Genomic DNA, 57,671 nt, shown 5'->3' with positions numbered 1-57,671 from the left:
TTTTTCGGCCCTCTTTCTGAAATGGTTACAGAAAGTGCCAAGATGCTGAAAAATTTTGATACACTCTGGCAAGACTCGCTTCATCCAACCCCGACAACACCATGGCAAAGCTATCTTCCTGATATTCCAAAATTTGGCAGTGAAGTTCTGGCAATTGCCGGATACCCCGTAATCAGTCTTGCATCACTACATGACTTCCGTCCGTTATGGGGAACCCCGTATGACGTACTTGAAGAAACAGACCAAGAATACGCTCTCAAGCAAAACGCTTTTGTAACCTCGCTGATCACGAGAATTGCGAATGACACACTGCCACAAATAGCTCGAGCCAGAGATGGCTTCGCAACTCTTGGCGGCAGTGTTAACTTACAGCGTCAAGGTGAACCATTCCCAGATAAACCGGCGGCAGGCACACTTGTACTGACGTACCAAGGGCCATCCCGTTTTTATTCAATGGTAAACACCGACGGAACCTTTGAACTGCCGGGGCTGGCAACCTCTCAGCAAACAATTCACAAGGCGGTAATTGAAGCTTACAGAATCAATCCGCAAACAGGACTTGCTGTATGGGCGGTGGACAAACCAAGTACAGGAAAAAGTAATTACCGCGTAAAAATGCGTCGCAATACCATAGGCACCCAGCTGACAATGTTTGACTGTGCGCAATCAACATTATTCAACCTGCTTGATGCCAGAACTCTTGCCTACCTATACCGCACAGAGATTATTGACTCACGCACAGAAACAAGCCCGCTGCGCTTCTGGTACTCAAGATTGGACACACGCAGCTCTACGCTTGGTACATTTTTCCTCGAACCTGATGTTCCCTTTAAGCTGACCCTTTCAGACACGGTTCTCGGGAAAAAGGTACTGCTTCTCAACAACTCACCAGCTGATCCTCTTGGAAAAGGGTATCTCATCAGCCAATGGCCGGTTATTCCTTTTACAGAATATCATGCAGCACGCGATATGTGGACACTACTGATTCCACGTATCAAAAACCTTGAAGAAAAAGGAATTAACAACGAACGAATCGCCAGCCTGTATCAACAAGCACAGGGACTGCTCAAACAGGCTGAAGAATATTACATGGCCAAAGACTGGGTGGGGCTTCTCAATATTTCGCGTGCTTCACTGGCAACAGCTTCGATGGTTTACAACGACATTGAAAGTACACAACGTGATGTCCTTTCTGGGGTTTTATTTTACATCGCCCTATTTGTACCTTTTGCCTATTGCTTAGAGCGTCTGCTCTTCGGATATGCTTCAATTTACAAACGCATACTGGCATTCCTCGGCTTGCTGACGGTTACAATATTCGTTGTGTACCTTGTTCATCCGGCATTCCAGCTTACATACAGCCCACTAATTGTTATTCTGGCATTTTTTATTATCGGGCTATCGTTCCTTGTGTCGCTTCTCATTTTCCTACGGTTTGAACGAGAGATTAAAAACTTTCAGGAACAGGCGCACAATATACGCGTTTCTGAAGCCAACAAAAGCGCTACGTTCACAGCAGCAATGGCTATCGGTGTCAGTAACTTAAAACGCAGACCGTTAAGGACTGCGCTTACCATTACCACACTGACCATTCTGACATTTACTATTATGAACTTTACCTCCACCAAAAGTATCCGCACAGCAGGATGGGTTGAGTTCAGTAAAACAGCTCCTTATTACGGATTACTCCTAAAAAATCCGAACTGGCGAGACATGCCGGTTGAAACATTACAGATAACAAATGACCTCTTCGGTGGAAAAGGTACTATCGCCCCGCGCGTCTGGTTTGAGATTCAGGACAAAACCCGTGCTCCATTCCTCCCTATGACATACAATGGTAAGTCATCTTCTGCACGCGCTCTTATCGGTCTTGCTCCATCTGAAGTGGATATGAGTACCATTACAACGCATCTTATTTCAGGCTCATGGTTCGATGACAGTGACCAGCATGCTATTATACTTCCTGAAGAGATTGCCACACAGTTGGGCATTACTCATATTGGCGCTATTGCACCACAAATTACGTTCTGGGGAATCCCTTATACCGTCCGCGGTATCATTAAAAACAAGGCATTGGCTTCAAGCAAAGACTTAGACGGTGAACCTGTTACCCCTATTATTTACCCGAATATTGCAGCATCTGATCTTAGTGATACCGAAGCTGAAGCCTTGAACCGAGGTGAGGATCTTTTGCAGTACGAAAGCCGCTATGAGCATATCAGCGGTGCGCGCACTGTAATTATTCCAGCACGAACTCTCCTCTCAGAAGGGGGATCATTAAAAGCGGTTGCCATTAAAACAGGCGAAAAGAAAATTGATGATGTTAACCATGGTCTATTAAATCTCGGCTACCGATTCGGCATGCTCATCTTCAGCGGAACAACTTCCGGAACATACCTGTACTACGCCTCAAACTTTATCAGTTACAGTGGACTGTCCACTATCATCATTCCAATCGGCATCGCTATTCTCATTGTGTTGAACACTATGATCGGCTCTGTATACGAACGCCGCAGTGAAATCGGAGTTTACACTTCTGTAGGTCTGGCTCCATCGCATGTTGCCTTCCTGTTTGTAGCGGAGTCATTGGCGTTTGCGATCATCAGTGCTGTTTTCGGCTACCTCATCGCCCAAACGGTATCGGGGTTCATGTCGGGAACAGAGCTTTGGGCTGGAATGACGGCTAACTATTCTTCCACAGCCGGTGTGATGGCTATGTTGCTTATCATCATCGTGGTTCTCATTTCCTCTATCTACCCGTCACGCGTAGCATCTGAGATAGCTATCCCTGACGTAACCAGAGCATGGAAACTGCCAAAGCCGGATGGTGACACCATGCGCATTGAACTGCCATTCCTTGTTAAAAATTCGGAACAGGCCTTTGCAGGCGGCTTCCTGCTTGAATACTACAGCGGACATGCGGACATATCACATGGTGATTTTTCAACTGAGGACATTGTATGCAACTTCCTTCCGCCACACGAACTGGTTAACCGGGGACTGATACAAAATAATGTTGAAAAAGAAACTGCCGGTGATGCCTGCCTTACCTTCGACTTTAAGACATGGCTCTCCCCGTTTGATTTTGGTGTCCGACAGAAAGTTCAGCTTATTTTATGTCCATCAGAAACCCATCACGGGTTCAAGGAAATCCACGTTATTCTCACCCGAGAGGCCGGTGAGATACGAGTATGGCAAAACCTGAACAAGCCTTTCCTGCATGGCCTGCGTAAACAGCTTCTGGTCTGGCGCTCAATAGATCAAAGTGCCCGTAAGTCCTATGAACGCGACTTCATAACAGCCCTTGCTGAAAAAGGAACTGAAATTCCCAAAACAGCTATGGAGGACAAAGGAGACAGCGCATGAACACGTTACGACTCCCTAACTTAGTTCTCGCCATCATTCTCGGTATGCTCATGTGCGCAGCAGGACCATTCAACACTGCGTGGCTTGGCGGCACTGCTCTTGGCGGTGGCCATTTCCCGCTTGCACCGTTCTTCATCTCCTTCTTTCTTTTCATTGCCATTGCAACAATTGCAATGACAACAAAGAAAGCTCCTTTAATAAACGGTACAGAACAACTCGTCATATGGCTTTTTATGGTTATCGGTGTAGGCATCGGTTACTCCGGTCTAGCAGAGACATTTTTCCTCAATATCACTGCCCCTGCCTACTATGAAAGTGGCGGCTATCGATGGATTAGCACACTGAAACCATACTTACCTCAATCATGGTATATGAATAATCCTGAAGTGGTAAAACCGCTGTATGAAGGTTTTATCGGCGGGCACAACATGAGCCTGTGGCAGGTTGTTCTTCAAGTTCCCTGGAGTGCATGGGTAGGTGTTCTTCTGCTTTGGGGACTGTTCATCATGATAGCCTATCTTACTATGCTCTGTCTGGTTAACCTGTTCGGCAGGCAGTGGGTTGAAAATGAACGAGTTAACTTTCCACTTTTACGAGTCCCTCAGTTCTTAAGCGAAGCACTTGATGCTGGAAAGATGAAAGAGTTTTTAACCAATCGATACCTCCTTTGGGGAATCGGTATTCCTGTGTTCATCCATCTAATTAATGGACTCAGCTATCATTATCCTTCAATCCCGCAACTCCCTACACTGGTGCTTGCCGGACAATATTTCCCGAAATACGGGTTATTCTCAGGCTTTAACAAGCTGCAACTCTATCTTGTTCCCGCATATATCGGATTCGCATTCCTTGCGACTCGTCAAATAGCATTCAGTTTTTGGGTGTTCTACATCCTTGGCGCATTGTTCATGGGTATTTTATACGTCATGGGCTTCAATATTCCCCAATCAGCAATGGGGATAAACTTCGGCCCTAACCTTGCCCGTCCTGCAGAAGCAACTGTCATCGGCGCAACATTTGTATTCTTCCTTTTTATTCTCTGGCTGGCACGCGGACATCTGGTCAACGTCTTCACAACAAGCTTACGTGACAGAACAGTACATCAGGGAGAAATTCTTCCCGCATCATGGTCTCTCTTCGGGGCTCTTGCCGGTATAGGATGCATGATGGTCTGGTGTTTCTGGTTCGGTATGTCTATCGGTGGTTCAGTGATAATTCCGATAGTCTTCTTTATGATCATGCTCGTCATTTCCCGCGTCATCACTCAGGGCGGATTACCACAATTTATGCTGACTGCTGCCCCTTCAGATGGCGTAACCGGTGTATTCGGCACACGCTTTCTCGGTGCAGCAGGCGTTGCCGTTACTGCGGTCATACAAAAAATGATGTTTCTGGACGTACAGGAATCTCTGATGCCGAATCTTGTGCACGGAAATAAAATATCTGAGAGTACAACCAGCAAGCGTCGCTTCTTTATCGCTCTCACCATCCTGCTTGCTGTATGCATCTGCACTGCATTCTGTTCTATGCTCATTCTCAGCTACAAAACAGGGCTACGTGACCTTCAGCTTGAAGTGGAAACGCAGTCCGTACTTTCCATATACGAAAATGCCGGCAGACTCATCGATGCACCGCTAAGCGCAAACCCGTGGATCAGCATGTTCGCCCTTTTCGGAGCACTCTTCATGACTGTCTTGGTATTTTGCTTCTACAAATTCCCATGGTGGCCGCTCCACCCTCTGGGGTTCATTGCCGCCTACAGCAAAAGTATGCGCATTCTGTGGGTATGTTTCTTCCTTGGCTGGCTTTGCAACTACCTTGTCCTGCACTACGGAGGCACTTCACTCTACCGAAGGATTCAAATGGTCTTTGTAGGACTGATTATAGGGGATATGCTTATGGGAGGCGTATGGGCTATTGTTAGCCTGTATTCAGGCATCGTGTATCCAGTATTTCCGGAACTCGGGGGCTAGACCATGTATCAGGATAAAGAATTACAAGAATATCGTGACCTGCTCCAGCCACCAACCGAATTTGAACAAGGGTTTGACTGGAAAACCATCATCGGTGCCATTTTTATCGGCTTTCTCATGATGCCGGGCAGTATGTACCTGCAGCTTGTCATTGGGCAAGGCATTGGTCCTGCTGCGCGCTGGGTAACCATCATTCTTTTCGCAGAAGTTGCAAAACGTTCATATACCGAACTGAAACAACAAGAAGTTTTCCTACTATTTTACATGGCAGGTGCGGCATTAGCTTCGCCGTTCTCCGGTCTATTATGGAACCAGTATCTAGTACAATCTGATGCCGCAAAAATGCTTGGTCTTACGGAATTTATCCCGACTTGGATAGCACCGCAGCCCGGCTCTGAGGCTTTGGCTGACAGAACTTTTTTCCATCAGGATTGGTTGATCCCTATCCTTCTTCTTGTAGGTGCACAGATTGTACAAAGGATAGACCACTTCGGGTTGGGATACGCCCTGTACAGACTTACGTCTGATGTTGAGAAGCTCCCGTTCCCTATGGCTCCCGTAGGGGCATTGGGAACAATGGCGCTTGCTGAATCTACCGAAGACAAAAAGTCCGGTTGGAAATGGAGAGTATTTTCTATCGGCGGCGTAATAGGTCTTGCTTTCGGCTTCTTCTATATTTTACTTCCTGCTCTTTCCGGTCTTCTTTTTGAAGAACCCATACGCCTTATCCCTATTCCCTGGATTGAACTGACACGGCACACAGAATCTATTCTTCCAGCAGTTGCCACAGGACTTCAGTTTGATTTAACGCTGGTCTTTGTGGGCATGGTGCTCCCGTTCTGGGCAGTTATCGGAGGCCTTATCGGTCTGTTAGTCACTATTGCAGCAAACCCGATTCTTTTTGATGCCGGCATCCTCCATCGCTGGAAGCCGGGCATGGAAACAGTTGAAACAGTTTTTGCCAACAACTTTGATTTCTATATGTCTTTCGGCATCGGGCTTGGGCTTGCCATTGCCATTATCGGTATCTGGCAGGTTATCCGGTCATTCCGTACTCAAAGCGGCGGGTTGGATTTTTCCAAACTCTTTAATCCGCCAGCAGGACGCGGTGATATCAACTTCTGGCTTTCTATCGGAATCTACTTTTTCTCAACCTTTGCCTATACACTTATCTGCCGCTGGTTAGTGCCTAGTTTTCCGTGGGTATTCTTCCTGATCTACGGTTTTATCTACACACCGATTGTTTCTTACATCAGCGCACGAATGGAAGGCATAGTAGGACAATTCGTGTCACTCCCGTTCGTCCGCGAAGCCAGTTTCATAGCTGGTGCCAAGTACTTCGGCTACAGCGGTATTGAAATATGGTATGCTCCGATTCCATTACACAACTACGGTGAAGCAACCGTTCAGTTCCGCGAAATTGAACTTACGGGAACAAACCTTCGCGGTATTATTAAAGCAGAGTTTGTTGTTTTCCCAATTGTTATTATCGCCTCGCTTCTCTTCTCCCAGTTCCTATGGAAGCTGGCACCTATTCCATCGGCCAGCTATCCTTACGCCCAAAAAATATGGCATCTTCAAGCTCTGAACTCACTTCTTCTCCAGTCTTCTACGCTTGAAGGAAACTCGCTCTTCTATCAAGCATTGAGTTTCTCCTATGTCACGTCCGGTATCGGGTTAGGGCTTATTATGTATGCATTCCTGTCAGTCTTCGGTCTTCCCGTCATGCTTATCTATGGTGTTGTCCGCGGACTGGGGCAGTCGACGCCACATGGGATTATTCTGGAAGTATTGGGTGCTCTGTTAGGGCGCTACTTCTTCCTTAAAAAATATGGCAAAGAATGGCGACACTATGCACCGGTACTGCTGGCTGGTTTTTCCTGTGGAATGGGGCTTACAGGCATGCTCGCCATGGGTTGCACACTTATTCTTAAATCTCTGAGTCAACTTGCCTACTGACGACTACACACAGCATCTATTAAAAAAAACATGACCGCTCTGGAAACAGCCGTTTCCGGAGCGGTTTTCATTGTTCTGCCTCATTGACAGAAGGCATTCTCAACTTACTATACAGTAGTATCAGCAGTACTGTACTTCACCTTCACAAACCGCGTTCAGCACATAGTGCTTCCTTCACAGAACGGCATTCATCCTGTAAATAGAAGTGCTGCAACAATGCCGGAAGAACGTTACGTATTCTTTCATCATTTCAATACATAACGTTAATAACGCACTTGCTTTCAATAAACATTGTTCATTCTAGTTATTTCAAGTTCATTTCTGTCACCACGGGTTATGCCTTGCTTTGTGCATAATCTCACTTGTGTAACACTATGAGCAGGAAATAAAAGCGTTGTCCTCACTCGTAGTCACGATACAGTACGGACTTCTGAATGTTCGGATATAAATACTCCTGAGGAGATAGCATGGAATTCAATCTGGAATTAGAAACCAAAAGACTTGAACGTAAACTGACACAAATTGCTGAAAAAGGTTTTCTGCCTCAAGCTCTTTTACAAATCGTAAGCAACACTGCAGTGTTACAGCTTGCAAGCCGCGCCAATGTTTCCGTACAACCATTACGCCCTCAGGTTACACCGGACATGCATCTTCAAGGCGCGCCACTTGTAAACCGTGCAGCGTTTACGTATGACCCTAAAGAAACAGCTATTCTCTTTGGAAAAATGCTTGCTATGTTGGATAAAGCAGAAGAACCGCTGGCATCTTCTGCCGCAAAAATCCGCGAAGCTATTGAAAAACAGGAGTTAAGCATTCAGGAAGCATGTGAAGCCTTCATTGCTGAAGATAACATGTTTTACGCTGACTGGGCTGCCCGTATCCCTGAATCACCGAGCCTTGTACGTTTTCTGGCTCAAGGCAGCCTTACCCCGTCACTTCAGGTACAATCTGAACAGTTAAAAGAGCATAGAAACGATGACGAGCCATGGGCATTCGGACACTGTCCTCACTGTGGTTCTCAGCCGCTTGTTGCTACTTTAAAAGAAAAAGAGGGCCTCAAATTTCTTACCTGTTCATTCTGCCGTCTCGAGTACCGAGCAAAACGTCTTCAATGTGCTTTCTGTGGAGAAGAGCACCATGAAAAACTGGAGTACTTCAAGGCTGACGGCGAACCGGGGTACGAAGTTCATGTTTGTAAGACATGCTCTTGCTACATGAAAGTCAGCGATTTCCGCGAATTTGACCGGGTGAGCATACCTGTCCTCGATGATCTTGAATCTCTTACTCTCGACATTCTCGCACGTAAGCAAGGATACGCTCGCCCTACACTCTCAGCATGGGGGTTCTAATGCCAAAAAATGAAACTCGTTGTAACTGTGAGCCAAGACCTATTACGGTAACACAGTATAAAGACGGCCAATGGGCTGTTCATCCAGATGTTGTAAGCATTGAAGTGCCTATTAAACTGAACTTTAACGGTGAATCGCATATGCTTTGGGCATGGCCGGAACACCTTGAAGATCTGGTTGCTGGACATGCTTTGCTCGACCTTGGCGGTGGCAGCGTAAAAACAACGGTAGAAAAAATCAGCGATGATGAATTTACAGTGACTACTGGTGACGAGATCGAAAACGATCTTGAACCGGGAAAGCTGCATGGTTCTGAAATGCTGAGCGCAATGGCGAAATTTATCGATGAAGAAGGCCAGTGGCATGGAACAGGATGTTTCCATCGTGCTGGTGTTTACGATGCTCAAACGCATACTATGCTTCACCGTACTGAAGATATCGGGCGACACAACTGTGTAGACAGACTCGCAGGCTGGGCAAGCCGAACCGGCACACCGCTTTCCGGTCTGGTGCTTATGGTTTCTGCCCGCGTGACAGCCAGTCTTTGTGCAAAAGCCATTCGTGCCGGATACAAGTTTATTATCAGCCGTTCAGCTGTAACGAGTGCTTCTATTGCAATGGCAGAAGAACACGGCGTTACACTTGTCGGCTTTGCTCGAGATCAGGAAAAACGCTTTACCGTTTTCCACGACTTACAGGCACCGAGGGTTCTTACCTAATGCATAACAACGGTTCTGATATTCTCACCGGAATCGTTCTTGCTGGCGGTTTAAGTTCCCGCATGGGACATGATAAGACCCGAATCCATGTGCACGGCGATTCCGAGCCAGATCTGCTTGTTTACACATGCAAACTGCTTGAAACTGTCTGCCCTGAAGTCTGGATTTCCAGCAGGGATGTGAAGCCGCATGCAGACGGGTACTTGTGGGTAAAAGATGAAATTGAAGGCAAAGGGCCTATAGGAGGTGTAATGACCTCCTTGCGCGCAGCGCAGGGCCCTGTGCTTGTCCTTTCCTGTGACCTGCCCTTTATGAATGCAAGCATGTTAGAAAAGCTCATTGCATTCTGGAAGCAGAAGCCCGAAGGTACGTTGCATACAACGTATATACAGGAAGAGACCGGTTTTATTGAAGCTCTTGTTTCTATTTATGAATTCAAAGCGCTGCCCCTTTTTGAACAGGCTGTTGATGACGGGATGTACAAGCTGAGCCGCGTTGTTCCTAAAGAGCAACAACACTGTCTGCCGTATGTCCAGCAAGATTCACTGCCGTTCTTTAACGTCAACTATCCCGCAGACCTCGAAATGGCCCGCCGGATCATAGCTGCGATATGACACATACAACAATAAGTGCTCACACAAATCCTTCCGTGGCTCTTACAGACAACCACGGACGGACAGTCAATTATCTGCGAGTTTCCATTACAGACCGTTGCAACTTACGCTGCATGTATTGCTGGTCTGCTGACGGGATGAAATTTATCCCTCACGACAACATTATTACATATGAAGAGATTGCAAGACTTGTCGATCTCTCCGTTGACATGGGTGTAAGTAAAGTCCGCCTCACAGGAGGGGAGCCCTTTGCCCGACGTAATTTCCTCGATTTAGTAGATATGCTGCTCAAAAGGCATCCGGATCTTGATTTACGCCTCACAACAAATGCTACTCTCATGAATGGCAAAGCACAGGCACTTGCAGATCTCGGCGTCCGCCACATCAACATATCTCTGGACACCTTTGACCGCAAAAAATTCCAAAGCATTACAGGTCGCGACATGCTCCGCAACGTGACCCGTTCTATTGATGAATGCCTTGCTCATGGATTAAAAGTTAAAATTAACACTGTCGCTCTGAAAGGAGTGAACGATGACGAACTTCCCGTCTTCGTAAACTTTGCCAAACATAATCCGGTAGATGTGCGATTTATCGAATTTATGCCTATGGGAAGTTGCAGTGCATGGAATGAAAGCAATTTCTGGGCTGCTGCCGACATTTTACGTCAGGCTGAAAAATATGCTGTTCTCACAAAACTTGAAAAAGGAGAACGCCGCTCCGGCCCTGCAAAGCTCTTTGGCATTAAAGGTGGAAAAGGTAGACTCGGATTTATCACTCCAATGTCCAACCACTTCTGTTCCACCTGCAACCGGCTTCGCATTACAGCGAACGGTATGCTTCGTACGTGCCTGTTCTCCGACAGTGAAATAGATTTACGCACAATGCTTCGTAACCCGTCTATAACCGATGCAGATATTGCAAATGTTATGCGTGAAGCAAACGTAAACAAACCTCTTGGCGTTGAACTGTTGCAGGCTAAAAAACAAAATGAGGTAGCCCTCAAGCGCATGAATGCCATCGGCGGTTAGGTGATGACTGCATCAAACAAACAGAAAAAGCGACCCCCAAAAGGGTCGCTTTTTTTAATGACGTCATTCTCAGCTAGTACGGAAGTACTCTGGCTCGTCCGTTAGGTGAAGTCACCACTCGGACTCGCTGACCGACACTGTAGTTCGAACCTTCAGCGGCCTGTACGATAGATACAGAGCGTCCGGAATCCAATCTTACAGTAATCTGTACTCCGTTTGTTTTCTGGAATTCATCTTCTGCATATGCACCGGCAGCAGCACCAAGAATTGCACCGCCGACTGCACCAACAACTGCTCCGGAACCACCGCCAATTTGACTACCGAGTACACCACCGGCGACACCGCCGCCGACCAGACCAACGCCTGTATTGTCATCTTTAATAGTCACCGCATTCATGCGGGTGATTGTTCCGTAGCTGATGCTATCAGCCTGCATTGCTTGATCGCCGGAGTACACATTAGGATTATATCTATTTGTACAACCGACAAGCGCTACTAACGCAAGCAACAGCAGAACAAGCTGATACCGTTTTATTGTTGACCGGGTCATGTCTCACCTCCTGATAGTTAGGTACCTTGTAAAAAAATACAAAAAAGTCACCTGTCCGGACACGATTTTTTTGCCCGCAGCCCCGTTTCATGCGGAGTTACAGCCAATCTCGTGTTCTAACTATCAAAGATTATGAAACATCTCTTACAGATCTATATCCTGTATTTTATCTACAAATGCAGCAAATCTGGTTACACCCATAATTTCAAAAACATTCCGGAAGTTTTCAGACAGTCCGGAAATAACTACTTTGCCGCCATCGTTATAGAAGGTTCGGATAGAATCTGTAAGCAAGGCAATAGCGGCACCGTTAATGGATGTATTTTCAGCAAAATCCAAAACAATACGCTGTGCTTTCCCTGCCCCTTTGAAGGCATGCTTTATTTCAGCCTCATCCGCAGTGCCTAATGTACCCCGCACTGTGATGACCATTGTGTCACTTGTAAACCGTGTGGACAGAGTTACAAATTTTTCTGTGTTAAGTTTAATACGCTCTTCCACACGTTCAAGCGCTTTTTCTAAAATTTCAAGACGAAGCGGTTTATTGATAAAGTCAGTAGCATCAAGGTTAAGCGCTTGGATAGCAACATCCATATCGCCATGTCCTGTAATAACTACCACTTCAACATTAGGTTCTTCTTCTTTAAGACGACCGAGTACTTCAATGCCATCCATGCCCGGCATTTTAATATCGGTTAACACCAGTGGCGGACGATGCTCTGCAAAAACTTCAAGCCCGCGTTCACCGGAGTCAGCCAAAAGGACTTCATGTCCCAGCGTACTTAATAACAATTCAAACATTGTTAGTGTAGGCTGCTCGTCATCAATAACTAAAATCTTCATACAAATTACCTTTCCCTAATTGGCTGCTAGAGCCACCTCTTGACGCGGGAAACGAACGGTAAAGCATGTACCGTCTCCTACTGCGCTTTGAATACTGAGTTCTCCTCCATACTCACGCACAATGCCGTAGGATATTGCAAGGCCTAGTCCCATTCCTTGCCCTGTGGCTTTTGTTGTAAAGAACGGTTCAAATACCTTCTCTGCCACATGGTCTGGAATACCTGTTCCATTATCTTCTACCGAAACAGATACTCCTTCGTCGTCATATTCTGTGCGAATCAGGATGCGGCCTCTCACCTCCGATCCCTTTTCATTTCTCTCTACAATAGCGTCACGTGCATTAATCACCAGATTAAGCAGTACCTGCTGCAACTTGTTGTGCTGTGCAGTGATATACGGCAATGCCGGATCAAGCTCCGTAACGATGTGGACATCTTCAATAAGGAATTGCCTGCTGAGTAACGACACAACAGACCCTACCGGTTCATTCAGATTAACGTCTTCAAGCAACAAATCTGCCTTACGTCCGAACGACCTGAGTGTATTGATAATATCCGAAGCCCTGTCCACTTGGGTGCTGATTTCTGTAACCACCTGAGCATACTGTTCCTGAGGAATTTCAATTCCCTGTTCATGCACCATGGTCAGAAAATCACTGCCCATCCGGATAGCATTTAACGGCTGATTCAGCTCGTGTGCAACACCGGTGGACATCTCACCAAGAGACTTCATTTTTGATGCCTGAATAAGCTGGGCATCTTTTTCTACAAGATCGGTAACATCAGTTGTAGCAACAATGATTGCCGGACGGGTGCGATAGCTAATGAGGCACGCTGTCACGTTCACATACATAGGAATATTTCCTTTGCGTAAATGGACAATACGCGCAGATTTCATAGCCTCTGCACACAGCACGTCGTTATTAAAGTACTCAAAACATTCCTTGGCATGTTCTTCGCCAAGTACGGAATAGCGCATGCCTACAAGTTCATCACGCGTGTACCCGTAAACCTCTTCTGTTCGCGGGTTGGCATCCACAAGCTTTTGTGTATGCACATCCACAACAAAAATAGGGTCAGGCCCGCTGCGGAACAAAGAACGATATGTACTTTCAGATTCCTGCAATCTACGACGATACAAGCGGATAGACCACACCATATTGCGGAAGGAAGTGGTCAGCTGCTGTACTTCATCACCGTCACTCGGTTCATGATAGAACGCACATTTCTTACACCGATGAGGTCTTGCTCCCTTATTGGTTCCCCGCTGTTCATCAAAATGCCAGCAAGGCAAATCCGTATCGTGGAAGGCAGGACACTCTATATGTTCCTCTGTATCTACAAGATCAGAGGAACTGAAATTACCCCGTGACAAATCATCAGATATCTTTGTCAGCGTCATAACCGGATCTGCAATATACTTTGCAAGCCTATGGCTGACCCAGAACGTGATAATGATAACTGCGGAGATAAAGCCCAAGAACATGGCGCGCAATTTTCCGACGAGGTTATCAATGTGCGCTTTCGATAACCCCACATGAACCGTACCTATCTGGTAAATACCCTCTTTGATGGGTACTGCAATATCATACGCTTCATGCTCTCCAAGTGGCACCACTTCCACACTCTTCTCTACCTTTTCGGTAACGGAGTTAACTCCCTTTAACCTTTCAGGAAAAGGGGTAGTAAACGTGTGGCTGAGTATTTTTCCATCTTTTCCTGTAACGTATATATACGCCACAAGATTACGACGCTCGTTCAACTGTTTTTCGTCGAAGAGCACATTCAACAAATGATCTGTATCATTCTCTAAAATATATTCTGTCCCGCGCGTTGCAACACTGTGCGCAATGGCAGTGCCCCGCATTTCAAGTTCCTGAGTCAAACCGGAAATAAGAATCCAACGGGCAAGTAACGCAATTGTCCCGCTGATGAGCAGAATAACTATCAGGATAGAAAAGAAAAATTTATTCTTCAGACTGAGCTGCGCAAATTTAGAGCGAATCATTGCTTAACAGGCTCCTCAATTTTGACCAAAGCACTACGCTTTAACTGTAGGTCAGTATCGTCAATCAATTTAAATTCGCCATCGTCCAACACGGTATAATACACCATATCCAGCCCTTGATGATCCTTGGAAGTAAACGCAATCGAAGCATCTCCTCCAAGCGGGAACACATCCATAGACTCAAGTGCATCCATAAAACTCTCTCTAGTTAAATTACGGCCGGCTCTGCGCAGACCTTCAACTAGAATGCGGGCATTTAAATACCCTTCAAGCCCAACCGCATTGGGAACATCTTCCGGATAATACTCACGAAGGTGACGCACATAATCTTCGGCAATCCCCATCAGCTCGTGCACTCTGGGAGCAGCTGGAGGGGGTACTACCTGTGATACAAAGACATCTCCCTTTATGTTGTCCGGCAAACGTCTGGCAAGCTCTTCCGCACCAACAAAAGATAAATTAAAAAAAGCTGCATCAAGCCCGAGGGCGTCAGCTTGTTTAATAAACTCAGCACATGGCTCGTACGTACCGACAAGGACAACGGCATCCGGCTGTGCACCGACAACTCGCTGCAACGCTTCATCGATATCGACTCCGCCCCGAACATATGAGCCTCGCGCAACGGGCGCAAGTCCTACTTCACGCAAAGCAAGCTCTGTTCCCATAAGTCCGTCAAATCCATACGCATCGTATTGGTAAAAAACTGCAATTCTTTTATATTTCAGATTGGAAACCAGTAAATTTACCGCTGCTTTGGTTTCCTGATAGTAGGATGCCCGAATATTAAACACATACCGATTGAAAGGCTCACGCAGAGCATTTGCTCCGGTAAAAGCTCCGACTAATGGAATTTGGGCATCCTCGATGAGAGGTAAGACACGGACTGTAGTAGGAGTTCCCACAAATCCGAACAATGCGAAAATATTACCACTGCTGACCAGCTGGTGGGTGTTCGCAAGACATCTGGTAGGATCGTACCCGTCGTCAATAGCTTCCAGTGCTATCAGTCGTCCATGTACGCCACCAAGCGCGTTTACATTTCGTAAATAACTTAACGCACCACGCAAGGTTTGAACTCCAAGGTAGCTTGCATGCCCCTCCAAAGCGAGCGAGGAGCCAAGAGTGATCTCTGTGGAAGAAACACCGGGCACCACCTCCTGCTGTGCCGCACTTCTCTCTTCCGGTTCACATCCTAACAGTACAAAACAAAGCACTGCCCAAGCCACAAACTTGAATGCTTCACGCATACACTCTCCCTGAAAAAGCAGAAAAAAACAGTGGGTACTCTTCTTAAAAGATGTATACTCTCAGGTAGTTATTCGCAAGTTCTTTGTAAGTAAATGCTGTGTCTTACATACATCCTAGGCTGATATATACAGCATTTTGCGAATTTTATAACGCATTAATCTTTCCCCGCCTTGATTGTGCAACCAACTAAAAAGAATGTAGTTCTTGCGCTAGTGTCATTTTAGCAGTAATTAAGCTGTATGCAAGAAACAGCAGTTTTTGACATCTCAATGCTTGATTCTGAAGAAGCCGCATTAGAATACCTTCTTTCTTTTTGCTGGCCTTCTGGCGTTCGGTTTTGTCCAAGATGCGGACAACATAAACTTTACACGCTTTCAGGGGGTCGTTACCGCTGTGCGACTTGCAAATATACCTTTCAGGACTTCAGCGGACGCTGGATAAATAACGGCAGCCTTTCTCCGTCTACATGGCTTCATCTGGCACATATGTTTTTGCAGGAATACACTGTGCACGAACTGGCACAAGAAGTTAATCTTTCCTACAACGCTGCCTATAAAGCCGTAACCACTATCCGCTTTGCTCTGCTTGCCCATGCAACAGATGCCCGCCAATTACTCGGCCCTGAAACCGGTCTCGGAAAATATATTAAAGGTAAAAAACTTACAGGTGCACCACCAGCACGTGCTAAAGGTGCAATCCCTGTCTTTGGTATTATGGAACGCAATGGCTGGGTCTTCATTGACCTTGTCAGTGGCATTGAAGCTGAAACCGTTTTCCATTTTAACCATAGCTTCCACCTTACTCTCTTCCGCGCAGGTAACATTATATATACGGGAAAATACCGTCAGTATGATGCCCTTATTTTGTGCGGAGATGACTCCCTTCCTTATGAGTACATACGTAAATATGACCATGACTTCCCAATAAAAGAAGGCTCCTTCTGGGAATTCGGGCACTCACGTTTGAAGCGTTTCAAAGGTATTACGCCGCAACGCTTCCCGCTCTACCTCAAGGAACTTGAATTTCGCTACAACAACAAAGGAGGGGATATGCTCTCCCTTCTGTTGTCACAGTTATGCGATCTGGTTCCGGACTTTGATCCTTTCAAGAAGTAAGCAGCTAATACAAAAACATACATGTTAGATAGTTATGCAAAAACTAGTGCCGAACTGTGCGCATATGTAGTGCGAAACCGTGCGTAATTAAAAACGCACACCCCATAACCCTTCGTAATATAAGGAAATGCACCCCTTACCGAGTGCAGTAGACCTTCTAAGTTCTTTTCTTTTGAAGATTGTCACCGTTAGCCGCAAAATACATCCATCATAACGATTACTCGTGTCTCCAACACTGTGATCATTTTTGGAAGGGATTTTTGTTATGGAACGTACAACTCGTTCTCAACACAATGAAGCGGCTTTGCTTCCTTTTTCAGGACTCGGAATAGCGTTGTCCGGCGTAACCGCCAGGGCTGCGTGTTGCCACCTTATTCCGGTCCGTTATGAAAAAGTTCTCTGTTCACGCCACATGCTGCCAGACCTTCTCCTTGTCTGTAATGGATACGGCTCGGGTTTCAGTCTGCAAATAGCATTGGGTCGTGAAATACGAGGCCGATAGCAACGCTTCATTACTAGGAGGAACAATGACAGTCTCCCGTAGGCAATTCCTCAAGCTTTCTGCAGGTGCTGCCACCGCAACTGCATTTGGCGGACTCGGTATTTCTTTAAAGCCGACCGTTGCGAAAGCTGAGCTTCAAAAGCTTAAATGGGCCAAGCAGACAACTTCTGTCTGCTGTTACTGTGCTGTAGGTTGTGGTCTTATTGTACACACAGCCAAGGACGGAGCAGGACGCGCAATTAACGTAGAAGGTGATCCAGATCACCCTATCAACGAAGGCTCCCTGTGTGCAAAAGGCGCTTCCATCTGGCAGCTGGCCGAAAACGCTAACCGCCCTCAAACTCCACTCTATCGTGCTCCCAACAGCACAGAGTGGAAGCCGGTCTCATGGGACTGGGCGCTCACCGAAATCGCTAAACGCGTAAAAAAAACCCGCGATAAATCTTTCCAGCTCAAAAATGAGAAAGGGGAACAGGTTAACCGCACAGAAGCAATTGCTTCCGCAGGCTCAGCAGCTATGGATAACGAAGAATGCTGGGCATATCAGTCATTACTTAGATCTCTCGGCCTGGTGTACATTGAGCATCAGGCGCGTATCTGACACAGCGCAACTGTAGCGGCTCTGGCAGAGTCGTTTGGACGCGGTGCGATGACGAACCACTGGATCGACCTCAAGAACAGTGACTGTGTATTAATCATGGGCAGTAACGCTGCCGAAAACCACCCTATCTCATTTAAATGGGTTATGAAGGCGAAAGACAAGGGCGCAACACTCATCCACGTTGACCCTCGTTTCACCCGTACTTCCACCAAATGTGATGTATACGCACCAATTCGCTCCGGTGCGGACATTCCGTTCCTTGGCGGTCTCGTTAAGTACATCCTCGATAACAACAAGCACTTCCACGATTATGTGGTCAATTACACCAACGCTTCTTTTGTAGTCGGAAAAGACTACGAATTTGATGACGGTGTATTCTCCGGCTTTGACCCGAAAACCAATTCCTACGATAAGTCCAAATGGGCTTTCGAAATGGATGAAAAAGGCGTTCCGGTTCGAGACGAAACGTTGAAGAATCCGCGTTGTGTTTTCAACCTGCTCAAAAAGCATTTCGCACGATACGATGTTGACACCGTATCAACAGTAACAGGCACTCCGAAAGAAGACATCCTTAAGGTATACGAAACATACGCAGCTTCCGGCGCTCCGGATAAATCTGCAACCATCATGTACGCGATGGGTTGGACACAGCATACAGTAGGTGTTCAGAACATTCGTACAATGGCAATCGTACAGCTTCTGCTTGGTAACATCGGTGTTGCCGGCGGCGGTGTAAACGCTCTGCGTGGTGAATCCAACGTACAGGGTTCCACTGACCACTGTCTTCTCGTTCATATTCTGCCAGGATATCTCGGCACACCGAAATCCAAATGGGCAGACCTTGCAGCATACAATAAAAACTGTACCCCGCAGTCCGCAGATCCTATGTCCGCTAACTGGTGGGGCAACAAGCCTAAGTATGTTTCCAGCTTCGTAAAGGCCATGTATCCGGAAGCATCCCCTGAGAAAGGGTATGAAATGCTGCCGAAACTTGATGCCCACAAGCCGATGACAGAATATTACTGGCTCTCCATGTTTGAAAAAATGCATAAGGGGCAGTTTGATGGCTTCTTTGCATGGGGACAGAACCCTGCCTGCGGCGGTGCAAACGCAAATAAAAACCGCGAAGCTATGGCCGAACTGGACTGGCTTGTTAACGTAAACATCTTCGATAACGAAACAGCTTCCTTCTGGCGCGGCCCGAATATGAATCCGAAGGACATCAAAACAGAAGTATTCTTCCTGCCGTGTGCGGTTTCCATCGAAAAAGAAGGCTCTGTTACCAACTCCGGCCGCTGGATGCAGTGGCGTTATCAGGGACCGAAGCCATATGGCGAAACACTTCCGGACGGTGACATCATCCTTAAACTCACCGACCGCATCCAGCAGCTCTACAGAACTGAGGGCGGTTCCTACCCTGATCCTATCGTAGGACTCGAACTCAGTGACTGGCAGAACAGCCATGGCCATTTCGATCCTCACGGAATCGCCAAACTCATCAATGGCTACTTCCTGAAAGATACTGAAGTGAAAGGGAAGCAGTTTAAAAAAGGTCAGCAAGTGCCTAGCTTCGCGTACCTTAAAGATGACGGTTCCACTTGTTCCGGTAACTGGCTCTACTGTGGTTCCTACACAGATAAAGGCAACATGGCTGCACGTCGTGATAAAAAACAGAACGACGCACAGGCTAATATCGGGCTGTACCCTAACTGGGCATGGTGTTGGCCTGTAAACCGCCGTATTCTCTACAACAGAGCATCTGTTGACTTGACCGGTAAGCCGTACGCACCGAAAAAAGCTGTTATCAAATGGACAGGTGATACCACAAAGTGGCAGGGCGACGTACCTGACGGTGGTTGGAAACCTGGTACAAAGCATGCGTTCATTATGCGCAAGCACGGTTTTGGACAGATCTACGGTCCGGGACGCGCTGAAGGACCGTTCCCTGAGCACTACGAACCAATTGAATGTCCAATTGCGAAGAACCCGTTCTCATCACGACTGCACAACCCGACAGCGTACCAGATTGAAGGTGAAGAAAAAGCAGTTGCCAACCCGCGCTTCCCATACGTCGGTACAACATACCGTGTAACCGAACATTGGCAGACAGGTCTTATGACCCGTTATCAGGGTTGGTTGATTGAAACAGAACCTCAGTTGTTCTGTGAAATCAGTGAAGAACTGGCAAAGAAAGAAAATATTGCCAACGGCGAGACTGTTCATGTTTCAAGCCTGCGCGGTAAGCTCGAATGTGTTGCCATCGTGACAAAACGCATCAAGCCATACAAAGTGCATGGTCAGGATGTCCACCTTGTGGGTCTTCCTTGGCACTACGGCTGGGTGACACCGAAACACGGTGGTGATTCTGCAAACCTCCTCACTCCTTCTGTGGGCGACCCGAACACCGGTATTCCGGAAACAAAGGCGTTCATGGTTAACGTGAGCAAGATAAAGGGAGCGTAAGCCATGGCTAAAAAATTCCTCGTCGACCTTACCCGCTGCACGGCATGCCGTGGCTGTCAGGTAGCGTGCAAGCAATGGAAAAAGCTTCCGGCTGAAGCAACCGTCAACTGGGGCTCACACCAGAACCCCAAAGATTTAAGCTTCAATACTCTACGGCTTGTTCGTTTTGAAGAAATTGTTAACGACGGCAAAGTAGACTGGCTGTTTTTCCCAGAGCAGTGCCGTCACTGCTACGAGCCTCCTTGTCTGGGGCAGGCGGAACTTGATGACGAACGAGCTGTCATTCAAGACGAAGCCACCGGAGCAGTCATTTTCACTGAATACACAAAAAATGTTGATGCTGAAGGCGTCCGCGAAGCATGTCCATATGATATCCCTCGCAAAGACCCTGTAACAGGTCAGCTTTCCAAGTGTGACATGTGCATTGACCGCATTCAGAACGGCATGAAGCCAGCCTGCGTTCTTTCCTGCCCGACAGGTGCTATGTCCTTCGGAGAAGAAGAAGAGATTGATGCACTCGCACAGGAACGTCTCGCTGCTGCTCAAAAAAGATACCCAGAAGCTGTTCTGGGAGATCCAGAAGACGTTCGCGTCGTCTACCTCTTCCAACAGGATCCGACAAAATACTTTGAGAAAGCGATTGCCTCTGCATCACCGACAATGATGAACCGTAAACAAATGTTTGCCCGCTTGCTCGGCACAACAAAGGCATAAATAACCTTAACTCCGCATATAGAGGCGCGTGGCATCTGCTGCGTGCCTCTTTTCTTTTTATTATACAACCTTCATGCCGCACATTGAACAACACTTGCTTTTTCATAATTCAAAAGCGAAACTGTTTTTTTACACTACAATTTGAGGTCCCCACTATGAAAGCTGTCAGTATTGTCGGATACAAAAAGTCAGGAAAAACTACCCTCACACGTAAACTTGCAGATGCTCTTGAAGCACGCGGAAAAAGCGTTACCATTGCAAAATTTACACACTCTGGACTTTCAACACCGGACACCGACACAGGTAACTTCGCAAAAGAAAACCGTACGGTAATCGGACTCAGTGAAAAGGAATGCGCTATCCACTGGGGAGAAAAAAAGATGCTGCCGGACGTGCTGCCGCTAGCACAAGCCGATTACTTACTGATCGAAGGTGGAAAAACACTCAGCTGGCTGCCCCGCGTTATTCTTCTTCGCGCTCCTGAAGAACAAGAAGCGCTGGACAGAGGGCTGGCTATTGCATCATTCGGTGATCTTGGTGCGGCCGAGCTTCCAAACTACACCGACGCCACTCTGGAAGAACTTGTAGACTGTATTGAAGAAAAAGGATTCATGCTCCCTGCACTGGACTGTGGTGCATGCGGTGAAGAAACATGCGAAGTTATAGCCCAGAAAATTGTAGCAGGAAAAGCCACTATGAAAGCATGCAAGTCGGTCAACAATGCTTCCATGTCGATTACAGTAAATGGCTCCCCTGTTGGCCTTAACCCCTTCGTTGAAAACATAATACGTGGTTCAATTGAAGGAATGCTTGGCTCGTTAAAGGGCTATGCTCCCGGCAGTAAAGTTGAAATCAAAATTTCTTAATAAAAAAACCGACCAGCAATAATCGCTGGTCGGTTTTTATTTGTAATACTACAAAAGACAGTCCACTCTGTAACCAAAGCACAAAAGCTGAAACAAAAAGTAAACAGCTTGGCACAGCCTGCCTTTCTGTCATAGTAGACCGGATGCTCAAACGGCTGCGCTAAAAATCACTCACAGCATCATCGCGGGTTGTGTACATGCCAAACAATTGATCATACCCTGAAATTTCAAACACTTCCTGTATATAATCACGGGCACAACATACCGCAACCTTACCCCCATTAGGCTGTAATTGCTGATATGCCATGACAAGCACGCGCAGTCCTGCACTATTAATGTAATCAAGCTCTTCAAAATCAAAAAGAATACGGGAACTTCCGCCGCCTATAAGCTCTTCAACTTTTGTTTCAAGCTCTTTGGTATGGGAACCGTCAAGGCGGTTACTCATGGCAAGAACCGTGCAATTAGGTAGTTCAATGGTTGTTAATGCCATATCTGGCTCCTTTCTAATGAGTTTCCGGATCTATTTTAGTACAAATCAAAACATAATTTTTGCCGTTATACCGATAGTACGTGAAAGAATCCATGAGCTTACGTACTAAATGAACCCCCATGCCCCCTACAGGCTTTTTCCTTTCCCCTATCGGCTTATCAAATTCCGGCTCTTGAATTTTAGAAATATCAAATGCAATACCGCTATCTATAATCTTGGCATAAAAAACACCTCGATCAATGCAAACGACAACATCAACCTCTGGTTCCTGTGTATCCTCGAATGCATAATCGAAAATATTACTTATCAATTCATCAAGTGCAAGCGTAATTTTGAATACAACGGATGGCGCAATAGATCTCTTTTCAGCCATATCGTCTATTGCTGAAACGAGTTTGATGAATTCATCTCTTGTATGAATCACCAATCTATAGCATATGCGTCCGTTATTCATCCTTGTCCTTACCTTGAATAAAGAAATCAAGATTGCAGATTGTTACATCTTCACAACCCTTATTCGCTTTTCTATCTTTTTTAAGAACAACCAATGTTACATCATCGGCGTTAGGAACATTCTTCTGCCATCTCTCTACAGCGGAAAGTACATAATCCCGTATCTCTTCTGCTGACTTTGAAGCATGTTCACGAATTAAATCACGGACGCGATCTTTACCATACAGTTCACCGTATCCGCTTTTTCTTGCTTCCCATATGCCGTCCGTTCCCAGAAGGATAATGGCTCCTTGCTGGGTAAGTTCCACCTCACTCTCTTCATATTCAAAACGTTCAATCACACCAAGAGGAAGCCCCTTACCCCGCAGTTCTGTAAATTCATCCTGTTCTGGCAAATACACAATAGCAGGATCGTGCCCAGCCCGTACCCACCGAACAATGTCATTATCTGCCATAATTTCCAGATAAAACAAGGTCATAAACTGCCCTGTCCCATGAACATCCTGTGCCAACAAGTTACTTACCTGAGACACACGATGTGAAGGCCTGATTCTGGCACACTCTGTATGTACTCGCAGTAAAGCTCTAGCCGTAGTCATAAGCAAAGCAGAGGCAACGCCATGCCCCGAAACATCACCGACAACAACTGATAGAACAGGATCCCCATCACAGGCTGTCATATAGTAATCGTAGTAGTCCCCACCTGTTTGGTCGCAGTACCTGATAGCACCGGAAATCTGCCAACCGGGGAATTTGGGACTGCGCGCCGGAAGCAGGTTTTCCTGAATTTCATGTGCTACGTCTAATGCCTGTTGTGTTTCAAGCAGGTGTTCGAGTTGAGGACCAATCCGGTTAAACGTTTCCACAAGGGTATCACGTTCATCACCGGTTTTAAAATCAACACGCGCACCAAAGTTACCTTGAGCCAGTTCCCTGAATGCATCCACCATCAAATTCATCGGCTTGGATATTGTCTGGCTGGCATAAACGGCAAAAAGGAATGTCAAAAAGATAATTACAACCACAGCTATTTCTACTACTCGCTGCTGCGCTGAGCTTGCCCAATACAAATAAGCAAGAATCTTATTCGTAAGCTGCATTACATCTTCTTCCGGAACAACAGTAATGAAATAACTACTATCTTTAAACGGCGCCCACGCCACGAGGCAGGATTTCCCACCCCACGGCATAAGTAGGGTTCCAGAAGTTCCGGAAGCAATAGCATTCATAAATTTTGCTTTTGATTCATTATCGCTAAACTTAATCCACTCCTGCTTCGAACCGCCCATAACCCATGTATATTTTTCGTCATTCTTATCACGTCTGAATGCGTGCGCGATAACACGCAGCCCTGCACTGCCGGTTCGTTTGTCATCGGCTTCTTCTGCAAGAATTAATCGGGCATGGTTTGACCATGCTGCCGCCATACTACCGCCGGAAAGCCCCTGTTCCATTAAGATATCCAACCCAACAACACCGAGAATATTCTGCTGCTTATCAAACAGCGGTTTGGACACGGTAAATAAAAGTCTGCCGGTTGAAATATCCCGCAACGGTGCACGCCATACGATTTGCTTTTCTTCTACAGCAAGCCGGTACCAAAGGCGCTCTCGAGGGTCATATCCTTTAGGAATCCCTCCATGAGCCGGGTAATATGCTAACAGTCCGGAATTAGTTGCAATATACAGGTTATAAATAAATGAGCCGTATGATTTTTTCAATTCCTGAAACAAAGGAAACAGGCGCACTAATTTTTCAGCTTCAAGCTTTGCAACCGCAGGTTGAGTGGAATTATCAGAAACATAAAAGGCAATATTACCAAGGGAAATATACTTGCTTATGGTACTGTCATATTTGATCATATACTCACGAGTCGGAGCATAGAGCGGATCAACCACAAGATCTTTCGGATAAGGAATTTTAGGATTGATTTGATCGGTGTATAGCAACTTTGTTTTTTCAACAGGAGCCATACTTAGAAAATGCTCAGCAATCAGAGAAACCACATCTACAATAACACTTCGCATTCGCTCGCTGTTTTCCAGACTCATAGCAGAATTAACAGCAACATTTTCTATAGATCTACTGGCTTGTTTCACTAAGTCATTACGGGTGCTTTCATACAGATACTCTTTAATATCCGTTTCCAGCTGCTGCACCGTAATTAATGTCCCGCAGATAGGCAGCACGCTGAATAACACAAGCGTGAGAAACAATTTCCACCTAAGGGATAATCTGTGAATAAACGTCAGTTTTCTAAGTGCCATTAGGCATTGTACCGTACCTTGCTTCTTAATATTGTTATATATGCCCGCACGATGTGACTTACATACATCAAAGGAAACCAAGCATGGCTAATGAACTGCCCCCGATCACCAAGCGTTCCATGTATTTTTGGGTACTACATAAAAATAAACCGCTACAACTAACAATGATTACGATCATTGTCATAACGGTTGGCATGCGACTGGTTCCTATTGAGATGCAGAAACGTATCGTTTCTGACGCAATCCAGCTAAAGAAAATTGACGCCCTCATCTACTATTGCATGATCTACATCTCGGCAGTCTTTCTTGCAGGTTCATTAAAATATGCCATTAATATTCTTCAGGCAAAAGTCGGCGAACGAACACTCTACAGAATCAGAACTCATCTCTACGATCACATTTTAACACTCCCCATGCCGTTCTTCCGCAGAACCTCCCCGGGGCTGGTTGTTTCCACACTGATGGCAGAGTTGCTCCCCATGGCAACTTTTGCAGGCATGGCGATATCTGCCCCACTGGTCAACATCCTTACGTTCCTCGCTTTTGCAGGATACATGCTTTATCTGGACCCTCTTCTGGCAGGGTTATCTATTGCAATTTATCCTGTCGAAATGATGATCATTCCTATCCTTCAGCGTAAATACAACAGTCTTAACAGGCAAAAGACAAATGGTTGGCGAAGGACTAGCAGCATTATTAGTGAATCCATGACCGGCATTCATGAAATCCAAGGAAACTGCGCTTTTTCTCTGGAAGAAAACAAGTTCAAAAAATCTGCACTCTGGCTCTACAACATTACGTACCGCCTGCTTATTGTTAAGTTCGGCATCAAGTTCACAAACAACCTCTTCCAATCCCTTGGCCCATTCTTTCTATTCCTTGTAGGTGGTTATCTCGCCATTCAGGGGAAATTTGAACTCGGCGCTTTGGTTGCTTTCCTTTCAGCCTATGAAAAACTGTATGACCCATGGAAAGAGCTCATGGAGTTTTACCAACTCTATCAGGACTGCGTGGTTCGCTACAAACAGGTCATGGATTACTTTGATATGGCAGCCGAATTCCCTTCCATTCCTGAAGGACGCGATGTGTATAAATTCGAAGGTGATATCAACATCAAGGATTTGTCCTTCACAATAGGAACTAACATCCGCTTACTGGATAACATTGATCTCAACATCAAACCGGGTGAGCATTTAGCGCTTGTTGGATTCTCAGGAAGCGGCAAGTCAACACTGGCCGGTGCTGTGGGACAGATGCTCCGTTACACTGGCGGCAGTGTACAGTTAGACGGACATGAAGTTGGACATATGAGTAAACAGGACATTGCGGAAAACGTAGGGATTGTTGCACAGCATCCGTTCATCTTTGACGGAACAATCTTCAACAACCTTATTTACAGCAGTGAAGCACTCATGCGGCAACGAGGAGATGATGACCCAGAACTTCCAGATCTGGACAGAGTCATTGAAGTTGCGCAACAGGTTGGTCTATTTGTTGACGTGCTCGGTTTTGGTCTGCGAACTACATTAAAAAAAGATACTTCACCAGAGTTGATAGAAAGCCTTATCAGAGCCCGTGAACAATTCCAGCAACTACACGGTGCTCAACTACATAATGATATTGAATTCTTTAATTCTGACAATTACCTGCATTATGCTCCAATAGCAGAAAACATCATCTTTGGTGCTTCAAAAGATGAAGATATCTCTCTGAAAAACCTTCATAAGGTTCCTCAATTTGTTTCTTTCTTAAAAGAGTTCAATTTACTGGCTGAACTTGAGCTTCTCGGCAGCATTATTGCGACCCGAACAATAGAACTCATCCATAACTCACCCGATGAACAAGAACTGCTCCAACGCAGCCCCGTGCCTTCGGATGAACTGCCTGTATACAATAAAATAGTTGAACAATTACAACGCGCGCAGACACCGGAAGAAGGACTTGTCAAACTTGATGAAGAAGGACGTGCCGCACTACTCTATCTGAGTTTGAACTTCACCCTGAGTCAGCACTCCATCGCTTCAATTCCTGAAAAGATCTACAGTTCCATCAGTGAAATCAGAAGCTCATTTAAAACTTACATGGATATCCATCTGCCGGGCACATTCAACACCTATTGCAGAGAAAGCTATGTTCACACTCTGACCATCATGGACAACATAGCTTACGGACACATCAAACTCGACAACGCAGGTGCAGAAGAACGCGTCCAGCAACATATGAATCAGCTTCTAATCCTTGAAGGCGTGCTGGAAACAATTCTTCAGATCGGCCTCGAGCACAACGTCGGTAATATGGGCGAAGACCTTTCTGGCGGGCAACGACAAAAAGTTGCTCTTGCCCGTGCCTTCCTCAAACAGCCGCCGATCTATATCTTCGATGAAGCAACATCAGCGCTGGATAATGCCTCACAGGCACGAATTCAGAACGTTATGGAAAAAATGTTAAAAGGCAAAGCCACCATCCTGTCTGTTGTCCATCGACTGGATACCCTGCCGGGTTATGACAAAGTGGCGGTACTTCGCAGCGGCAAGCTTGTTGAAAAAGGCACCTACGAGGATCTCATGGCTCGCAAAGGCGCTCTTTACGAACTTGTTCATGGCGGTTCATAACCCACAGCAAAATTATCGATTACTTTCAGGAGTACTTATGGATACCAAGCCTAAAGCACCATCATGTGAATATGACCAGAATCTTGATCTGTTACTAAAAACAGATATCTTTTCGAAGGTACCGCTCGAACGCCTGCGTTCATACGCCCTTCTTGTAAAACGTATGAATTATCAGGTTGGCGAACATGTCTTTAACCAAGGTGACTTTGACAACAAAGCGTACTTGCTTATTCAGGGCTCACTTTCCATCTCGCATAGCTATATGGAAAAGCACTCAACGCACGGCACTGTTTCCCAAGGAAAAGTATTCGGCACTCTTGCGCTTATTGCTGATACAGAACGTCTTTTTTCTGTGCAGGCAGTTGTACCGTCAACATGCTTGCTTCTCCCTCGTCCCAAAGCATTAAGCGAACTCGATAAAGATCCTGAAAATGCTAAAATTTTCCTTAAAATCATTACAGACCGCATAAGTCATTGGGAAAAGAACTGCCTTGTTGAAGCAGCAACCATTGAAAGCTGTCCTTGTAAATATGGGGTCAGCCTCATTTAGTATTGGAAAAACATGTCAGGTAGACAAAAGGACAGCGCCGCCCCCTTTTTAGCATTTTTGTCATAAGACACAGTAACAATTCATCATTACATAGGCAGCGCTATATTTTCTATAACTGACGCTGTTATTTTACCTTGCAAACAACATTGGTTGAGTATACAACCCAACTACGCTATCAATGATGGCTACAAATTTCTCTCTGCAGCACCTTCGGGTGCGCTCATTGCCACTCCAGTCTGTCATCGACTAGCCCGCGTTTGACAGACTGTACCGAGAGAACAGCGGTCTTCTCCTCTGTCTTTAAAATATATGCCTGCAACATATATGATATCTCTCGGTCGGCGAACCGACTTGCCCACACCATGTCGGTTCGCCAACCCTTTTTTCCTATTCTTCAGATCATAAAAAAATCCGCATGCAATGCATGCGGATTTTTTTCATTCAATGTCTTTCTATTGCGTTACCGGTTCACTAACGCGCCTTTATGAAGCAAGCTGCGAAGCATGTTTCCTATACGCATCCCAAGTACCTGCACTTTAGATAACGGCTTATGGTCAGCTGAAGAAAGCAACTCACCACCCCGCTCTGCGAGAATTATTCGTGCAGCCAACTCTGTGGCATTTCCGGTAAGCATAGTACACTGCGCAAAATGCTTTGCTGAGTCATCTTTCACATGTCTGGTCAACGTACGGCAGCAGGTAGATTTATGATTCCGCACAAACGCATCGTGCAAATCTTTACCACATTCGCGAGCATGAGCATTGCTTGTTGCAATGCGTCCCTTACCTGTGAACATCCCCACTGATGCAAGTCCACCAGCCAAAGCACCACACATACAACCAGCGGTTCCGACGCCCATGCAGAAAGTTGAACCGAGATTGATTGCCTCTTCTTCAGAAAGAGAACCATCAAACGCTTCGTTCAACGTAACCAGCACAGCTTCAGCACACATCAGCGCACGGGTACTAAAAAGATTCTCCGCACGAAGCTTCAGTTTTTCAACCATTGCTTCTGCTTCAGGAGAAAGCTCAGCATCAACAAGTGACGCTTCTGTGTACTTATTTAACTTCATCTACTGTGTATCCGGCTTCTTTCCATGCTTTAATGCCACCCGGGTGACGGTATACATTTGTGTAGCCAAGTTTACGTGCCCACATGGCACCATTATGAGAGCGGGTGCATTTTACAAAACCGCAGTAAAAAACAAGCATACGATCTTTATCTGCGCCAAGCATGGCTTCAAATTCGGCCTGAGTTTTTCCGCCAGTCTCTTTAGCATCCCAAGTCTTCATATCAGGAATCGGGAATAAAAATTGTTTTGCACCAGGAATATGATTTTTCTTGTAGGAAGCTTCGTAGGGCATTGTATCTACAACAAGTACGTCGCCTTTTGCTAAAGCGCTTTTCAATTCAGCAGTAGACATAACGTTGTAGTCACCGCGCTGAACTTCGTTAGCAAGCTTAATAGCTTTTCCTTCAAGTTCAACTTCTGACTCGCCAAGCCCCATAAAGCCGCTCAACATAAAAACACTTACCAGCAACATACAGCAAACAAAAAACTTACGCACAGCACACTCCGATTAATCTGAATTCAGCGACTACTAAATACGAGCAGTCTGCTTTCTTCGCAATGAAGAGAAAAATAAAAAGCAACAGGCAGCCAATAAGCCTACATCCCGTATGAATGCTTCACGCAATGCACTACCGTCATCATATCCGGAAGGAAGTTCATCTGCAGCAAAGCAACCGCAGTCAGCGATAACAAGTCCTTCATAGATGGCGTATCCTAGCACCACCATAAACGCGACAGTCATAGCTGTAATCATGGATAAGCTACCACGTACATTGAAAATAAGACCTACACCTGCGAAAACTTCAAGAGCAGGAAGGCCAAGCGCAACATGCGGGAGCAACCATAATGGAACTAGACCAAATTCTTCTATGATGAGTGCAAAACCGCGCACATCCCATAACTTTCCGGCACCAGCGTATACAAACACTGCACCAAGAAAAACACGCACAACCAGCACAATCGTTGTACGTTCGAAAATACGTGATGAAATATTATTGAGCACACTCATACTCCTATTTTTATCATCCTGATGTTTTTAATCAAATCGATAATACGCATTGTAATCACACGAACCCATAGAATCTATCTATGATAGCTGTTGAAAGAACAAATGTTCTGCGAACTAATTTTTTTGCAATTTAACCCGCTCAGCAGTATATAAGGGAAATGGCAGAAAAGAGACTACGAGAAGGCTATACAACAGGCTCATCTGCATCGGCTGCTGCCGGTGCGGCGCTTCGTTTATTATTGCTACAGAAAAAAGTTACATCGCTGGAAATAGCCCTTCCCCCGTTTTTACCGGAGAACGGCGCTACAGGTGCACCAAACGCACGGTTAACCGTTCCTGTTAACTCCGTAAAATTGGAAAAAGAGCATGCGGTCGGCACCGTAATAAAAGATGGCGGAGATGATCCTGATGCTACGAACGGGCTGCATATAGAGGCGCATGTCTATTTACTGCCGGACACAGATGATATCATCCTTGAGGGCGGCAAAGGGGTAGGACACGTCACACTGCCCGGATTACCCGTCCCTGCGGGAAACCCAGCTATTAACCCGGAACCCCAAGAACAAATTAAAGCTGCTGCGCGTGAAGCTTGCGCTGACGCTGGATATACAGGCGGTGTTCGAATCGTAATCGTCGTTCCCAAAGGAGAAGAACGGGCAAAAAATACCATGAATGCCCGTCTCGGCATTCTGGGAGGCATTTCAATTCTCGGAACCCGCGGAACAGTGAAACCGTTCAGTCATAGTTCATGGCAGGCAACAATTCTACAAGGGATGGATGTTTCTCTTGCTGCCGGAGCACAATGCATTGGTTTCTCAACAGGCAGACGCAGCGAACGCCTGTTAATGGAAAAACTTCCGGACTGGCTTGAACTTTCCTTTGTACAGGCAGCTGACTTTGTACAATTTTCTCTTGAATCGGCTGCCGATAAAGGGTTTTCCTGCGCTGCATGGTCATGCTTTTTTGGAAAACTCGTTAAATTAGCGCAGGGACATGCTTATACTCACGCAAAAACTGCACCCATTAACTTCGTTCTGCTCGCAAAATGGTGTAGCGAAGCCGGAGTGTCATCTTCCCTCCTTCATGAAATTGAAGGCGCTAATACAGCTCGACAAGTGCTGGACATACTGAAAGATGACCCCAACAAAAATAACGCGCTACGTTATGTGGCAACCATAGCTCGTGATGCAGCAGAAGCATGGGCAAAGCATCGCGTAAAAATTACAGTATATCTTTTTGATTTTGATGGTACTTTGCTTACTGTTGTTTAATCACACTCAATCGTTGCAACCGGAAACCTGCTGGAGAAATTTATGGCTATTCATGTAGTTGGTCTTGGGATTGATCCTGACACGCTTCCAGAAATTCATGAGCAAATTATTACAACTGCGGATGTACTGGTAGGCGGAAAACGCCAACTGGAAGCTTTTGCCGAACTTGAAACAGAAACTATTCCGATAACCGCACCGTTATCAGACGTGTTTACAGCAATGGCTGAACGCTACAATGCCCGCAAAGAAGTAGTTGTCATAGCAGACGGTGACCCGTTATTTTTTGGCATCGGTGACAGAATCATCAAAGAATTCGGTTCGGATAATGTTGTCATCCATCCCAACACAGCCACAGTACAAGCGATAGCTGCGCGTGCCAATGTTTCATGGCAGCACATGCGGATGGTTTCCCTCCATGGACGTAACGATTACACTCCCCTCTACTCAGCATTAATGCAATGTGATCATGTTGTTGTCCTTACTGATGATACAAATATTCCTGCTGTCATTGCCCAAAGGCTGCTGGACAGAGGAATCACATGGTTCCGCATTGGTATTTTTGAAGAAATGGGAACAGATAACGAGCAACTTTCCAAGTGTTCTCTTGAAGAAGCCAGTAATCGCAGTTTTTCCCGACTCAACGCTGTTCTGCTCGAACGTACTGGAAAGCCTGAACAGCAGCTACGCATCGGTATTCCGGATACACTCTTTGCAACAGAGCGAAAACTCATTACGAAACGCCCTGTCCGTTCTGCCTCTCTCGGTGCATTGGAACTTGAACCGCACCACGTCATGTGGGATATCGGCGCAGGTAGCGGTTCTGTCAGCATCGAAGCTGCCCATCTTCTTTCTCATGGAGCAGTCTACGCAGTAGAACGTAAAAGTGAACGGATAGATCTTATCCGCGAAAATCGCGCCCGCTTTGGAGCCATCAACATTGATGTACGACATGGAGATGCTCAAACGGTACTCAACGAATTACCGACACCTGATAGAATTTTCATAGGCGGCGGTCTTGGGTCTGACGCTTCTTTGCTTGCCCCTCTCTGTGAAGCATTACAGGAACACGGCGTGCTCGTTGTAAATTGCACCCTGCTCTCCAGTCTGGAGGCTGCCAAAAACCACTTCAAACATGTTGGCTGGGAATATGATGTAACCATGATTCAGGCATCCACCTCCCGCCCGTTAGCAGATGATATTCGTCTCGACAGCATGAACCCGATTTTTATAATCAGTGCTCGTAAACCTGTGCCTGAAAAAACACCTGATTAAAACAAAAACTATCCACTCGCTGTAACCATTTCCGCACAGAATAAAAACAGTGGAGTACGGGATAGACACGAAATAATTACACGGAAAGATTATGACAACTACTCGTCTTGAATGGAACACAGCTCCTGTCTGGTTTATCGGTGCCGGCCCGGGTGACCCTGAACTCATCACTGTAAAAGGTGCACGAATGATCGCAGAGGCAGACCTCGTCCTCTACGCTGGTTCACTGGTTCCAACAGTCATCATTGAGGGAGCAAAAAAGTCCGCCACAATTATGGACTCTGCCCCGATGAATCTTGAAGAAACACACGCAGCAGTGGTAAAAACTGTCCGCAACGGTGGAACAGTTGCCCGTGTTCATACCGGAGACCCGAGCCTATACGGTGCCATTCGGGAACAAATGCGCCTCTTGGACAAAGAAGATATCGGTTACGGTACTATCCCCGGTGTAACCGCAAGCTTTGCCGCAGCAGCGGCTTCTGCAACGTCGTTAACAGTTCCTGAAGAATCACAGTCTGTAATTATTACTCGTCTTGAGGGACGCACTCCTGTTCCGGAGACGGAAAAGCTGCGGGATATGGCGCGACATCGTTGTGCGATGGCTGTATACCTTTCTGCCGCGCATCCGGAGCGCCTTGTAGAAGAACTTCACGCGGGTGGCCTTGAGGACGACATCGTCGTTGTCATAGCTTACCGTGTGGGCTGGCCGGAACAAAAAATTATCCGCACAACTATCGGCAATCTTTGTGATACGGTTGCGGAACACAATCTTACCCGCCAGACCGTTTTTCTTGTTCTTCCGGGTGAGGACAACCAAGAACATTTTTCGAAACTATATGATGCAGGCTTTCTGCATGGATTCAGAAGCTAATAAACCAACGGGCAGGAATTCCTGCCCGTTTTTTTATTCCATTCCTTTTTCGGAAAAACGGTCAAGAATCACAATCCCCTTCGTGGTAAAGGAGCTCTATGAACACGAAGAAAGCACTCATTCGCGAGCAAATAGCACAATCGAAACGGTATATTGAGGAACACCTCGATGCAACAATCCCCCTCAATGCTCTGGCAAAAGCATGCGGGTATTCACCTTTGTACTTTCACTCTATATTTACGGGAATAGTTGGTGAAGGAGTGAAGGAATACCAGCGCCGTTTACGATTGCAGCGTGCCGCGACGCAACTGCTTTTTTCTGAAACACCGCTCATCGATATTGCTCTGGATGCAGGGTACGAATCGCAGGAAGGCTTTTCCCGCGCATTTAAAAAGCGGTTTTCCTTTTCACCACTCAAATTCAGAAAGTTACAGTCTGATTATAACTTTCTGTCAGGAGGGAATCTCATGGAGTCTTCCATAGATATAATCCAGCCTGAAGTGACAATAAAAGACTGCGATGCCATTACGGTTGCAACAGTCCGTCACACAGGGCCATACGCAGAATGTGAAGCTGCATTCAAAACACTTTGTGCCTGGGCGCGAGAAAATGGACTCTACGGAACATACAGACAAGTTATTGGTGTCTCACATGATGACCCAAGAACAGCACCTGCAGAAACTCTCCGTTATGATGCCTGTATGGAAATTCCAAACGACTTTGATGTAACGGGCGCTGCCAAAAAATACACAATTCAAGGCGGCCGATACGCATGCTGTATTCACAAAGGCTCATACCGGAATATTCCGCAAACGTTTGTGGCAATGCTTGGCAGCTGGTTTCCTGAATCTGGAGAGGAGCTGACAAACACACCGCCCCTTGAGGTATATTTGAACTGCCCTTCTGTTACCCCTGAGCACGATCTGCTTACAGAGTTACGGATTCCGCTAAAGTAACCGCTGACTGTTAAGCGCGATTGCCTCCGGAGGCTTAAGAACCCTTTTAAAAAAGGGCTTCTTAAGAATCTCCTAAAACTTTTATTCAGAATCGGTTCAACATGTAACAACTGCGACAGCGCCCCGATTCCTTCAATAGAAAAAAAGCTGCCTTACTGAGTAAGGCAGCTTTTTTTATTTACTTACATTAGGAAAGAGCGAGCTTAACAATCGTGAGTATAAAACTCTAATTCAGGAGCTTGTGGAATTTCACCAGCTTCTGCGAGACGTTTAAAGAACAAACGCAATCCTTTCTGTTCCTCGTCACCAAGATGGTACACAAGGCTTTGGAAATATTGTGTCAATCCTTCATTATCCATATAGCCTGCCTTTTCAGCAAGCTCGATTACTTCCTGAATATGCTCATATCCCCAATCCTTAGCATTGCGGAAAAGCTCTGCAGGATCTTGCGTAAAACATCCTGCTTCAACAGACTTGCGGGAAACAATCCAGACCCCGAAGATAAACGGCAAGCCCGTCCATTCCCGCCATGCTTCACCAAGATCAAGGCGATACGGATAACGATCATCACTTCTCAATCGAAGTGCCTCATCACCAATACATAACGCTGCCGTCGGCAGTTCATCGCGATCTATATAATCGGAAACAGAACCTGTCTTATATGAGACATCCATTTTAAGGCAATCGCGGAACAGCATCCGAAGCAATGCAGCAGAGGTATGAGACTGTGCCGTTGTCAGAATTTCTTCACCGGCAAGCTCTGATATTGGCTTTTTGCTGATAAGCAATACGCTCATCACGGGCCCAGCACTGCCGATCGCGATATCCGGCAATAAAAAGTACTTCTCAGGGTGTCTTGCATATTCAAATGATGAACACGAAGACACATCAAGTTCTCCGGCTTCCATCTGCTCATTTAACTCAGCGGGAGTTCCGTAAGCTAAATCAAAGTTCTCACCGAGCAATCCGGTTTCTAACGGATGGTAGATCGGGAGTACGTTCAGGTATCGGATACGACCGACACGTAATTTCTTAGCAGCTTTCTGCACGGGTTACGCTTCCTTATCTTCTACCAATGAATAATCCATTGTGCGCTGCTTTGGAGTAAATCCGGCAGCCTCAACAATAGAATGAATTTCTTCACGGGAAAGACGGAATGACGTACCTGCCGCCGCAACGACATTTTCCTCAATCATTAAGGAGCCAAAATCGTTCGCGCCGTAGGAAAGAGAAAGCTGTGCAATCTCAGGTCCCATGGTAACCCATGAAGCCTGAATGTTATCGATGTTATCTAAAACGATACGGGACATAGCAAGCACGCGGAGGTATCCGGCACTTGGTTCAGGGCGGCAAGTAATATTGGTATTACCCGGCTGGAATGTCCAAGGGATAAATGCAGTAAAACCGTTCGTTCTATCTTGCACTTCGCGTACTGCAAATAAATGCTCAATACGATCTTCCGGCTTTTCTTCATGACCGAACATCATTGTCGCAGTAGTATTAAGCCCCTGATAGTGAGCTTCTTCCATAACTGCCAGCCAACGAGTTGCACTGCATTTGTTTGGAGAAACACGCTTACGTACTTCATCCACCAAAATTTCTGCGCCGCCACCCGGAATAGAATCAAGTCCTGCTGCACGAAGACGTGCAATAACGTCCTTCACCAACAGCTTTTCATTTTCTGCAAAAAATACGATTTCAGGCGGAGAAAACGCATGCACATGAATTGACGGATATGTCTGCTTGATCCAGCGGATCATATCTTCATAAAATTCCATTGTCAGGTTCGGGTTATGACCGCCCTGCATAAGAATTTGTGTACCGCCAAGTGCAATGGTTTCTTCAATTTTCTGAGCAAGCTCTTCACGGCTGATTACATAGCCGCCATCAGTGTCTGCTTTTTCCGGTGCAACATAAAAAGCGCAGAAGCGACAAGCGCAGCTACAAATGTTGGAGTAGTTGATATTACGGTCTGCAACATATGTTACAACCCGTTCCGGATGTTTTGCAAAACGAACATTGTTGGCAAGGTACGCAAGCGTGTGCAGGCTGGCTTCACTGTACAAAACATTAGCTTCACCCTGATCAATTCGCTCACCACGAAGAACTTTTTTGGAAACTTCAATTACAGCATCGTTTTCATGAAATGGACTATGAACAAACATGCTATGCCTCCTGCTCTTTGTTAACGGGCTTAAAGAAACTATTACGACGTACCGGATTAAAGCCGGAACGGACAATCATTTCCTCAAGCTGCGGGATCGTCATAGCCTGATCTGACTGTGCTCCTGCATCATGACCGATTTTTTCCTCAACAATGGTTCCATCAAGATCATCAGCACCAAAGTGCAATGCTGCCTGCGCAAGCTTTACGCCAAGCATGACCCAGTAGGCTTTAATATGAGGAATGTTATCCAGCATGAGACGGCAAATTGCGATGGTACGTAATTTATCCAGACCGGTATGCTTGCCTTTTCGCTCTTCCGGCAGTTCAAGCATGCTGTTTTCAGTAAGGAAAGGAAGCGGGATAAAACAGGAGAAGCCGTTGGTTTCATCTTGAAGCCTGCGTAGCTTATCAAGATGATCAAGACGGTCATCAATGGACTCAAGATGACCGAATAACATGGTACAGTTTGATGTAATACCGAGATTATGTGCTTCGCGTGCAACTGTGAGCCATTCTTCACCGGTTGCTTTACGCGGACAGATTTTTTCACGAACTTCAGGAGCAAAAATTTCAGCTCCGCCGCCAGGCATTGCTTCCAGACCGGCAGCTTTCAAACGCTCCAGAACTTCCTGAGTAGAAATTTTTTCCAATTCGGCAAAATGTGCAATTTCAACAGCGGTAAACGCTTTTACAACAATGCCAGGATATGTAGATTTAATGCGTGCAATGGCTTCTTCAAAAAAGCTCAGCGGCAACTTTGGGTGACAGCCGCCGACGATGTGCACTTCATCGTAGGGAAGACCATCTTTGGGATCGAGCTTAGCAACAATTTCATCTACGCTTAGACGAAATGCGCCTTCCTGCTCATCTTCTTCTTTCTGGTAGGCACAGAAAAGGCAGGCATTTACACACACATTTGTGTAATTGACGTGACGGTTAAGGACATAATACGTGGAATCCCCATGCATGCGTGTACGGGCATGATGCGCCAAAGCGCCAAGGGCGTTTATGTCTTCACAGGCAAACAGTTTTCTACCGTCCTCAATGGACAGGCGTTCACCGTTCATAACCTTTTCAAATACGCTGCCCAGTCCAAGATGAGCATAGTAATCAGCATCTAACATAATCACGGTCTCCAGATGTCTACTAAAACAACCACGCACCATGCGCTATTGAAAAACAGTACGTAATACTGTTGTTACCGCAACATGAACAGGCAAACTAAAACGTTTCAATTTACCTAACAATGAATGCACAGTATAAAAAGCATGCGGTAACATTTTGTGTGTGGTCTTCGGCGGGCTGAGTATCTGCTTGCATGCGCGCTATGTCAACCGTAAGAATAACTACAAATAAACCGCACTAAGTGCGTTACCTTTTATAACAACAAACTCCTGTACAATGGAGGTTTTTTATGCAGTTAGAGCTTGGTATTTCCCCGTGTCCCAATGATACATGGATTTTTTACGCATTAGCAAACAACAAAATTCAACATCCTTTCGACATTTCCATGTACATGGCAGACGTAGAAGATTTGAATATCCGTGCACGCAAGGGCGACATCAGTGCAACAAAACTTTCAGTTGCAGCAATGGTAGACAGTCTGGATGACTACATCCTGCTTCGTACCGGCGGAGCACTTGGCAGAGGCTGCGGCCCTGTTATTGTCACCAAGCAGGACACGTGCTTCCAATCAGCACGTGAAGCTGATAAAAAAGTTGCCATACCGGGCAAAATGACAACTGCCAATATGCTGCTTTCCCTTAACAACTCGTTAAAGGGTGAACGCGTGGAAATGCTGTTTGATGAAGTTATGCCGGCTGTACAGAGCGGAGCAGTAGACGCAGGTGTTGTTATTCACGAAGGACGTTTCACCTACGAAAACTTCGGTCTCAAAAAAGTGCTCGACCTTGGTCAATGGTGGGAAAACACCACAAGTCTGCCGCTACCTTTAGGAGCAATCGCAATCCGCCGTGATTTGGGAATGGATGTAGCACGAGATCTTGAAAAAGCTATCCGCGCAAGCCTTTCCTACGTTCAACAACATCCGGATGAAGCCACGGCATACATTAAAGAGCATGCTCAGGAAATGGATGATGCTGTTATAAAAGAACATATCGCAACATTCGTGAATGAATTTTCCATGGAACTCGGAGCTGATGGAGAATACGCTATCCAACTGATGCTCGAAAAAGCGTTCGACATTGCCGGCAAATCAATGCCTGACCTTCCAATATTCGTAACAGACTAACCACATGGTACATGTAACGATGCAGTTATAAAAAACTTGTTACAAAAAAAGGCTGTCCCTCACTTAGGACAGCCTTTTTTGGTATTCACTTAACAACCGTTACAATCAAACAGCTCAGTAATATGCGCCGCAACAACGTACAGTCAAAGGGGGTTCGTTCATAATCAAAAACGTATTATGTATCTTTCTTTGCCACAGCCTGTTGTCCATAAATGCCCATTCCAATGGCAAAAAGAACAAGCGCTACTCCGAATAATCCGTAAGCTCCTGTAGGTCGGTTGAACAAAACAACATCCCATACAAAAGCCAATGCCGGTTGCAGTAACATTAACAAGCCCGCAATGGCAGCCGGCAGGTTAGGCAAGCCTTTAGAAATAAATGCCCACCCGATACCTTGGCAAAACACACCGTAGATAACGAGATAGAACCAGTCACTCACGGTTGGAATAACAAAGGAGTCCCCTGTTACTTCCATGGATATGCCCACACTTACCGCTGTAAGCAACGATATGATTCCCATGTTAGCAAAAAGAGGAAGCTTTTTTTCGGTAGATTGAGATTGACGCAGACAGATGATGTAGCAGGAATAAGATATCGCCGTCAGAATACCGAAAAACAATCCCCACAAAATGTCAGAGGATATTTCATTAATATCCAGTCCGATAAGCAAAAACAGTCCAACAACGGCAAGAGGTAATGCGACAATCAATCGTTTTGAGATAATTTCCTTAAAAAGAATTGCACCAAAAGCCGCTGTTGCAAAGACCTGCAAGTTACCAAGAATCGTTGCCAACCCCGGGCCGACATATCCGATGGCTCTATGCCAGCACTGAAGATCAATAGCGAAAAAAAGTGCCGTCAATATAACAAGACCCCAAATTTTAAGGGGGATTGAATAACTCTCGCGCCTCATAAACGAAAAGATCATCAGCGTAATCCCGCCGAAAAGAACGCGATAAAACGCTGAACTGTCCGGTGAAACACTGGAAAGCCGCACCAGCACCGGAGAAAAACTAATTATCAAGGCACCGAATGGTACCGCGATATACGGCGAAGAAAAAAACGCCTTCAACTGTTGAAGCACTACAACTCCCCTGCCTTCACAAGCGCCTGATGCGCATCCTGTTTCTTGCCGCACGCTTCTAGCGCACGGGCAAGCTGGAGCCATGCTCCTTTAAAGTCCGGTCGCAACGCAGCGGCTTGTCGAGCAAGCACTTCCGCAATTTCCGGATCTTCACCCCCATCCAAATAAAGCCGCGCCATAAGTTCCAACGCTACTGCGTCCTGTGGATTATACAGCAATGCCTGATGCAGATGTTCACGGGCTTTATCCGGATCACCCTCTTTCATGCACAGCCTTGCAAAGTTACGCTCCACAAGCGGCTTGTTTTCTTCCAATTCACGCGCCCGCTCAAAGAAAGTACGAGCTGTTTTAAAGTCGTTCTCCATTTCATTCACCTGCCCGAGGCGAATAAGGGAGAAAAAGTGTTTCTCATCCTGATGAAGACATGTGTCGTAATAGGTACGTGCAGCGGAAAAATTACCAAGAGTCTGTGAGATGTGGCCTAGATTGTATAGTGCCATTACATCGTCTTCATCTCTTGCCAGTGCTCCTTCAAAATGCTTTCGGGCTTCTTCAGAACGTCCCAGTCCAGCATAACACACACCAAGAGAATTCCACGCCATGGTGTTGTCTTCATCTGCCAGCAAGGCTCGCTTATACTCTTCGATAGCTCCAAAGGAATCATTTTTGGAGTACAACTTATCCGCACTGATATTTAACGCAAGAGAATCCAAAATACCTACACGAGGAGCAGGAAGGAGCATTGCATATTCAAGTGCTTTCAAACAGCACTCCAAAGCATCTCCTTTGCGATAATCCAAGTACGGATAACAAAAAACTCCCACCGCTGCTTCAATCCCTAAATTCGTCAACAACCGCTCGCAGAGCTCGTTGAATAGAATCTGAACAAACTCCGGCTTTCCTTCTGGAGAAAAACAAATCAGCGAATTAAGTCCATATCTGCCGCCGATCATATCGGTTCCTAAAATGTCACGGCATTGCTGAGTTGCTTCGGCAAGAATCTGCTCTCCTGCTCCACCATCCACATGCGGCATACGGGAGAGTCTAATCAACGCAAGGGCGAAGGAATCAGTTTCTTCACGCTCTTTCGTAAATCTGGCAATAAAATCTCTGTGCTTATATAGTCCTGTTAACGGATCAAGCTGTTCTGCCTCGCCATCTTTTTCAACCGTTACCCCAACACCCTTTTCTTCAGGAAGCAACTTAATCGCATCCGTCGGCTCAACCGCCCATGTAGGGTCACCCATATGCATAATTTCTGCTATGGAACTCGTTTCGCGAACTTCCATCAGCACGAGCTCACCTTTATACAATGGGTGTCTGTTAATTAAAGAGTCAGCCGGCACACCGCTCGCATATGTCGAGTCATAATGACATGACCACACTGAGAAGCGCTGTCCTTCGCGTGCGCCCATCGCCATCCCTACATCTACAACAACACGGCTTACCGGCAATACCTCACGGACAGTCCCTCCTTCATGCAGAAGGCGATTGAAGCCAAGCACATGAGGAATCGTTAACGTCTCCCCAAGACGTTTTGCAACTCCGGCACCGATACGTGCCTTTCGGAGAAGCAAACGGCTTTGCTCCTTGCTGTTCAGCTCAAACTGAGCACCTTCAAAATCTTGAGGAAAAGCAGCATAGCCTGCGGCAATGTCGACACCGACGCGGTGTTCTGTAATGTCATGTACCTTCTGGATTGAGCGCAGAGTGCGGACAGCTTCAGCGGCAATTTTGCGACAGGCACTTGATGTTCCGGCAGGAACAAGGATAGCGTATTCATAGACGGCGCTGTTACACACAAGCGCCTGTTCCGGAGCTACGGATGCCAGTGCATCTGCAAACTGAACTGAAAGATCTTCCGCAAAAAGATGTCCAAATTCTGTTTCAACAGATCGTAAGCCAGAAAGATCTAATAAAACGACACCCACTGAAGCGCGATATTCTTCACTCCCCGCTGTACGTCGCTCACCGGAGAGATGAAACCCTTCACGAATCATGCATAATTCACGGTTCGCAGCATGATGCAAGTAATCACGTGAGAATAACCCGTTCTGTGCATTTGTTATGCTGGATTTAATCCCCTGTATTTTTTCAAGAGCTAACGTTGCAACAGCAGGAAGTATGGCAACAAGAGTCTTAGGCGCACGAATGGTGACACCTCTGGCAACAAATTGCCCGTAGAATTTGTTGTTCATTACAAGAGGAAGCAAAAGTTTTTTTTCTTTTGCATCCCATACAGCTTCCAAGCTTTGTATTTTACGTGGAAAGTACAGACTGTATGATGAATAATTGATAATAGATTTAATCGATTCTGCGAGCAGATGCTCATAGGTTATGAGGTCATATCTGCTTAACTGTGTCCGCTCTGAATTCAGAATATCTATTTGCGCTTTCATAACCATTTTTTATACATAGGTTACACCACAAAGCAAAGTGTCGCTTCCATTTCGCCATAATTTTCAAAGGCCGGAACCGGCAACCATGACACCCATGATTTGTGGTATTAAATAAAAAAACACGCTACCAGAATAAAAACACATCGTAACAACCTCTAGTATAACATAAAAATGAGGAGACACTCATGTCCAACCCTGTTCTTGATGCTTTACAAGAGCGCCGCAGCATACGTAAATATACTGACCGCGAAGTAACCCGTGAAGAAATTACAGCCATGCTGGAAGCAGGCCGCTGGGCACCGAGCGGAAAAAACAATCAGCCGTTCCGTTTTATTGCACTGCGTCGCAACGACCCGCGCATGGACGCATTGGCAGATTGCACGATTTACTCACATATCGTACACAATGCAGCTCTGATGATCGGTGTCTTCCTCGACAAGGAATGCCTTTATCATGAACTGAAAGATCATCAGTCTGCTGGCGGTTGTGTCCAGAACATCATGCTTGCGGCACACTCTCTCGGTCTCGGCTCTGTATGGCTGGGACAAATGATGAACAATGCCGAACAAGTGCTTGATGTGCTGTCCTTAGATTCTGATAAATATGAATTCATCACGTTTATCGCCATCGGCGAACCTGCACAGGAAGGAACTTCCTCACGCAAGCCGCTGGAAGATATTATGCTGGAGCAATTTTAATGCAAGTAAAAACATTTCCTTTAGGCCCGCTTGAAACAAATTGCTATGTTCTTTTCCATGAGGGAAAAGCTATTGCAGTTGATCCAGGCGGTGAACCGACTGCTGTTATCGATTTTCTGAAAGAAGAAAACCTTACTCTTACACATATTCTTGTTACTCACTTCCACTTTGATCATTTATACGGCATCAAAGATCTACAAGAAGCAACAGATGCAGCAGTTATTGCAGGAACTGAAGATGTGTTCCTTCTCGACTCCGAAGTTGGACAGGGCGGCATGTGGGGATTCCCTAAGGTTCCTCCATTCACCTTTACCTCTATCGAAGAAGGCGACCACACATTTATGGATCTGGACTGTAAAGTTTTTGCAACTCCTGGGCACTCTCCAGGCAGTCTTTCTTTCTTCTTCCCTGCTGCACAGGCAGTTTTCGTGGGTGACCTCCTCTTCTACCGTGCCATTGGCCGAACAGACCTTCCCGGTGGAGATTTCGATGTACTGAAAAAATCTGTAACAGAAAAAATCTTCGCACTACCACCGGAAACTGTAGTATATTCAGGACACGGTCCACAGTCTTCCGTAAAAGATGAACAGATTAACAACCCGTATTTTTCTGATTTCCAGCGCTAATACCAGTTGTTCAGGCATCATTTGGTGCCTGAACAACTTCTCTTACAGCCTGTGAAACTGTAAAAAATGCACACCCCCATCAACGGTATATACTCAGAGCGAGTCTACACCAGAAGAACTACGGGCAAGTATCCAGCAGGAGTTAGGTATGACAACACCCCCTGAAGCCATCGATACCGCAGTAGCCGACCTTCGCAATGCATGCTGAGGTCTTGGACTCGAGATAAGTTTTTATCTCGGCTTTCAGAAGAAAGACAAAGTCCTTCTTCTGCTTCCGGCAAAGGCACATGCTCCTTTAGAGTATGCGCTGGGGAAATACCCGCAATGGAACTGTGAAATTCAGACAGATGATGAAACAGAGCTTTCGGCTCTGTGCAAGCGTGTTGCAAAAAAATAATCTGCAACAGCCCAGGGAGGAATCATGAACGCACCGCACTCCTTTGCAGATGCACTCCAAATTTTAGCATGCAGCGCCCGAAAAAACGGGAACTCAGACCATGCGGCACAACTCTTTGCCCAAGGGTACGAAGCTGCAGGCGGCAAGACACACACACGTTTCATGCGGGATTACACCATACGACACTGTACAGCCTGTGAAGCATGCGCAATTCCCGGTAGTACGTCTTGCGTTCAAGAAAAAAAGGATGACAGTCTTGAACTGTATTCAATGCTCACTCAAGCACCGGCATTGTTTTTTAGTTCACCAATTTACTTCTACCACCTTCCATCTATCTTTAAAACGTTTATAGATCGCTGCCAATGTTTCTGGTTTCGAGAATTCAACCGCGACCCGTTTATGCTTTCACTTCCAAAAAGGAAGGCATATATTTGTCTCGTTGCTGCCCGCCCTGTCGGTGAACAGCTTTTTACTGGCTCTTTGCTGACGCTTAAGTATTTCCTTTCACCGTTCAATATCCATCTGGCAGAACCGTTACTTATATACGGCAAAGACGGCCCAGACGAACTTGCCGGTGATCCAGAAACGAAAGTGCGTCTCTTGGAGTACGGTAAAGCTGCATATGCCGATACTGTTCCGCTTTACTCAACGAAAAAATAGTGCACGGGGATCGAAAGATGCACAGTGTTTTTGCCTTACTCAAGAGTACTGCCTCCTTTCTCGGATTGGATGAAACCCGATGCGTCTCTTGCTTTGCGCCTTTCAGTCCAACAAAAAGTACCTCTTTTAAAGCACTGTATGAGGAACAGAACAATCCTCCAACCCCTCCTAACTATACCAAAAGGCTCCATCATCAATGGAGCCTTTCACCACAGCTGTGTCCCGACTGCCTGCGCCAGCTTGCCCCCAGAACACAAGGCTACTGCCCCTCATGCGGAATGCTGTATGCAAAAGCTGTCGGATCTCCTTCACGTTGTTCTACATGTTTGATCACTCCTCCCCCTTGGACGTATCTAACGTTCTACGGAGCATATGAAGGAATACTTCGAGAGTTATTACTCAAACATAAATTTCATAATAGGTTAGATGCCGGTCTTACTCTTGCGCGGCTACTGGCGGCAATCTACATCCCGCATGAAACTAAACCGGATGCAGTTGTCCCTATCCCCTTGCACGACTCACGCCTTATGCAACGTGGGCACAATCAGAGTATGCTTTCAGCAAAACTGTTAGCGCAAAAAATAGAACGCCCTTTGATGCCTGACCTTCTCAGAAGAACACGCGCGACGACACCGCAGGCGACGTTGAGTAAAAAAGAACGCCAAAAAAACCTTTCCGGCGCATTCACTGCTGCAATTCCATCACCCCTGCGAAACAAGCACATTCTTTTGGTAGACGACATTACAACTACCGGCTCCACCTTACGACAAGCAACAAACACGCTGCTCCAAGGCGGTGCAGGGTCTGTTGAAATTGCTTTTATGGCACGCACTCCAGAGCCGGAACACATCTCCAACTAGCTCTTCTCATCAAATATTTTTCTCCAATTTCCTTAGTCTGTCGGACATGTGACACACTTTTAGCCTTTTTATTTTAATAGTGACACGAATATATAAATCGTGTAACCACGACACAGGTGTTCAACATAATCCAATTTTCTAAGTAATAGGAGCAGTTATGCGCATCACTATTCTTTCACTTGTTGCCTTTATGTTTCTTGCCACGCCAGCGTTTGCCCATTTCGGCATGGTTATCCCTGATTCCAACGTTGCCACTCAGGATACCCGCAGCACCAACCTTACCCTTTCCTTTTCTCATCCCTTTGAAGGCGCAGGGATGACACTGGAAAAACCAAAACAATTTTTCGTTGTGACATCTGGCAAAAAAACTGACCTGCTTTCCTCACTCACTGAAACTTCTGTCATGAATGAGAAGTCATGGAAAACAGCATTCCGCTTTAAACGTCCGGGTGTATACCAATTTGTTATGGAGCCAAAAGCGTACTGGGAACCGGAAGAAGACTGTTTCATCATCCACTACACCAAAACATATGTTGCTGCATTCGGCTCTGAAGAAGATTGGGATGCTCCGGCTGGAGTTGCCACAGAAATTATTCCTCTCACCCGACCATACGGATTATATGCAGGAATGAGTTTTACCGGACAGGTGCTGAAAGACGGAAAACCTGTTGCCAACGCCGAAGTAGAATATGAACTCTACAATAAAGACGGATACAAGGCACCATCAGAACATCATATTACTCTCGTCACAAAAACAGACAGCAACGGTGTATTTACTGTAACCTGCCCGAAAGCGGGCTGGTGGGGTTTTGCAGCACTCACTACAGCAGACTACACTCTCACCTCACCTGAAGGAAAAGAAAAGCCTGTTGAATTAGGCGCTGTTACATGGATCAAATTCGAAAACTTTGAAAAGTAAGCATACACTCCTGTGTCTCAGCTCTTGACTCGCGGCTGATTATAGTTACATGGTACGGTATACCTATTTACATGGAGAATTGTATGAAAATGATTCGCCCTATTGCCCTACTTCTAATGCCGGTCTTAGCCGCCGTATTTATCCTCGGCATGGCTGACTTTGCAGACGCCAAGCGTTTTGGCGGGGGTAGGTCATTCGGCAGTAAGCCGATGTTCAGCAAGAGCTACTCTAAGCCCGTACCAAAAGCTCCGCTGACACAGAACAAGGCTGTAACCAATAACACCCAGCAGCCCCGCAAAGGTCTCTTTGGCGGCATGGGCGGCATGTTCGGCGGCCTTCTCGCCGGTACATTGCTCGGCTCCCTCCTTTTCGGCGGTGGTTTTGGCGGTATTGGTTTTCTTGACATCATCCTACTAGTATTAGCGTTCTTCTTTCTCCGAAAAATGTTCCGTTCTCGAAGAATGGAATCACAACAGACCGCTTATCAAGGCGGTGGGCATGCAAACTACAATCAGCAGCAGTACACTCCGCCTGATGACAACTACTCTACCATGCAACGCGAATCGCATGATGCATGGTCAAATCTGCGTAGCACTCCCGCTGGCGGCGGCCATGCCCAGAATGTTCAGCCGGAAGTAACTACTCCTGCAGGATTTGATTCCGATGAGTTCCTTGAAGGGGCAAAAATTGTATTCAATCGCCTTCAAGAGAGCTGGGACAAAAGAGATCTTGATGACATCAAGCAGTTTACAACTCCTGAAGTGTTTGAATCCATCAAACAACAGGCTAAAGATGACCCTGTGCCTTCACGCACAGAAATCCTTATGTCTAATGCTCGGTTACTCGAAGTAAAAGAAGAAGCAGATGGCATACTTGCAACTGTATACTTTGATGTGTTGATGCGCGAAGATCAGTCCGCACAGCATCCAGAGCAAGTTCGCGAAGTATGGCACTTCCTTAAAAATCAGAAAGACGATTCCATGTGGATGCTTGACGGTATCCAGCAATTGGAAGGCTAACAACATCGCTAAGTACACAAAAAAGGGGAAGCATCTGCTTCCCCTTTTCTTTTTTAATCTATCGCTATGCGCTCAGTTCAGGCTTTTTAAAAATTATTCCCTGCTGTGCTGCAAATTCTCGTAACTCCGCTGCTGAATGTACACAAAGTTTGTGCATCATATTTGAACGGTGCTTTTCTACCGTTTTAATACTCACAACAAGCATGTCAGCAATCTCTCTACTTTTATACCCTTCAGCTACCAACTGAAAAATCTCTTCTTCCCTTGGTGTCAATTCTGCCAAAGGAGAAACAGCTTCTGCCGCAGCTCCACCATTCAAATACCCTCGGATAACGTTATTGGCCACTCCCGGAGAAATATACGTTTTGCCGTCAAGCACACTGGTTACGGCAAGAAGAAACTCTTCACTTGTAGCATCTTTAAGAATGTAGCCATCAGCTCCGGCAGAAAGTGCAGAATGGACATAATCATTAGCGTCGTACTGTGTGATAACAAGAATTTTAATATCAGGGAGAGAGCGTTTAATGATTTTTGTAGCCTTCAAGCCGTCAAGCTTAGGCATTGACAAGTCCATCAACACCAAGTCAACCGTCAAGGTTTCACACAGTTCTACTGCCTGATACCCGTCACTTGCTTCTCCTACTACTTTGAAATTTTCAAAAGTTTGTAATAATGATTTCAGCCCCTCACGCAATAAAACATGATCTTCAGCTAAAACAACACGATACAACTCTTCCATCAAAACGCCTGCCTTTAGGTTTTCCCCCAATATACATAGACAAAAAGCCAATCCTTTTGCCTATATCATACGCTAAGTATGTTCATTTGCTACCCTTATATAAGTAGTAATCAGACTATACCCTACCATAAAAATACGGATAATCTCAATACAAAAATACAGCATCAGCCTAATTCACGCATCTCGAACTATATGGTCTATTTTGTATCAGAGTAGGAGAGTATCCGCGGGACCTCACAACGACTGCGGATATATGGTAATTCGTCTAACTTTGATAGTAAGGATGGCTTTATGAGAGAAACTGTAACTCGCGTGACACAAAACATGGTTCTAGGCGCACGGCAGTCCAAATGGGTAGCAGAGCAAATCGGTAAACCTTATCCGACAATGATGCGTGAATTAAATCCGTATGACCAGAGTGCAAAACTTGGTGCGGATACTCTACTCGACATCATGCGTGCCACCAAAGACATTACTGCCCTTGAATTTATGGCAAAAGAGCTTGGTTACGAACTCAGTCCTGTACAGCTTGAATTAGATCACCCCTTCACCGACGAGTAATCAACACATTTATGATGTTTTGCTGCCAGACGATTTGATATAATCGTCTGGCAGTTTCTGTTTATATACTGATATTCCTCAGACTTTCGGGGGAGCAATGGAACGACAAAGAACAATCCTTATAGCGGATGATCGTCCTGAAATCCGTACGCTGGTTCGTCTGACTCTAGCCAGTGACGGATTCGCTGTTGCTGAATGTAAAAGTGCTCCGGAAGCCGTAAAACTTGCTAAGCAGCTGTTACCGCACCTTATCCTCATGGACATAGATATGCCCGGAGAATACAACGGTGTTACCGCCATCGGCATGCTTGCAGCAGATGCATCCACATCATCTATTCCAGTCATTATGCTCACAGCATCAAAAGATTCTGCGCCAAACTGCCTTGCCTCCGGTGCTGTCGCCTATATGACCAAGCCTTTCAGCCCCATCGACCTATTGAAACACGTTCAGCAATTTGCACGCAACAGTTAATACTATAACAGCGCGCACTTCTTCTTTCTTTAAATGAAGTGGCGTAAAATACCCGCTATACACGCTATTCTCATAGTACTTCTTCAAGAATACCGCCTATTATTACAGAAAGATTTACCGTCCGGTAATTATGGCTTTCTACAATCTATTCTTTGAAGGATACATGTCATGCCTAAGGACACCACATGCGAATTTGAATTGAAAGAAGCTCATGCACAGCTTCTCAAATATGCTGAAGACTTACATACAACTATTAACCTGCTTAGAGACTCGCATTTAGAGCTCGAAATGGCATACGTTGATACTGTAAACAGACTGGCTCAGGCTGTTGAATACAAAGACGAAGCCACAGGCCACCATGTTTTGCGCATCTGCTTCTTCAGTGCCATCCTTGCTCATGCACTGGGGCTGCCCAATGACAAAATTCTGCGCATCTACAATTCAGCAGCAATGCACGATGTTGGTAAAATAAGTATCCCCGATGCAATACTGCTGAAGCCCGGCCCCCTGACGTCAGAAGAATTTGAAATAATGAAAACCCATACAACCGTGGGTGCAAAATTATTAGCAAACTCTAAATCTCACTTACTGGAAACCGGCCACATTATCGCACTCAATCATCATGAACGATGGGATGGTACTGGCTATCCTAATGGTCTTATAGGAACTAATACACCGATTGAAGGGCGTATAGTTGGACTTGTTGATGTCTACGACGCTTTGCGATCTGAACGTCCATACAAGCGCGCATATTCACTTGAAAAGACAATTTCTATTATCAAAAACAGTTCGGGAAAACATTTTGATCCACAGTTGGTAAAAGCATTTCTTCAAAATATTACACGCTTCAACCACGTTGATGAGAAATTGCGTAACCCTGAACGACAGGATGTTGAAATGCTTTTTAAAGAGGTACTTCCCGATTGCCCGTTAACCCATAGTTCTTCAATTACCAAGATACTTTAAGAGACGGAAGACAAGTCATGCCTTCAGAGAAGAAAGAGTATATATTGATTGCCATGGCTGATTTAGACATAGCAACCAAACTAAAAAAAGGGATTGAATCAGCTTGTGCAATTCCTTGTCTTGTCGCAGTGCGACCTTCTGAAGGCTTCAACACCGTAACCCAGTATAGTGATAAACTTCAGCTTGCAATCCTCGACACGACTCTAACGGAAATTTCAGAAAGCCTACTGTTTGTTACGGCAGAACACAGCATCCCCACTCTACTCATTAGTGACGACTATACGGAGGCATGCTCCTCCTGCACTATGTCACCCACGATTATTGACACTGTTCTTACAAGTGATGAGCTTGTTGCCAATGTTCTAGAAGTTGTTGAACGTCTCCATAAAAACAAAGATACTGAAGTGCTCATTGTAGACAGTTCCGCCTCAATCAGACACTACCTCTCCTATGTCATTTCCAACTACATGCTGAATCCAAAAACAGCGCGATCCGGCAAAGAAGCTCTGGCTCTTACTGATATCCAGAGTTTTCCACTTATACTTATTGATGCTTACCTCAATGACATGTCCGGCATTGAACTCACACGCCTTATTCGTCAGAAACACCCGCCTGAGCGAACCTCTATTATAGGCATTTCTGGAAACTCAGACATGCATATTTCTGCAATGTTCTTAAAAAGCGGTGCCAGTGACTTTCTGAATAAACCGTTCAAACGAGAAGAACTCTATTGCAGGATGGTGCAGAATCTAAAAGTGACTGAACTTTTGCACTATCTGGAACAACTTAATGACATAAAAAACAAAATGCTTGGTATGGCCGCACACGATCTGGTAACCCCGATTACTGGAATACAAGGCTTAGCCTCAATTTTAAAAGAGGGATATGCTGGCGAGTTAACGGAACAACAAAAAGAAATTGCAGATGCTATATTTTCTGCCAGCGACGATATGCTCACTCTGGTGACAGATATTCTGGATGTTTCAACAATTGAAAGCGGCCTTCTTTCTATTGAAAGAAAACCCGTCCAACTTAACGAGATTATCGCCAGACGAGTCGCACTTGCAGAACTTTCTGCAAATAGAAAATCCATAACTCTCATAACAACACTTGACCCATTGGAAGAAATTCATGGCGATCCAAAACGCATCGGCCAACTTGTGGATAACCTGCTTTCCAATGCTATTAAGTTTTCGTACCCAAACACTACAATTTCTATAAAAACTGAAAAAATAAAAAATTACATTAAGTTATCTGTAAAAGATGAAGGTCCGGGAATAGCAGATAATGAGCTGGAACAACTCTTTACTCCTTTTTCCAAAGGTGCTGCAATCCCCACAGGTGATGAACCTAGTCACGGGCTCGGGCTGCACATAGTAAAGCGTATTGCTAGTGCCCATAATTGTAGTGTAGATGTAGCGAGCTCACTGGGCAACGGTACGGAATTTAGCATCAGCTTTCCGCTGAGATCAGACGAAGAATAACACTCCCCCCCCCAATTTTATGATAGCAAATCTTGCAACTGCCACTGTTCCTGAAAACATGCACAACGTGCGCCTTGACGGTGCGCTTTCTTTATTTCTTCCAGGCGCCGGAATGCGAATCCGTAGAAGAATTTTCGATACTCATACTGTACTGGTCAACGGCGTACCACGATCGAAAGGTCATACTGTATCAACCGGTGATCAGATTTTACTTGTTGAAAAAACTCCTCGCCCTGAGACTCAGGAACACGAAACTGCTGCCCTTAACAAAGAGCAACTTCGTCTTAAAAAGTTGCATATTGTTCATGAAGATTCTCATTTTGCCGCGATATACAAACCGGGGGGACTTCACACTGCAACCATCTCAGGTAAATCTACACCGAGCCTTGAGGCTGAGCTTCCTGCTCTATTTGCAGACAGACTCACTTCCGAAGATCACCAACCGATCCTTGTCAACAGACTGGACTACCTAACCTCTGGCATGGTTATGGCTGCTAAGTCTGACACCGCCGCAACTCTCTTTAGAGAAATAGAAAATGCTGGTGCGGTAGAAAAAATATATCTATTGCTCGTTCACGGCTCTGTCCCTGCCCCTCTTGTTGTCACGAATAAACTTGATATGGCAAAACGCAAAAAGACCAAGGTACTTGAAGAGCCGGATACTGATCCGCTACGCCACACAACCTTTCTCCCATTACTCGAAACCACTGTACCTGATGATCCTTCCAGTACAGCAACCCTGCTTATGGCAGCCATCAGTAAAGGCGCCCGTCACCAAATACGTGCTCATATAGCTTCGCAGGGATTCCCTATCGTCGGCGACCCGCTTTATGGGGATGACGAAGCATCGCTCACATCTGATAACACAATGTACTTGCACCACTATCAAATAGAACTGGGCTCCTTTTCCGCCATGTGTCCTCCTGAATGGGAAACATGGAATCAATGGAAAGGGTCAATTCCTTCCAAATAATTAAGTGCGTTACAAGAAAATATACTTTTTTTGCATTTTTTAATTGAAAAAGAATTTCAATTTCAATATAAGAGACTCAACCCGAACATAGTTGGCTGAAACAAATATGAAATTATACACCATCATTACTCCTTCGCAGTCCACCGGACCGTCTCCCCAACGACGGTCCGGTCTGTTTACACTGCGCACTCCGAAAGCATTCTCTGTCTACTGTAGATAGCTGTTGTATTGTATACAGCAGCATAACCAAACAGGAGACAAGATTATGGCATCAGTATTCATTACGTACGGTTCCACCACAGGCAATACCGAGTACGTTGCAGAAAGCGTTCAGCGCACCCTTGAGCAAAGCGGTCATGAAGTAACTCTCGCCGATGTTGCCGACATCAACGCTGCTGACCTTACCAAAACGTATGATCTTTGCTGCCTTGGCTGCTCCACTTGGGGCGACGATGAAATTGAATTACAGGATGATTTCATTCCGGTATTTGAAGACATCGAAAATACAGATCTTTCCGGTAAAAATGTTGTTTGCTTCGGTTGCGGTGACAGCAGCTATGAGTACTACTGCGGCGCAGTAGATGCCATTGAAGAAGCTTGCAAAAAAGCCGGTGCATCAGTGCTTGCAGATTCATTAAAAATTGACGGCGACCCAAGAGCCGAACAGGCTGACATTGATGCATGGGCACAGGACCTCGCTGCTAAACTGAATGCATAGCAAAAAGGGGTGGCCTATGAATAAATCGTTAAGCATTAGCTCTTGTCATCATGCTCAAGCTATCCGCAAATTTTTTAAAAAATCGCGGATCTTAAAAACAGAACGTCCTGCCCCTTATACGGACAAGAACCCACAGCATGATGATAACGTACGGCACCCATAAAAAAGGGGAACAGGTAGTGCAGCACCTGTTCCCCCTCTTACACCCACAAGGGGGCGTAGTATGAGCAAACGTAATATTTTTGAAACAATAGCTTTTATGTCAGCAGTTATTGCACTGCAAATTGCAGCAGCGAACTTAATGATGTAGCGGACACAAAATAAATTTCTTCGTCGGATTTTACCCCCTGTTGAAATCTTCAAGTGCCATTAACTCGGTCTCTTCACTGATAAGCATTTGAGTTTCAACACTTGAAATCCGGCACTGTAGGCACCCCAAGCTCCCGCGGGGGTGCCTTTCATATTTCTATTCTTTTCATTCAATAACGCCACACAATCAAATTCAACCAATCCCATTCATAAAAAAAAGAGGCAGCGGAATATTCCGCTGCCTCTTTTATTCTTTTAGTACTGTAGTTAGCTCCAGATATGAGCTGCTCCATATACAACGACAAAAGCGCCAATACCGAACTTAATACTCATACCAAGAAACTTTCCGTAAAAAGCACCTTTTGCTGCGGTCATGGCCTCATCTTTCTGGCGACCATGCGCTAATTCAAAGATGAGACAACCGGCGTACGCACCACCTAGGGCACCGAAAAGGGCACCAAGCCCGAGGAAAAAAGGTGCACCAAGGATAGCGCCACAAATGGCACCGATGATCCCGCCAAGGTTACCTTTTGCTGAACCGCCATACTTTTTAGCTCCCATGAGCTGAGAGATAAACTCAAGCGCTTCGCCTAGTAACACCAGCCCGCCTGTCACCACAAAAAACATGGTGTCCATATCCACGGACTGTGCAGGATACATATATTTCCACAGAACCAGCATACCCATAATTAAAAAGTTTGCCGGCATACTCAAAAAATGAAGGCCAAGAAACATGACCATCAAGGCTGTAAAAACAACTGCAAGAACTGTTTCCACTAGTCTTCCTTATTCTCGTTTATCTACCACCCGCTGTGCTTTACCTTCTGATTTAGGCAAGCTGTTATGCTGAACAATCTCAACACGCGGCGTGATAAGAATTTCGCTACAAAGCCGTGAGGCAATTTTACGCTGCAGTCCCTGAAGGACACGCATGTCCTCTACAAAGTGTTCATCTTTAATTTCCACTTTTACACGCAACTGGTCTATAAAATTCTCACGCTCAAGCTCAATTACATAGTTTTCACCAACTTCATCAAATTCCATCAGCACACGCTCAATCTGCATAGGGTAAATATTAACACCCTTAATAATTAACATATCATCTGCGCGGCCTAAAATTCGATCAATACGTCTATGCTGTCTTCCGCATGGACATTCGTCAGTGATAAATCGAGTAAGGTCTTTTGTCCTGTAGCGAATGATCGGCATACCTGTACGACAAAGTGTCGTCATTACCAGTTCGCCAACCTCTCCGTCTGCAACAGGTTCCAGCGTTTTGGGATTAACTATTTCAGGGAGGAACGCATCTTCCCATATATGCATACCGTGCTGCTCAGTACATTCAAAAGCAACACCGGGACCGTTCATTTCTGAAAGTCCATATGAATTGTATGCTTTTGCACCCAGTAGCTCTTCGATACGTTGACGAGCTTCTTCTGTATGCGGTTCTGCACCGGTAATAATAATGCCGAGCGGAAGGTCTTCTGGAGACATCCCCATATCCCGCAACGCAGCACCTAAGTACAATGCGTAGGAAGGAATAATGTGTGCAGCATACGTATTGAAATCTTTCATCAACATAAACTGACGCTTTGTATTTCCCGGGCCTGAAGGCATTGTCAAACATCCGAGGCGCTCTGCCCCGTAATGAAGACCAAGTCCACCGGTAAACAAGCCGTATCCTGTCATATTCTGAAACACATGTTCAGGACGTACGCCCACCATATGCAGACAGCGGGCAACAAGATCTGACCAGTTATCAAGATCGCTCTGAGTATAATGAATAACGGTCGGAGAACCAGTCGTTCCGCTGGAAGCATGCATGCGTACAATGTCTTTACGCGGAACAGTATTCATTTTATCCGGATACTGGGCACGAAGATCATCTTTTGTTGTCACAGGCAGTTTACGAATATCTTCTACGCTCTGGATGGAATCTGGATTGATTCCCATTTCATCGAATTTTTCCTTATATAAAGGAGCCTTCGCTGCCTGAGCTATAGTAGTACGTAAACGAGCAACCTGTGCCTGTTCGATTTCTTCCCGTGACCATCCTTCTGCCGGATCAAAGTATCTCATTCTACAACCCCTTATTCTCTAAGTGAGGGGCGATTATACGTAGCTAGCGCATGATGTCAATTTCGGCATTATCGAATGTGTTTTTTTATTCAATATTCTGCAATGCTTTAAGCATTCCGAAACAACCGGCAAGCATCATGTCGCCGCCAGGGGCAAGCATAACCCCTTGTCCTTCCAAAATGCTGCGCTTAGGTCCCAGCAGGTATGTCGGGAAAAATCCTTCTCCCTCGTCCGGAAGTTCAAGATACATACAGCCGTGTCCACCTGCATCACGAACCATTTCATCTGTAAGCCATCCGCGACGGAATTCTTTAAGATCGTGTTGAAGCTCTTCTTCTGTAAGCATGCCTGTATGGTGTTCATACACACCGTAAATTTTTTCCTGATACACTAAGAACGCGGAGATATGGCTATTGCCGACATTTACTACTGTTACACCGGTACGCCAGCTTCGTTGTGCAACTTCAGGAACAAAAAGTGCGCCTAAAACGGCTGCGGAAGCACTGTCCGCCACACAACCGCCGCCAGTTGCCTTTTGAATAGTAGCCAACCTTGTTAAAGACTCAGCAGGCTTTTTATATAACAAAGAATAAGGATTTCCCTCATGACGAGTTAAAAGCTCATTCCACATTTTAAATCTTCCGATCCGGTTGCTTTCCTCTTCATGAACACCATGATCCTGCGCAGCAACAATAATTTCGTCAGGAGCAGCTAAGCCTGCCATTCCTAAATAGGCACTCCACCATCCGGCATTAACGTCGCACAACTCTATGGGAACATAGCCGGATGGACAATCTTCACAAATAGTAACGCCAAGAGCTGCCACTCGCTTCGGATCATCATTCAAGGCATATGCAGCCTCTGGATGAATAGCGACATGCAATCCGGCATCAAGATGTTTTTTCATTGCTCCAAAGAAACCGCCGCCCATATTTGAACCAAACATATAAATATCGCGTTTAGCAGCGGTCAGTTCCATAATTCGCTTTGCTACCATTTTAGCAGGAGAAGGCAGCACAAATTTACTGCAGTTTTCCAGCTCTACATCATCACGGTAGTACAAAACATCCTGTGTTCCGCTTCCGATATCAAGAAAGAGTGTCGATCTCATATTGATGCTCCAAGGGAGTTAAGTGACATAAAAAAAATCTATCAGCAGGCTGTAAAATAACGACCTTACCAGCAAGATTCTTCACGTATCTAATTTCATGCCCAGCAAAAAGCCAGATTTTTTGTCAGCACAAAAATTATCTGATTCTAATGAAAAACTATAAAGAGTTCGTTTAATCAACTAGATAGGCAAACAAACAGAGATTCAAGCTATTAAGTCGTTATAAAAAAATTTAAAAAAGCAAAAAAAAGGCTTGCCAAGCACCGCCGTTCCGCATAAACACTTTTCCGCGCTGAGGAACAACAGCTTAGCGCAGCCTCAGAGTGACGCACTAGCGAAGCTCATATAAGTGCCCAGGTGGTGGAATTGGTAGACACGCTATCTTGAGGGGGTAGTGGGCCACGCCCGTGGGAGTTCGAGTCTCCCCCTGGGC

The 57,671-nt window shown here is 45.7% G+C and carries 50 protein-coding genes and 1 tRNA gene (1 of these 51 running past the window's edge); 32 read left to right on the top strand and 19 right to left on the bottom strand.

The features are described 5' to 3' along the window. From QZY95_RS06740 to moaA, 7 genes are all read left to right on the top strand, one after another. On the top strand, positions 1-3,366 hold the 3' portion of the coding sequence (locus tag QZY95_RS06740) for an FtsX-like permease family protein (RefSeq protein WP_290921007.1). Its footprint begins 1,608 nt before the window's first position; 3,366 of the gene's 4,974 nt are visible here — the last part of the coding sequence; its start codon lies off the left edge, out of view; its stop codon occupies positions 3,364-3,366. Next, the gene (locus QZY95_RS06735) at positions 3,363-5,339 is read left to right on the top strand and encodes a DUF6785 family protein (RefSeq protein WP_290921004.1); all 1,977 of its coding nucleotides are present in this window, start codon (positions 3,363-3,365) and stop codon (positions 5,337-5,339) included. Before QZY95_RS06740 ends, QZY95_RS06735 begins: the two co-directional genes overlap by 4 nt. A 3-nt stretch (positions 5,340-5,342) precedes the next feature. Then, a complete protein-coding gene (locus QZY95_RS06730; RefSeq protein ID WP_290921001.1) occupies positions 5,343-7,298 on the top strand; it encodes a peptide transporter in 1,956 nt (651 codons plus the stop codon). A gap of 467 nt (positions 7,299-7,765) precedes the next feature. Beyond that, positions 7,766-8,647, top strand: coding sequence for a formate dehydrogenase accessory protein FdhE (locus QZY95_RS06725; RefSeq protein WP_290920999.1), 882 nt, complete (start codon positions 7,766-7,768; stop codon positions 8,645-8,647). Next, positions 8,647-9,366, top strand: a complete 720-nt coding sequence (locus tag QZY95_RS06720) for a formate dehydrogenase accessory sulfurtransferase FdhD (RefSeq protein ID WP_290920996.1) — start codon at positions 8,647-8,649, stop codon at positions 9,364-9,366. Before QZY95_RS06725 ends, QZY95_RS06720 begins: the two co-directional genes overlap by 1 nt. Continuing rightward, the gene (locus QZY95_RS06715; protein WP_290920993.1) at positions 9,366-9,980 is read left to right on the top strand and encodes a molybdenum cofactor guanylyltransferase; all 615 of its coding nucleotides are present in this window, start codon (positions 9,366-9,368) and stop codon (positions 9,978-9,980) included. Before QZY95_RS06720 ends, QZY95_RS06715 begins: the two co-directional genes overlap by 1 nt. Next, positions 9,977-11,011: a GTP 3',8-cyclase MoaA gene (moaA, locus tag QZY95_RS06710; protein ID WP_290920990.1), complete on the top strand. Its 1,035-nt coding sequence runs from the start codon at positions 9,977-9,979 to the stop codon at positions 11,009-11,011. The genes QZY95_RS06715 and moaA overlap by 4 nt, the downstream gene beginning before the upstream one ends. 73 nt (positions 11,012-11,084) lie before the next feature. On the opposite strand, the gene QZY95_RS06705 is transcribed toward moaA, so the two are convergent. The 4 genes from QZY95_RS06705 to QZY95_RS06690 form a co-directional block, all read right to left on the bottom strand. Then, the gene (locus QZY95_RS06705; protein ID WP_290920987.1) at positions 11,085-11,561 is read right to left on the bottom strand and encodes a glycine zipper 2TM domain-containing protein; all 477 of its coding nucleotides are present in this window, start codon (positions 11,559-11,561) and stop codon (positions 11,085-11,087) included. A 144-nt stretch (positions 11,562-11,705) separates the two neighbouring features. Beyond that, on the bottom strand, positions 11,706-12,404 hold the full coding sequence (locus tag QZY95_RS06700; protein ID WP_290920984.1) for a response regulator: 699 nt from the start codon (positions 12,402-12,404) through the stop codon (positions 11,706-11,708). Between the two features lie 15 nt (positions 12,405-12,419). Beyond that, on the bottom strand, positions 12,420-14,411 hold the full coding sequence (locus QZY95_RS06695; protein ID WP_290920981.1) for an ATP-binding protein: 1,992 nt from the start codon (positions 14,409-14,411) through the stop codon (positions 12,420-12,422). Next, complete coding sequence (locus QZY95_RS06690; protein WP_290920979.1) at positions 14,408-15,658, bottom strand: ABC transporter substrate-binding protein; 1,251 nt, start codon at positions 15,656-15,658, stop codon at positions 14,408-14,410. Before QZY95_RS06690 ends, QZY95_RS06695 begins: the two co-directional genes overlap by 4 nt. 240 nt (positions 15,659-15,898) lie before the next feature. Between QZY95_RS06690 and QZY95_RS06685 the strand changes: the two genes are divergently transcribed. From QZY95_RS06685 to QZY95_RS06665, 5 genes are all read left to right on the top strand, one after another. Beyond that, on the top strand, positions 15,899-16,774 hold the full coding sequence (locus tag QZY95_RS06685; protein WP_290920977.1) for an IS1595 family transposase: 876 nt from the start codon (positions 15,899-15,901) through the stop codon (positions 16,772-16,774). 265 nt (positions 16,775-17,039) lie between these two features. Further along, the gene (locus QZY95_RS06680) at positions 17,040-17,276 is read left to right on the top strand and encodes a hypothetical protein (protein WP_290920974.1); all 237 of its coding nucleotides are present in this window, start codon (positions 17,040-17,042) and stop codon (positions 17,274-17,276) included. Positions 17,277-17,301: 25 nt separating this feature from the next. Further along, positions 17,302-20,340: a formate dehydrogenase-N subunit alpha gene (gene fdnG, locus QZY95_RS06675; protein ID WP_290920971.1), complete on the top strand. Its 3,039-nt coding sequence runs from the start codon at positions 17,302-17,304 to the stop codon at positions 20,338-20,340. Positions 20,341-20,343: 3 nt separating this feature from the next. Continuing rightward, positions 20,344-21,054, top strand: coding sequence for a 4Fe-4S dicluster domain-containing protein (locus QZY95_RS06670; RefSeq protein ID WP_290920969.1), 711 nt, complete (start codon positions 20,344-20,346; stop codon positions 21,052-21,054). Between the two features lie 155 nt (positions 21,055-21,209). Continuing rightward, entirely contained in the window at positions 21,210-21,920 is a 711-nt protein-coding gene (locus tag QZY95_RS06665; protein WP_290920967.1) for a molybdopterin-guanine dinucleotide biosynthesis protein MobB, read from the top strand. A gap of 160 nt (positions 21,921-22,080) precedes the next feature. Here QZY95_RS06665 and QZY95_RS06660 read toward each other — a convergent pair whose 3' ends face one another. From QZY95_RS06660 to QZY95_RS06650, 3 genes are read right to left on the bottom strand one after another with little or no spacing between them, the layout of a single operon-like run. Then, positions 22,081-22,413 carry an STAS domain-containing protein gene (locus QZY95_RS06660; protein WP_290920964.1) on the bottom strand — a complete coding sequence of 111 codons (333 nt, stop codon included), beginning with the start codon at positions 22,411-22,413 and terminating at the stop codon, positions 22,081-22,083. A gap of 13 nt (positions 22,414-22,426) precedes the next feature. Then, positions 22,427-22,867 (bottom strand): ATP-binding protein, encoded by a 441-nt coding sequence (locus tag QZY95_RS06655; protein ID WP_290920961.1) that lies wholly within the window; start codon positions 22,865-22,867, stop codon positions 22,427-22,429. Beyond that, entirely contained in the window at positions 22,860-25,082 is a 2,223-nt protein-coding gene (locus QZY95_RS06650) for a SpoIIE family protein phosphatase (protein WP_290920958.1), read from the bottom strand. Before QZY95_RS06650 ends, QZY95_RS06655 begins: the two co-directional genes overlap by 8 nt. Positions 25,083-25,216: 134 nt before the next feature. On the opposite strand from QZY95_RS06650, the gene QZY95_RS06645 reads away from it, so the two are divergent. Both QZY95_RS06645 and QZY95_RS06640 read left to right on the top strand, forming a co-directional pair. Further along, positions 25,217-27,745, top strand: coding sequence for an ABC transporter ATP-binding protein/permease (locus QZY95_RS06645; RefSeq protein WP_290920954.1), 2,529 nt, complete (start codon positions 25,217-25,219; stop codon positions 27,743-27,745). Positions 27,746-27,782: 37 nt separating this feature from the next. Beyond that, positions 27,783-28,295, top strand: coding sequence for a Crp/Fnr family transcriptional regulator (locus QZY95_RS06640; protein ID WP_290920950.1), 513 nt, complete (start codon positions 27,783-27,785; stop codon positions 28,293-28,295). Between the two features lie 460 nt (positions 28,296-28,755). Here QZY95_RS06640 and QZY95_RS06635 read toward each other — a convergent pair whose 3' ends face one another. From QZY95_RS06635 to QZY95_RS06625, 3 genes are read right to left on the bottom strand one after another with little or no spacing between them, the layout of a single operon-like run. Next, positions 28,756-29,367, bottom strand: coding sequence for a C-GCAxxG-C-C family (seleno)protein (locus QZY95_RS06635; RefSeq protein ID WP_290920947.1), 612 nt, complete (start codon positions 29,365-29,367; stop codon positions 28,756-28,758). Continuing rightward, positions 29,354-29,839 carry a rhodanese-like domain-containing protein gene (locus QZY95_RS06630; protein ID WP_290921201.1) on the bottom strand — a complete coding sequence of 162 codons (486 nt, stop codon included), beginning with the start codon at positions 29,837-29,839 and terminating at the stop codon, positions 29,354-29,356. Before QZY95_RS06630 ends, QZY95_RS06635 begins: the two co-directional genes overlap by 14 nt. Before the next feature lie 57 nt (positions 29,840-29,896). After that, a complete protein-coding gene (locus tag QZY95_RS06625; RefSeq protein WP_290920944.1) occupies positions 29,897-30,370 on the bottom strand; it encodes a MauE/DoxX family redox-associated membrane protein in 474 nt (157 codons plus the stop codon). A gap of 164 nt (positions 30,371-30,534) precedes the next feature. Between QZY95_RS06625 and cbiD the strand changes: the two genes are divergently transcribed. The 4 genes from cbiD to QZY95_RS06605 all read left to right on the top strand — a co-directional run bounded on the left by cbiD (position 30,535) and on the right by QZY95_RS06605 (position 34,746). Beyond that, complete coding sequence (gene cbiD, locus QZY95_RS06620) at positions 30,535-31,647, top strand: cobalt-precorrin-5B (C(1))-methyltransferase CbiD (RefSeq protein WP_290920941.1); 1,113 nt, start codon at positions 30,535-30,537, stop codon at positions 31,645-31,647. A gap of 42 nt (positions 31,648-31,689) precedes the next feature. Continuing rightward, a complete protein-coding gene (cbiE, locus tag QZY95_RS06615; protein WP_290920938.1) occupies positions 31,690-32,919 on the top strand; it encodes a precorrin-6y C5,15-methyltransferase (decarboxylating) subunit CbiE in 1,230 nt (409 codons plus the stop codon). Positions 32,920-33,010: 91 nt separating this feature from the next. Continuing rightward, positions 33,011-33,790, top strand: a complete 780-nt coding sequence (cobM, locus tag QZY95_RS06610) for a precorrin-4 C(11)-methyltransferase (RefSeq protein ID WP_290920935.1) — start codon at positions 33,011-33,013, stop codon at positions 33,788-33,790. A gap of 98 nt (positions 33,791-33,888) precedes the next feature. Beyond that, complete coding sequence (locus QZY95_RS06605) at positions 33,889-34,746, top strand: AraC family transcriptional regulator (protein ID WP_290920932.1); 858 nt, start codon at positions 33,889-33,891, stop codon at positions 34,744-34,746. Positions 34,747-34,949: 203 nt separating this feature from the next. Here the strand turns inward: QZY95_RS06605 and QZY95_RS06600 are convergent, their stop codons facing one another. The 3 genes from QZY95_RS06600 to mqnE are packed head-to-tail and all read right to left on the bottom strand — an operon-like array spanning position 34,950 to position 38,037. Further along, a complete protein-coding gene (locus tag QZY95_RS06600; protein WP_290920927.1) occupies positions 34,950-35,795 on the bottom strand; it encodes a menaquinone biosynthesis protein in 846 nt (281 codons plus the stop codon). 3 nt (positions 35,796-35,798) lie between these two features. After that, entirely contained in the window at positions 35,799-36,911 is a 1,113-nt protein-coding gene (gene mqnC, locus QZY95_RS06595; protein WP_290920924.1) for a cyclic dehypoxanthinyl futalosine synthase, read from the bottom strand. A 1-nt stretch (position 36,912) separates the two neighbouring features. Beyond that, positions 36,913-38,037: an aminofutalosine synthase MqnE gene (mqnE, locus tag QZY95_RS06590; protein ID WP_290920921.1), complete on the bottom strand. Its 1,125-nt coding sequence runs from the start codon at positions 38,035-38,037 to the stop codon at positions 36,913-36,915. Between the two features lie 290 nt (positions 38,038-38,327). Here mqnE and QZY95_RS06585 point away from each other — a divergent pair, with 290 nt between their 5' ends. Next, positions 38,328-39,164 carry a 1,4-dihydroxy-6-naphthoate synthase gene (locus QZY95_RS06585; protein WP_290920918.1) on the top strand — a complete coding sequence of 279 codons (837 nt, stop codon included), beginning with the start codon at positions 38,328-38,330 and terminating at the stop codon, positions 39,162-39,164. Positions 39,165-39,339: 175 nt separating this feature from the next. Here the strand turns inward: QZY95_RS06585 and QZY95_RS06580 are convergent, their stop codons facing one another. Both QZY95_RS06580 and QZY95_RS06575 read right to left on the bottom strand, forming a co-directional pair. Continuing rightward, positions 39,340-40,248: a DMT family transporter gene (locus QZY95_RS06580; RefSeq protein WP_290920915.1), complete on the bottom strand. Its 909-nt coding sequence runs from the start codon at positions 40,246-40,248 to the stop codon at positions 39,340-39,342. After that, a complete protein-coding gene (locus QZY95_RS06575) occupies positions 40,248-42,647 on the bottom strand; it encodes a tetratricopeptide repeat protein (RefSeq protein ID WP_290920911.1) in 2,400 nt (799 codons plus the stop codon). The genes QZY95_RS06580 and QZY95_RS06575 overlap by 1 nt, the downstream gene beginning before the upstream one ends. A gap of 185 nt (positions 42,648-42,832) precedes the next feature. Here QZY95_RS06575 and QZY95_RS06570 point away from each other — a divergent pair, with 185 nt between their 5' ends. The 6 genes from QZY95_RS06570 (at position 42,833) to QZY95_RS06545 (ending at position 47,826) form a co-directional block, all read left to right on the top strand. Continuing rightward, a complete protein-coding gene (locus QZY95_RS06570) occupies positions 42,833-43,345 on the top strand; it encodes a nitroreductase (RefSeq protein ID WP_290920908.1) in 513 nt (170 codons plus the stop codon). After that, complete coding sequence (locus QZY95_RS06565; RefSeq protein ID WP_290920905.1) at positions 43,345-43,971, top strand: MBL fold metallo-hydrolase; 627 nt, start codon at positions 43,345-43,347, stop codon at positions 43,969-43,971. Before QZY95_RS06570 ends, QZY95_RS06565 begins: the two co-directional genes overlap by 1 nt. Before the next feature lie 421 nt (positions 43,972-44,392). Then, entirely contained in the window at positions 44,393-45,028 is a 636-nt protein-coding gene (locus QZY95_RS06560) for a flavodoxin family protein (protein ID WP_290920902.1), read from the top strand. Between the two features lie 17 nt (positions 45,029-45,045). Then, the gene (locus QZY95_RS06555) at positions 45,046-45,888 is read left to right on the top strand and encodes a ComF family protein (protein ID WP_290920899.1); all 843 of its coding nucleotides are present in this window, start codon (positions 45,046-45,048) and stop codon (positions 45,886-45,888) included. Positions 45,889-46,045: 157 nt separating this feature from the next. Next, a complete protein-coding gene (locus QZY95_RS06550) occupies positions 46,046-46,807 on the top strand; it encodes a DUF4198 domain-containing protein (protein ID WP_290920897.1) in 762 nt (253 codons plus the stop codon). Between the two features lie 83 nt (positions 46,808-46,890). Beyond that, positions 46,891-47,826, top strand: a complete 936-nt coding sequence (locus QZY95_RS06545; RefSeq protein WP_290920894.1) for a Tim44-like domain-containing protein — start codon at positions 46,891-46,893, stop codon at positions 47,824-47,826. A gap of 64 nt (positions 47,827-47,890) precedes the next feature. Here the strand turns inward: QZY95_RS06545 and QZY95_RS06540 are convergent, their stop codons facing one another. Then, positions 47,891-48,565, bottom strand: coding sequence for a response regulator transcription factor (locus QZY95_RS06540; RefSeq protein WP_290920891.1), 675 nt, complete (start codon positions 48,563-48,565; stop codon positions 47,891-47,893). Positions 48,566-48,856: 291 nt separating this feature from the next. On the opposite strand from QZY95_RS06540, the gene QZY95_RS06535 reads away from it, so the two are divergent. From QZY95_RS06535 to QZY95_RS06510, 6 genes are all read left to right on the top strand, one after another. After that, the gene (locus QZY95_RS06535; RefSeq protein ID WP_160715012.1) at positions 48,857-49,126 is read left to right on the top strand and encodes a phage regulatory CII family protein; all 270 of its coding nucleotides are present in this window, start codon (positions 48,857-48,859) and stop codon (positions 49,124-49,126) included. Between the two features lie 97 nt (positions 49,127-49,223). Next, entirely contained in the window at positions 49,224-49,598 is a 375-nt protein-coding gene (locus QZY95_RS06530) for a response regulator (protein WP_290920881.1), read from the top strand. A gap of 168 nt (positions 49,599-49,766) precedes the next feature. Beyond that, positions 49,767-50,564, top strand: coding sequence for an HD domain-containing phosphohydrolase (locus QZY95_RS06525; protein ID WP_290920878.1), 798 nt, complete (start codon positions 49,767-49,769; stop codon positions 50,562-50,564). A 17-nt stretch (positions 50,565-50,581) separates the two neighbouring features. Beyond that, positions 50,582-52,048, top strand: a complete 1,467-nt coding sequence (locus QZY95_RS06520; protein WP_290920876.1) for a hybrid sensor histidine kinase/response regulator — start codon at positions 50,582-50,584, stop codon at positions 52,046-52,048. A gap of 19 nt (positions 52,049-52,067) precedes the next feature. Continuing rightward, positions 52,068-53,021, top strand: a complete 954-nt coding sequence (locus tag QZY95_RS06515) for a pseudouridine synthase (protein WP_290920873.1) — start codon at positions 52,068-52,070, stop codon at positions 53,019-53,021. 265 nt (positions 53,022-53,286) lie between these two features. Further along, entirely contained in the window at positions 53,287-53,739 is a 453-nt protein-coding gene (locus tag QZY95_RS06510) for a flavodoxin (protein WP_290920871.1), read from the top strand. A gap of 576 nt (positions 53,740-54,315) precedes the next feature. On the opposite strand, the gene QZY95_RS06505 is transcribed toward QZY95_RS06510, so the two are convergent. The 3 genes from QZY95_RS06505 to QZY95_RS06495 all read right to left on the bottom strand — a co-directional run bounded on the left by QZY95_RS06505 (position 54,316) and on the right by QZY95_RS06495 (position 57,238). Next, positions 54,316-54,825 carry a DUF456 domain-containing protein gene (locus QZY95_RS06505; RefSeq protein ID WP_290920868.1) on the bottom strand — a complete coding sequence of 170 codons (510 nt, stop codon included), beginning with the start codon at positions 54,823-54,825 and terminating at the stop codon, positions 54,316-54,318. A 9-nt stretch (positions 54,826-54,834) separates the two neighbouring features. Beyond that, the gene (locus QZY95_RS06500; protein ID WP_290920866.1) at positions 54,835-56,127 is read right to left on the bottom strand and encodes a phenylacetate--CoA ligase; all 1,293 of its coding nucleotides are present in this window, start codon (positions 56,125-56,127) and stop codon (positions 54,835-54,837) included. An 85-nt stretch (positions 56,128-56,212) separates the two neighbouring features. Then, on the bottom strand, positions 56,213-57,238 hold the full coding sequence (locus QZY95_RS06495) for a DUF1786 domain-containing protein (RefSeq protein WP_290920863.1): 1,026 nt from the start codon (positions 57,236-57,238) through the stop codon (positions 56,213-56,215). Between the two features lie 351 nt (positions 57,239-57,589). Between QZY95_RS06495 and QZY95_RS06490 the strand changes: the two genes are divergently transcribed. Further along, positions 57,590-57,671: transfer RNA gene (locus QZY95_RS06490), tRNA-Leu, on the top strand.

The organism is Halodesulfovibrio sp. (genome assembly GCF_015482765.1).
GTDB lineage: Bacteria > Desulfobacterota > Desulfovibrionia > Desulfovibrionales > Desulfovibrionaceae > Halodesulfovibrio.
This window is presented reverse-complemented; position numbering and strand designations above follow the sequence as displayed.

Bases quoted from the DNA above. Each gene is read 5' to 3' on its own strand.
- QZY95_RS06575 (WP_290920911.1), bottom strand. From the start codon at position 42,647: ATGAAAGCGCAAATAGATATTCTGAATTCAGAGCGGACACAGTTAAGC.
- QZY95_RS06500 (WP_290920866.1), bottom strand. From the start codon at position 56,127: ATGAGATACTTTGATCCGGCAGAAGGATGGTCACGGGAAGAAATCGAA.
- QZY95_RS06585 (WP_290920918.1), top strand. From the start codon at position 38,328: ATGCAGTTAGAGCTTGGTATTTCCCCGTGTCCCAATGATACATGGATT.
- QZY95_RS06665 (WP_290920967.1), top strand. From the start codon at position 21,210: ATGAAAGCTGTCAGTATTGTCGGATACAAAAAGTCAGGAAAAACTACC.
- QZY95_RS06705 (WP_290920987.1), bottom strand. From the start codon at position 11,561: ATGACCCGGTCAACAATAAAACGGTATCAGCTTGTTCTGCTGTTGCTT.
- QZY95_RS06555 (WP_290920899.1), top strand. From the start codon at position 45,046: ATGCACAGTGTTTTTGCCTTACTCAAGAGTACTGCCTCCTTTCTCGGA.
- QZY95_RS06495 (WP_290920863.1), bottom strand. From the start codon at position 57,238: ATGAGATCGACACTCTTTCTTGATATCGGAAGCGGAACACAGGATGTT.
- QZY95_RS06730 (WP_290921001.1), top strand. From the start codon at position 5,343: ATGTATCAGGATAAAGAATTACAAGAATATCGTGACCTGCTCCAGCCA.
- QZY95_RS06545 (WP_290920894.1), top strand. From the start codon at position 46,891: ATGAAAATGATTCGCCCTATTGCCCTACTTCTAATGCCGGTCTTAGCC.
- QZY95_RS06645 (WP_290920954.1), top strand. From the start codon at position 25,217: ATGGCTAATGAACTGCCCCCGATCACCAAGCGTTCCATGTATTTTTGG.
- QZY95_RS06550 (WP_290920897.1), top strand. From the start codon at position 46,046: ATGCGCATCACTATTCTTTCACTTGTTGCCTTTATGTTTCTTGCCACG.
- QZY95_RS06700 (WP_290920984.1), bottom strand. From the start codon at position 12,404: ATGAAGATTTTAGTTATTGATGACGAGCAGCCTACACTAACAATGTTT.
- cbiE (WP_290920938.1), top strand. From the start codon at position 31,690: ATGGCTATTCATGTAGTTGGTCTTGGGATTGATCCTGACACGCTTCCA.
- QZY95_RS06670 (WP_290920969.1), top strand. From the start codon at position 20,344: ATGGCTAAAAAATTCCTCGTCGACCTTACCCGCTGCACGGCATGCCGT.
- QZY95_RS06535 (WP_160715012.1), top strand. From the start codon at position 48,857: ATGAGAGAAACTGTAACTCGCGTGACACAAAACATGGTTCTAGGCGCA.
- QZY95_RS06605 (WP_290920932.1), top strand. From the start codon at position 33,889: ATGAACACGAAGAAAGCACTCATTCGCGAGCAAATAGCACAATCGAAA.
- QZY95_RS06660 (WP_290920964.1), bottom strand. From the start codon at position 22,413: ATGGCATTAACAACCATTGAACTACCTAATTGCACGGTTCTTGCCATG.
- QZY95_RS06690 (WP_290920979.1), bottom strand. From the start codon at position 15,658: ATGCGTGAAGCATTCAAGTTTGTGGCTTGGGCAGTGCTTTGTTTTGTA.
- mqnE (WP_290920921.1), bottom strand. From the start codon at position 38,037: ATGTTAGATGCTGATTACTATGCTCATCTTGGACTGGGCAGCGTATTT.
- QZY95_RS06525 (WP_290920878.1), top strand. From the start codon at position 49,767: ATGCCTAAGGACACCACATGCGAATTTGAATTGAAAGAAGCTCATGCA.
- cobM (WP_290920935.1), top strand. From the start codon at position 33,011: ATGACAACTACTCGTCTTGAATGGAACACAGCTCCTGTCTGGTTTATC.
- QZY95_RS06640 (WP_290920950.1), top strand. From the start codon at position 27,783: ATGGATACCAAGCCTAAAGCACCATCATGTGAATATGACCAGAATCTT.
- QZY95_RS06515 (WP_290920873.1), top strand. From the start codon at position 52,068: ATGATAGCAAATCTTGCAACTGCCACTGTTCCTGAAAACATGCACAAC.
- QZY95_RS06695 (WP_290920981.1), bottom strand. From the start codon at position 14,411: ATGATTCGCTCTAAATTTGCGCAGCTCAGTCTGAAGAATAAATTTTTC.
- QZY95_RS06510 (WP_290920871.1), top strand. From the start codon at position 53,287: ATGGCATCAGTATTCATTACGTACGGTTCCACCACAGGCAATACCGAG.
- QZY95_RS06635 (WP_290920947.1), bottom strand. From the start codon at position 29,367: ATGAAGTTAAATAAGTACACAGAAGCGTCACTTGTTGATGCTGAGCTT.
- QZY95_RS06540 (WP_290920891.1), bottom strand. From the start codon at position 48,565: ATGGAAGAGTTGTATCGTGTTGTTTTAGCTGAAGATCATGTTTTATTG.
- QZY95_RS06715 (WP_290920993.1), top strand. From the start codon at position 9,366: ATGCATAACAACGGTTCTGATATTCTCACCGGAATCGTTCTTGCTGGC.
- QZY95_RS06680 (WP_290920974.1), top strand. From the start codon at position 17,040: ATGGAACGTACAACTCGTTCTCAACACAATGAAGCGGCTTTGCTTCCT.
- moaA (WP_290920990.1), top strand. From the start codon at position 9,977: ATGACACATACAACAATAAGTGCTCACACAAATCCTTCCGTGGCTCTT.
- QZY95_RS06530 (WP_290920881.1), top strand. From the start codon at position 49,224: ATGGAACGACAAAGAACAATCCTTATAGCGGATGATCGTCCTGAAATC.
- QZY95_RS06685 (WP_290920977.1), top strand. From the start codon at position 15,899: ATGCAAGAAACAGCAGTTTTTGACATCTCAATGCTTGATTCTGAAGAA.
- mqnC (WP_290920924.1), bottom strand. From the start codon at position 36,911: ATGTTTGTTCATAGTCCATTTCATGAAAACGATGCTGTAATTGAAGTT.
- cbiD (WP_290920941.1), top strand. From the start codon at position 30,535: ATGGCAGAAAAGAGACTACGAGAAGGCTATACAACAGGCTCATCTGCA.
- QZY95_RS06630 (WP_290921201.1), bottom strand. From the start codon at position 29,839: ATGTTGCTGGTAAGTGTTTTTATGTTGAGCGGCTTTATGGGGCTTGGC.
- QZY95_RS06565 (WP_290920905.1), top strand. From the start codon at position 43,345: ATGCAAGTAAAAACATTTCCTTTAGGCCCGCTTGAAACAAATTGCTAT.
- QZY95_RS06655 (WP_290920961.1), bottom strand. From the start codon at position 22,867: ATGAATAACGGACGCATATGCTATAGATTGGTGATTCATACAAGAGAT.
- QZY95_RS06560 (WP_290920902.1), top strand. From the start codon at position 44,393: ATGAACGCACCGCACTCCTTTGCAGATGCACTCCAAATTTTAGCATGC.
- QZY95_RS06570 (WP_290920908.1), top strand. From the start codon at position 42,833: ATGTCCAACCCTGTTCTTGATGCTTTACAAGAGCGCCGCAGCATACGT.
- QZY95_RS06725 (WP_290920999.1), top strand. From the start codon at position 7,766: ATGGAATTCAATCTGGAATTAGAAACCAAAAGACTTGAACGTAAACTG.
- QZY95_RS06520 (WP_290920876.1), top strand. From the start codon at position 50,582: ATGCCTTCAGAGAAGAAAGAGTATATATTGATTGCCATGGCTGATTTA.
- QZY95_RS06735 (WP_290921004.1), top strand. From the start codon at position 3,363: ATGAACACGTTACGACTCCCTAACTTAGTTCTCGCCATCATTCTCGGT.
- QZY95_RS06720 (WP_290920996.1), top strand. From the start codon at position 8,647: ATGCCAAAAAATGAAACTCGTTGTAACTGTGAGCCAAGACCTATTACG.